Here is a 57,526-nt window from a genome sequence, read left to right as displayed (position 1 = left end):
CAGCGCCCGGCTCACCGGCAGCAGCACCAGGTCGGTAATGCTCTGGCCCTGAATCTTGACGTACTGGGCGTCTTTGCGCAGGCGGGTGCCGCGGCAGTCGGGGCAGGTGGTACGGCCCCGGTAGCGGCTCTGCAGCACCCGGTACTGGATTTTGTGGGTCTGCTCGCTCACCCACTTAAAGTAAGCGTCGAGGCCGTCGAAGTACTTGTTGCCCTTCCAGAGCAGGGTGCGTTCGGCTTCCGTCAGCTCGTTGTAGGGCCGGTGAATCGGGAAGTCGAAGCGGATGCCATTTTTGAGCAGGGGCTTCAGCCACTCGCTCTGCTTGTCGGTACGCCAAGGGGCAATGGCGCCCTCATACACTGTCAGGCTCTTATCGGGAATAACGAGGTCCTCGTCAATACCCAGCACCGAGCCGAACCCTTCGCAGGTCTGGCAGGCGCCGTAAGGGTTGTTGAAGGAGAAGAAGTTGACGCTCGGCTCCTCAAACACCAGCCCGTCCAGCTCAAACCGGTCGGAGAAAGTGCGGGTTTCCTCGTCCATCTTCACGATGCAGGTGCCGTGGCCCTCGAAGAAGGCGGTCTGCACCGAGTCGGCGAGGCGGAACATCAGGTCTTCATCGCCCGGCTGGATGGCGGTGCGGTCAATCATGATGAACACGTCGCCCTGCACTTCGGGCTGGCCTTCGGCAATCAGCTCTTCAATAAAGGCCGTTTCGCCGTTCACCACCACGCGGCTGTAGCCTTTCTGAAGCAGCAAATCCAGCTCCTTGCTCATTGGGCGGCCATCTTCGGAGGGCAGCAATGGGGAGAGCAGCGTCACGCGGGTGCCCTCCGGCAGCTGCATGAGGTAGTCCACCACGTCGGCCACGTTATCCTTTTTCACCTGCTCCCCGCTTACGGGCGAGTAGGTGCGGCCCACCCGCGCAAACAGCAGCTTGAGGTAGTCGTAGATTTCGGTGCTGGTGCCCACGGTGGAGCGGTTGTTCTTGATGCTGACCTTCTGCTCGATGGCAATGGCCGGCGAGATGCCCCGGATGTAGTCCACATCGGGCTTGTCCATGCGGCCCAGAAACTGGCGGGCGTAGGAGCTCAGGCTCTCCACGTACATGCGCTGGCCCTCGGCGTAGAGCGTATCAAACGCCAACGACGACTTACCTGAGCCCGACAAGCCCGTAACGACAATAAACTTGTTGCGCGGCAAAGCCACGCTGAGGTTTTTCAGATTGTGAACCCGGGCGTTTTTGATGAGGATAAACTCGCGCGGGTCGAGGTGGTCAATGGGGTCGGCCGCGGGGGCGGCTACTTGCAGATCGGTAGTGGAGGCCATAGGTCGGTAAACAACGGCGCCCGGGAGTTTGGTTTCCTGTAGTTTCCGGGGGCGCGGTTTAGGTCAGGCGAAGGTACGGCGGGGGCGGCTGGGATGGTTGCCTAACGCAACACCAGTTGCAAAGGAAGCAGCGGCAAGCAGGCTACCGTTGGTATGCTCACTGCTACTATCTTGCGCAATAAGAATCCATCGCGGCCGCGGTGAATTACAGCAATCCGGACGCTGTTTGTCATTTCATTAATTAACCACACGAGAACAGTACTATAGCGGTTTCGTGAACGGTGTAGCTTCTTTTACATAAGATACGTACCCCGTTGTATGCAAGCCTATTCTTTGGATTTGCGCCAGCGCGTGGCGCAGGCGCTGGCCGAGCCGGGTGCCCGGCAGGCGCAGGTGGCGGCCCGCTTTTGCGTGAGCCTGGCCTTCGTGGGCAAACTGCTGCGTCGGCAGCGGCACACCGGCTCGCTGGCGGCGCTGCCCGGCCGGGGCGGGCCGCCGCGGTGCCTGGACGCGGCGGGGCAGGCATGGCTGGTGGCGCAGGTCGGGCGCCAGTCGGACGTGACGCTGGCCGAGTTGCGCGACGCGCTAGCGGCCGACACGGGGCAGCGGGTGAGCGTGGGCTCGGTCTGGCGCGTGCTAGACGAGCACGGGCTACGCCGCAAAAAAAAGCCTGCACGCCACCGAGCGTGACACGCAGCGCGTGCACGAACTGCGGCGCCAGTAGGTGGAAACAGTGAGCGGGCGCGGCGACGTGCACCGGTTTTACTTTCTGGACGAGACCGGTCTGCGCCTGGATTACACGCGGCGTTACACGCGGCGTTACGCGCGGGCCGTGGGCGGCCGGCGCGCGGGCGGGGCCGTGCCGCTGCGGCGCGGTAAGAGCCTGACGCTGATCGGGGCGCTGGGCGTGCGCGGGCTCAAAGCCGTGCAGGTGCTGGACGGAGCGTTAGACCAGCGCAGATTCGCCTTCTACATCAGCCAAGTGCTGGGTCCGCAACTGCGCCGCGGCGACGTGCTGGTGCTCGACAACCTGCCGGTGCATAAGCTCGGCGGCTTGCACGAGGAACTGGCCCGGCGCGGCGTCGAGGTGCTGTTTTTGCCGCCCTACTCGCCCGACTTTGCCCCCGTTGAGCAGGCTTGGAGCAAGCTCAAAACCAAGCTCCGTCAGGCCCAAGCCCGTACCCGCCAGGCGCTGGAGCAAGCGTTGCAAACCGCCATCGACTGGATTACCAGCCGCGACGCCAAAGCCTGGTTCAACCACTGCGGCTACCACGTACACCGTTCATGATTCCGCTATAGCTCCAGTAGTACCAAGCAGCCCAGCATCACGACAGAGTTAAATGCTTGGCGGTGGTCTAAAAGGTGGTTTTGCTGAATGTTCGTTTCTGTTCGCATTGCCGGTTATGCTCGTCAATAACAAGTTGGATGCGGACGTGGTGCATCTTTAAGCACCGGCTGAACGAGCAGGACTTGCGCACAAGCACCGCGCACTTCTGGCGCAAGGAACAGTTGATGGCCTCCACTACACTGGTCTGCCCGCTGCCTTTGGGGCTGGGCCGGTGTGCCGCCGGCGGCAACACCCGTCGGTACGCTTCCCACTCGTCCGTGAAATACCAGGTGCCCATGCGGTAGGCGGCCGGCAACGCCTGCCACAGCCGCCGGGCCGTGGCGTGCCCTCGCCCACCCAGTACCCAGGCCACGATGCGGCGCGTGTGCCGCTCGACGGCCAGCCAGAGCCATTTCTTGTGCTTCTTCCGGCCCACAAACGTCCACATCTCATCCAACTCCAGCACCCGGGGCCGGCTTGGCTTGGGCCGCAAGTGCGGGCTGACCTGCGCTTTTTTTTGCCAGCTTGGCCACCGTCATGCGCGAGACGCCCGTCAGGCGCACGATGGCCCGCTGCGAGACGCGTTCCACCAGTAGCTTCTCGACCTGGGCGTACTGGGCTGCCTTGCGCGGGGCCGCCGGCGTAAACACGGCTTGGTGTCGGCAGGCGGTGCACAGGTACTTGGCTTTGCCCTTGCTGTGCCCGTTCTTGCGCAGCGCCGTGCTGCCGCACTTACCGCAACAGATGGTGGTTTGAATCATGCCTCAACATAGCAAAAACCACCCTTTAGACCACCGCCAAATGCTTTTGCTTACACGCGCAAATTGGCATTAAACTCGTATGCAAAACCTGTTTTTTCGACTGTGCAAGGCATACACTATATTCGCATTCAGTTTATCATTTGACGAATACAACCGATAAATAGTCGCCATGGACTAATTGGTTATCTTTTCATTGCTCTTTTTTAATTGGAACAACTTTAACAGAATCAATTCCGAACCATTCAGCAAACCTAACATTATTCCAGGCACTAGATTTACTTTGCAAATCATAAAGGCTATTTTCGCCGACTTCATCGCGGATCAATACGTACCTTGGCGTTACACCGATAATTGGCTTCAATATCACTTCTTTATTTATATTAAGTTTCGCCTTAGCTACCTCTTTATACCTTATATTATATTGACTTAAGTATATGGGCGCTTCGATTATCCACTCAGCATATGCACGTGTTTCTATGTATGTCACATATGCAAAAATTAGGATATAAGAAAGTTTAGAATAAACACTTTTACTGTCATTAACAATATGACCTAAGTTATTCCAGCAAACAAATGTCCAACTAAAAATCAACCACCAATAAATCATATTAACGGACCTTTCAATAGCCGCATATCCAGAAATGTGATAAGGAAGCGAACCCAATACTATTCCAAAAAAAACAAAGAATAACTGATACCAAATTGGTACTTTGTTTAAGTAATCTAGTTTTACGAATATATTTTTCCCTAGGGAAAATACAAAAATGGGGAAGATGAGTATTAAAATCGTTGTGTATTGAGAGAATAAATATATTACAAATTTAATTGTTCTCTCTAGTATGATTATTGGACTGTATGAAAATGAATTGGAAAATTCATTAGACAATCTATTGCTATTGCCTGGTGCAGCGACAATTGCTATAAATCCAGAAAAAGCCAGAAGTATCCCTAAAAACAACATAAATTTTAACTTATCATTATCACGCTGTATAATATAGTGTAGCATTGCATTAATGATAATCCATCCAAGCAACATAAATGTAAGTTCATTTGATCCGGCACCCAAAATACATAAAATCCCCGATATTATTAAATTTTTTGCTCCTGATTTTGTTGTTAAATTCAAATGGTGTTTATAAAGAAAAACAGGCGTTAGAATTAATATTAAACAAGGAAATTGATAAACAGAAAAATAGGTAAATGAATACATTGCAGCGTATTTATCAGGGGAAATTATATAATAAAACAAAATAAAAACAGATGCTAAAGTATAATTAAATAATAATGACTTGTGCTTACTCGTGACACAACTAAGACAATAAGCGACAGAACTAATCTTTAGAATAAAACTGAATATAAAAACAAATTTTATGCCACTTAAAAAATCATATGATAAAGGATTTAGATATATTAGTAAAAAATTTGTAAAAAATCTTCCTGACCAATTGTTGAATAAATGAATATAAGCATCAAAAAAACCCATGTCTCTAGCCATAGATCCATTCCAGTAATCATCTAAGAATGGTTGGCCGTAAAACCCAAGAGCAAAAAATGGCAACCATAAGATTACCAAGATTATGAAATATTTAACTTTTTTCATTTTTTTCATTTAAAATTTATTCTTAATTACATATAAAGGTCTGTTACGAGAAGCATCCAAACCACGCCAAACATACTCCCCTATAACTCCTAAAGCAACCATCTGGAATGCTGAAACAAAGAGAAAAGCAACCATCATAGCTGACCAACCAGCAGGCTCATTCGAACCGTTTATCTTAAGGATGATGATGTATAATCCATAAAGTGTAGCTACTCCACCTAGAAGCAGCCCCAAAATCGAAATAGCACGAATAGGGAAGTATGAAAACGAGAGGATGGAATCAATGAACAGTTTAATCTTTTTAGTTAATGTCCAGCGTGATTTGCCTATTTCTCGTTTGCGACGAATATAAGGAATATTTACATATGGATATCCCAGCCATACCATCAAATAAAATAGGTTGCTATTTCGCTCTTGCATTTTAACAACCTGTTCCCGAATCTGACGATCGAATAATACGAAGTCGAATCCCCCATCTGGAATATTAGCTAGTGCAATCTTTTTCATAATGGAGTGAAATGTAGCAGCAAATAGCTGTTGCAAACCTGTTTCTTCCCGGTCCTGCCGGTTGCCAATCACTAGTTTGAAACCCTTCAGCCAGTATTCATACATTTGCAGCATGAGCTCTGGTGGATCCTGCATATCAGCGGTAATAATTACCGCACAGTCACCGGTTGCTTGAGCCATACCGGCGACGATAGCATTATAAGAACCAACATTACCAGCCAACTCAAGCACATGTACGCGCTCCGGATACCTGGATTTAAACTTCAGCAACTCGCGCAAAGTACCATCCTTAGATCCATCATCCACCAAAACATACTCAATTGTTACGTCGGCAGGAAATGATGCTTCGTTAGCCAGCAATGCGTTGGTCGTAACCGGAATATTTTCCTCGTTATAGTAGCAAGGAATGATGATGGAGAGCTTAGGCATTTTTGCTAGGAGGCCGATGACAGAAATTTACGAATAATCTCGCTCACCTTTTCTACCTGCTGTTGCGTCATTCCAGGCCATAGAGGAAGGCTCAGGCAGGTATTTGCAATCTCATTAGCCAAAGGAAATGCATTTGCATCAATCTGCAAATGAGCATATGCCTGTTGTTGATGGGGTGGGACAGGGTAATGGATTAAAGTACCGGCTCCTCGTTCCGTAAGGTGCTGTTGCAACGCATCTCGATGGGGCGTCCGTATCACATAGAGGTGATACACGTGCGTTGCCCCAAGAGCCGTTGCAGGTAAAACTATATTCGGAATATCAGCGAGGTAAGTATCATACCAAGCCGCTAGCTGTTTTCGTTGTTGCGTCCAAGTTGTTAGATAAGGCAATTTGACGCTCAGCACTGCCGCCTGCAACTCATCTAATCGAGAGTTATGACCAATTACTTCATTATAGTATTTGCGTTTTGATCCGTAGTTACGCAAGGTGAAGAGTTTCTCAGCTACTACTTCTTCACTGGTCGTTATAGCGCCGGCATCTCCCAAGGCGCCTAAGTTTTTGCCAGGATAGAAACTTGTACCATTAGCGTGCCCAAAGCTTCCTGTCAGTTGTCCTTGATATGTAGCACCCTGTGATTGGGCATTATCTTCCACAACCCAAAGATTATGGCGACGAGCAATGTCCATTAAAGAGACCATTTCGCAAGCCTGGCCGTATAGATGCACTGGCATTATGGCTTTCGTTCGCGCTGTGACAGCGGCTTCCACTAAGGCAGGGTCTAGATTATAGGTTGCTAGGTTTGGCTCTACTGGAACAGGAGTTGCGCCCAAAAAAGAGACTGCAAGCCACGTGGCGATGTACGTGTTAGACGGGACAATAACTTCGTCACCAGCTTGGATCCCTAATGCTTTTAGGGAAAGAAACAAGGCATCTAATCCGTTGGCTACCCCTATACAGTGGGCCGTTTGGGAATAATCGGCGTATTCTGCCTCAAATTGCTTAACGGCATTTCCAAGTACATACCATTGCGAGTCGAAAACTCGCGTCATTGCTTCAATTACCTGCGCTCGAATAGCTTGGTTCTGGGGCTCGAAGGAGAGAAATGGAATGGTCATGAAGGAATGTGCATCGCTCAGAACGAGCGTGAAAGGATATGAGAGCAACTGCCTAAGCGGAAGCCGAGCTTTTCGCACGTACGAAAAACCGCACGGTTAGTCGCTTGTGTGGTCATCAAGACATATTGGTGTTGTGCTTCACGAGCGCGGTGCAATGTTTCGGAGACTAGTTTATAGTGCCAGCCCCGATTTAAGGGCCCCACAGCCGTCAATGTGATTCGAGAAGCTTGAAAGCCCAACGTTTGCATATGCGGCAGCTGATCAGTAATTGCCAAAAAGGAATCTACGGGCAAATTCGACTCAGCAGGCACTAACACTGCATCGCAATATCCCTTGACGGCTTCACTGGCATAACGATACAGAAATGCATCTGCCTGCTCTAATGAAAACCATGCATCCGCATGAAACCGATCGTAGTTATTGCGCGCTTTCGCCGCAATTCGCCCAATGTGCTCTGCTTCCGTTACCATTGCATTTCGGACAGCATAACGCGGTAACGACAACGAATCGAGCTGATCATAATAAAAATGTAACCTCGTCTCTACGGTGCCCCACCCAGCTATGCCCAATGCCTGCGTGAGGCGGGTATCTTCAATTGGCAGATCTACATAGATATAACGTGCCCCTCGTTGTTTTAAGTCTAGGCAGAACGCCTCCACAGCGGTAGCTAACGCTAAAATCGGGGTACTAGCATCAAATAGGATGGTAAATAATCGATAGACGGGCGCCTGAAAAAATGCACTATCCCAGGGCAAGTAGGTATATAGAAATTGTGCGTCGCCGTGAGTAGCAATTGCCTGATGTTCTACCTGGCCAAATGAAGCTGCTAGACCACTCCCAAACAGCTTTTGCTGCTCGACCAGCGACAGTGTCCGCAAATAAGTGTAGGGCGAGTATGAAGCCAAGGCCTCGGCACGAGCCGCAACCAAGGATTTCTCTATGCTTGCCATACGCGTTTGAACTCCTCGTACTGACGAATATAGTCTGCTTCCTCGTAAGCTTGAGAAGCAAATACCAATTGGACAGCATTGTGAGAATACTGCATTGTATGCCAAGCATTTGGGGGAATATACAGGCCGGTATGAGGATCTTCTAACCTAAAGGTATGAATTTGTCCGTCAGGCATCTCTGTGGTTACGACAATTCTCCCTGCTACCGCCACCAGCACTTGTTCCGTTCGATGATGGGCATGCCGACCGCGAACGATGCTCTCAGGAGTATAATAGGTCCAAAAAATGCGTTCTATTGCAAACGGTAAGTGGGTTTGCTGCTCCGTTACTGAAATATAGCCGATGCCGGGAGCACCTAACTTGGGAAATTCAATTAAATAAGGATGTTGCATCGGCTCGACTTATATAGGTAGGTCAGTAGAAAAAAGCCCATTGGAAAGCAGGCAAGCTGGTTTAGAGTAGTTTACAACAAAAACAGCTGCCTGAACAAAGTTAATTGCCAAAGTTGAAAGCGCCAAAGATAAAGAACACACGACAAATAGCCCACTATGGAGGCGACTCTCTCAGACTAACCGCATTTAGCAATTTGGGCGAGTAGGGCGTCTAAATTGCCCTTTCCAGATAAATAAGGTAAGAAAACTGCTTTGGTTTCTTTAAAAAAAGAAGGCATTGGTAAAATAGCAGGTGGTTACTAAGTTGCTTCTAGTCGTCGATTATGTTCGTCGATAACGAGTTGAATGCGGACCCGATGCATGGCCAAGGAGCGACTGAAGGAAAAGCTGGAAGCAGCGGGTGAAAAGCTCTGGTCGCTCCAGGAGATGGAAAGAACCGGCGGCGAACCGGACGTTGTGGGGTATGATGCCAGCACGGACGAGTACCTTTTCTACGATTGCGCACCGGAAAGCCCCCAAGGTCGCAGAAGTTTCTGCTATGACCGGCCAGGCCAGGACTCCAGGCGCGAGGCAAAGCCAGCCAACAACGCGGTGGACATAGCTGCCGCTATGGGCATCGAGTTGCTCACAGAGGAGCAATACCGGCAGCTGCAACAGCTCGGGACGTTTGACGCAAAAACATCCAGCTGGCTGAAAACGCCGGCGGAAATCCGGCAGCTTGGCGGTGCCCTTTTCGCTGATTACCGGTACGGCCAGGTGTTCGTGTATCACAATGGCGCTGCTTCCTACTATGCCGCCCGGGGCTTCCGGGGTGCGCTCAGGGTATGAGGCATGGTGCATAGCCGGAACAACTACCTAGCAAACCGCCAATAGCGGCACCAGTCGGCGCTCAGGCGCAGGTGGCAACCGCCCAGCGGAGCAGGAAGGTCTGTGCTTTGGTTGATACCGCGCTGTGACTTTTGTAATTTACTTGCCTTCTGCACTTAAGCCGAGCGGCCTTGGTAAACGAACTATATAGCCACATTATGAAACGTCTCCTCCTACTGGTGCCGGTACTGCTGGTGGCCGGCTCCGCACTGGCCCAACGCACTTCGGCCGATCCTGCTCTCCTGGAAAAAATCCGGCGGCTGGACCTGGCCCACGCCCAAGCCATATTCCGCAGCGACGCGGCCGCCCTGGATAGCCTGATGAACGACGACGTGTCCGTCAACCACCCCACCAACCGCATAGTAAAAGAGAAGAAGGAGCTATTGGGCTTAATCAAGCAGGGCGTTATCCGCTACTCCGCCTTCGAGCGCACCCCCGAAAGCTTTCTTTTCTTTAAAGACATGGTGGTTGTTATGGGTGGCGAAGTAGTAGTGCCGGCCAAGGGGGCGCCCAACGCCGGCCAAAAGCTCCGGCGCCGCTATACCAACATCTGGCTGCTGCAGGATGGCAAGTGGAAGCTTAGCGTCCGGCACGCAAATAACGTTTGTGCTGGCAACTAAAAACCGAGGCTAGTGGCTTACCTCCCTTGCTTTTCTGGTGCCCCCCCGAAAACAGCCTCCAAAGATTAAGCAACCATCAAACGATGCCGCTGCACGAGGATGGAAGGAACAGATTAAAGGAATTGTATTGCTCCTCCCACTCAATCATTCGTATCGGGCAGTGTGAATAAAGCTCAGCAGAAAGTTCTTTTAGGGAAGTTTGAAGCTTGCCTGCTTTGCGGGGCGATTGGGGATGCCTGGGGCAGCAGTTTTGAAAACGAAGTAGGCGTCGTCAACGATACAACTACCTATTATGTAGGAGGCAAGCCAGCCAAAGCCCGAAAATGGGCTATTACGGATGATACGCAGCTGACGCTGGCAACATGTGAGGTGCTGGCCGCCGGCCCCTTCGACCCAGCCCGGCTGGGGCAGCAGTTTGTGGCTTACTTCCGGCAGGGGCAACTCACTGGGCTAGGCGCCAGCACCCTGAAAGCTATCCACGACACGGAAGCAGGCATTCACTGGACCCAGACGGGCCGCCGGGGTCAGTTTGCGGCGGGCAACGGAGCAGCTATGCGCATTGCACCCTTCGCATTTTATGACGCTACCACCTCACAACACCTATCTGACGCCTGCCGCATCACGCACCAAAACGATGATGCATACGCCGGGGCCCTGGCCGTGTACCTGGCCGTTCGGGCGGCACTACACCAAACCTGGACCGGTTACAATAACCTCTTGCTTCTGCTACTCCCGGACCTGCCCGACACCAACCTAACTGACCGCCTGCGGGAGTTGAGTTGCTTGCCGCCCGACGCCACCATTGCCGAGGTCGCCCAACTGGGCAACAATGGATACGTGGTCAACTCAGTGCCGTTTGCCTTGTTCTGCGCCTCCAAAATTCGGCAGCTAGGGCTAGCGAACCTGCTACTGCAGGTTATTGCCACTGGCGGCGACACTGATACCAATGCCTCTATTGCGGGCCAGATTTCTGGGGCGTTGCTCGGGTTGGCCGGCATCCCGACAGAGCTGTTCTTGAAATTAAAGCAGTTACCAGAATATCCCTGGATGAGAAAAATAATAGACAAGACGCTACTTGCTGGTTTCTAAGGCATTCCTGGCTGCCATCTAAGTTTACTTCTTCAATTTCAGCGCCTTCCCTACTACCTGAGTCCAAGCAGCGTACCCTGCGGGCGTCAGATGGAGGCTGTCAGACTCGTAGAATGCCGGGCGGGGCCGACCGTTGGGACCCAGCAAGGGAGTGGCTGTATCCACGAACCGCAGGTACTTAGGGTGCGCTTCGATATACTGACGGATGAGCTGGTTGGCTTCCTGCACTTTGGGATAGAGCGCCCAGCGTACCGGGCTGGGTTTAATGGCCAGAAACACCAGCGGCACCCGGCGCAGAGGCTGATGCTGGCGCATGCGCTTCTCAAACTCCCGAAAGGAAGCATACACCTGCTGCGGGGTGGCTCCGGCCCCCAGGTCGTTGTCGCCCTCGTAGAGCACTACCTGCCGGGGCCGGTAGCCCAGCACCAGCTCATCAAAAAGGTAGAGGGCATCAGGGAAGCGGGAGCCGCCGAAGCCGCGGTTGAGCACCGGCAGGCCGGGGAAATCCTGCTGCAGCGTGGTCCATTTGCGCACCGAGGAACTGCCATAGAACAGAATGGGCCGCTTAGGTGGCGGCGTAAGGCTGTCCTGCCGGGCGAAGGCGCGCACCTCGGCCGCCCATTGCGCGGGGTTGGTAGTAGAGGCGGCCGCCGTTTGGCCGAAGCCACGCAAGCTACCAAGCAGCAATACAGTGAGCACGGCCCACGGGCGCAGGTGGGAGCGGATGCGGGAGAAAGGTGCCATGCCGCAAAATAGCAGGCCACGGCTTCTGCGCCTGCTTAGGGCTTAGGGCTTCAGCCGCCGCAGAATTTCCCGGGGCAGCTTAAGCTCGGCGACGGGAATCGAATACAAATCTTCGCGCGTAATGACGGTGCCTTCCCGCACGGTGCGGGAGAAATACAGCGTCCGACCATCGGCCGACAGCAAGGGGCAAAACTCGGAAGCGTCGGTATTTACGGCGGGTCCCAGGTTATGCGGTGGGCTCCAGGTTTTTCCCCGGCGGTAGCTCACGTACAAATCGGTAGCGCCGAATCCGCCGGGCCGGTCCGAGAGAAACCACAGCACCTGGTCGTTGGCGGAAATGTAGGGGTTGCCGTCGGAGCTGGGGGTATTAAGCGGCCAGACCTCGGCGAGCTGATACGCTCCGTTTTTCCAGGCCGAGCGGTAAATATCCGATTTCCCCGGGCCTGCTTTTCGCGTCGAAGTAAAGTACATAGCCCCATTGCGCGCCACGGAGGCGTACGATTCGGAAGTAGAGTCCTGGGAAACAACGGGCACGCGCGTCGGCTCCGACCAGCCCCCACCGGCGGTGCGCTCTACTACCCACACGTCGAAGTTGGGCCGCTCACTGCCCCCGGCCTCCAAGGGGCGCGTCGAGTTAAAGTACAGGCGCCGCCCATCGGGCGAGAAGATGGGGTCAATATCCCGGTAGGCACTGGCAAAGGGTACCGGCGTGGGCGGCTGCCACCGCCCCCCTACCCGCTTGGCCTGCATCAGCCGCAACGAGGTCCGGGTTTTATCGGAATCGGTGAAGTAAGCTTCCTGCCCATCGGCCGACAAGGCCAGGCCAAACACGCCGCCATCGGAAAGGGTATCGGGGGCAAAGAGGCGGGCCTGAGCTGCTGCGCCGTGCGCCAGAGCCAATAGAAATATCCCAACAAGGGCAACCTGCGTAATCCGGCTCATAAAATCGATTATTGGCTATGTTATATACGACAGACCCTGGGGGTCGTCAAAAGCTGCTCTGGCACCATAAAATTCACTAATTACAGGATTATGCAAGGCCTGCTTAGTGGTTTTTTGCTAATTTCCGTAGGAGCAGTTGATGCGGCTGGCAAGTCTGGCCGGGGTTTGATAATTTCAGTCCCGTTTTTTGGAATTCGTGGCAGATTCTTGTCCTTATTTTTCACTTTATGAAGAAACCTATACCCGCGCTTTTCTTCTTCCTCTTGATCTGGTGGGCGCCTGTTCAATTGCTGGCCGGCGGTATCCCACCCGTGCTCAACGGGCAGTGGACGGGCCCGCTGAAAGTGCCCGGCGGCGAAATGGAGCTGATCATCACCATTGTGCCGCTGAGCACCGGGGGCTACTACGCGGCCCTGGACGTGCCCAAGCAGAAGGTGAGCCGGATGCCGGTCGATGCGCAGGTAAAGGGCCGCGACGTGCAGCTGCGCATTGACCAGGCCGGGAGCCGGTTTATCGGCAAGCTCAGCGAGGATGGCAAAATGATGGTGGGTACCTGGCAGCAGCCAGGCCTGACAAGTGAGCTAGTGCTGACGCGCACGGCTACCTCGGCCGTAAACGCTGCCTTCAAAGCCGCGCCTCCCTACAAAAAGGAGGAAGTTATTGTGCCGAATAAGGTGGCCAAGCTACGCCTGGGCGCTACCCTTACCATGCCCAGCGGCAGTGGTCCGTTCCCGGCCGTCGCCCTGGTTTCGGATATGGGCGCCCAGGACCGGGACGCTTCCCAGGAGCAGTACCGCATGTTTGCCATCCTGGCCGATTACCTCACGCGCCGCGGCTTCGCCGTACTTCGCTACGACGACCGGGGTGTGGGCCAGAGCCAGGGCAAGTACCTGGCCGCTACCACCGCCGATCTGGTGAGTGATGCGCAGGCGGCGCTGGGCTATCTGCGGGCCCACTACCGCGTGAAGAAAACCCAGGTAGGGCTCATTGGGCACGGCGAAGGCGCCAACATTGCCCTGCTGGCCGCCGCCCAACCCAAAGGCCCCGACTTCCTGATTTCCCTGGCGGGCTACGGGCAGTCGGGGCGGGAGGTGCTCCGCCAGCAGCAGGTGGAGATTATGCGGCTGATTGGGGCCAATACGGCGCAGGTGAAAGCCGCGCTGGACCTGGAAGACCGCATGGTGGAAACCATCCGGCAGACGCCCAACAATGCGCTGGCCCGGGCCAAGCTGGGCGTACTTCTCCGCCAGAACAACACCGATATCGACCATACTATGGTGTCGGCTCGCGCCGACCAGCTCACGTCCACCTGGTACCGCTTTTACCTGGATTTCGATCCTTCCGCTCGCCTCAGTGAGGTTAAGTGTCCCGTCCTGGCCCTCAACGGCACCGACGACTTACAAGTGGCTTCGGGCAAGAACTTATCTATCCTCAACAAAGGGCTGCGCAACAGCCCGGAGGTGAAAACGGAAAAGCTGGCCAACATCAACCATTGGTTTCAGCCCCCGCCGGCCGAATGGGCTATGGTGAATGGGCAGCAGCAGCCCGTATTTGCCCCCAAAGCCTTACAGCTCATCAACGACTGGCTGCAAAAGCAGACGCAGCCGGTAGTGTCATCGTCCCTAAAAAGCAAGCTGAACTCCCTCAAGCGCGCCTCCGCCGCCGATAAGCCCCGCGGCTAGGTTACCAGTCAGTGCAACAAAAAAGCCCTGCTGACCTTTACGAGGCAGCAGGGCTTTTGCTTTGTGCTATTGCTTAGGAAGGCCTTCAGCTATTCGGGGCCGAATTTAAAACTCCACCCGGTAATTCAGGAAGGGCAGCAGGCCAGTTTGGTAGGCGGTTTCTACCTGCTCGGAATACCGGTCGTAGAAGCGGCCGTAGAGGTTGAGGTGGTTGGTGGCGTTCTGCACATCCAGGGAAATGATGTGCGAAGCCCGGGGGTTGTTTTTCCGGTAGCTCAGGCGCACATCCAGGCGAGAGTAGCTGGGGCCCTGTTCGGCCCATTCCTGCCCCTGCGCGTTGATCTGGTACCCGGCTTCCCTCGACTTCTCTAGGTCTACGGGGGTATAGCGGTTGCCGCCGGCCCAGAGCAGGCGCAGGTTCAGCCCAATGAGGTTGTTGCGCTGCCGGCCTACTTTGAACTCACGCCCGCCCAGCACGTTCAGCACGTAGTGGCCGTTGTAGCGGGTGCCGCGCCACTGCCCGTCGGCGGCCCGGTAGCGGGAGTCGTAGAGGGAGCCGGTAACCTGGTAATAGTACTGACCGGTGAAGAACTTCTCCAGCGTCACGTCGAGACCGTAGTTGCGGCCCCGCCCGCGGGCCACGAGCGAGTCGGTAGCGGTGCCGCCCCCGTAGTTAAGGGCCGACATGGCGCTGTTCGGGTTCGGCGAAATGCCTACGCGGTAGAGGTGCTGAAAGTAGGGCTCCACCCGCAGGCGCAGGTCTTCGCGCAGCAGTTGGTCGTAGCCCAGCACCACGTGCGCCGCCCGGGCCAGGTCGAGGTTTTTGTTGGGTTCGGAATAAGCCCCTTCGCCCAGCGGAATGCGGGTGTAGTAGATAAAGGGCGCCTCGTGCCGGCTATGCAGCCCCAGCCCCGCCGAAAACGCCTTAGTCGGCGAAAATGCCCAGCGGGCTCCCACGCGCGGCTCTACGGCACTATGGCCGTTCAGGGCAAAGTACAGGGTATGCAGGCCGCTGCTTATGGTAAGCTGCTCGGTGGCGCGGTACTTCCACTGCCCGTAGCCCTGCCAAGTGTTGGCCGTGCCGCGCTGGTCGAGGAACTGCACAAATTGCCCCCCGTAATTATCGTCGCGGAAGCCGCTGCGGGCATCAAACCCCAGCCGGCTGGCAATGAAGCCCGCCCGCACGGTATGGCGGGAGCTCAGCTTATGGTTGTAAAGCACGGAGGCCCGCAGCGCCGTACTCACGAACTTCTGGTCGGCATCCTTGACGCGGCCTTCGGTCTCAAACGCATTGCTTTGGAAGGTTTGGCGGGAGGCGGAGGCAGAGAGGCTGGTTTCCAGGTAGGCCTGCTCCGACAGTGGGTACGTGTACGTGAGGCCCGCTACGCCCATATCCGACCCGCTTACGGATTCAAATCGGTCGTAGTAGCGCTTCCAGAGGGTGGTGTCGGTGACGGCGTGCGAGTTGGAAGTACTCAGGCCTCCCACGCCCCAGAGCACCAGCGTGCCGTGCCGCCCCGGCATACTCAGCTTGAAGGACAGATCCTGGTACTTGGGTACTCCGCCCCCGCCCGTCACATCAATGCCAATATCCTTCAGCAGGGCCAACGAGGAGTAGCGGTAGTTGGCCAGATAAGAGCCTTTGCCGCCCTGCCGCAGCGGACCTTCCACGGCAAAATCAACGCCCAGCACCCCGGCCTGAAAGGCATACTCGCGCTTCTCGTTGTTGCCGCTGCGCAGCCGCACATCAAACACACCCGACAAGGCATTGCCGTACTCGGCGGGGAAAGCGCCCGTGAAAAAGTCGGAGTTGCTGAGCACGTTGGAGCTAAGCACGCTCACAGCCCCGCCACTGGCCCCTTCCGCCGAGAAGTGGTTGGGGTTGGGCACTTCTACGCCTTCGATGCGCCAGAGCAGCCCCCGCGGGGAGTTGCCGCGCACGACTATTTCGTTGCCCAGGTCGTCGCCGGAGGCTACCACGCCGGCTAGGGTTTGAGCCGTGCGAGCCGGGTCGGAGATGCTTGCTGCGTAGCGTTTACTTTCTTCCACCGAAATAGAGCGTGCACTCACGGTAGCCATTTCGTTGCGGGCCGTGCCCTTTTCGCGCTCGGCCACCACGCGCACATCGCCAAGACTGGTATAGGCTTCGGCCAGCCCCACATTCAGTACCAGCTCTTTGCCCGAGCCCAGCAGCAGCTCCGGAATGGTCTGCTCCTCGTAGCCGATAAAGGAAATCTTGAGCGTATGGCGGCCCACGGCCACCTTGGTGAGCTTAAAATAACCATCGGCATCGGTGGTAGCAGCTTGGGGTGGGTTGGTATCGAGCACCACGACCGTGGCGCCCACCAGCGGCGTCTGCGACTCGCGGTCGAGGATGCGGCCCCGAATGGTTTGGGTGAGTTCCTGCGCCTGAACCCAGGATATAGATAGCAGCGCAAAGCACAGCAGCAGGCTGCGCAATGAAAGAGTTTTCATAGGTAAGAAGGAGAAATGAGCAGACAAAGCGCGGCCCAGGGCTGCCCGGAAAAGCAGCGCACAACGAAAAGCCAGAAGGTAGTGGCAGCCGAAGCTGACGGGTGCATCACCCCGCAAACCCTGAACTCAGGAAGTAGCCGGCCGGCTGGTTGCGGGTTTCGTACTTAAGACACGCTACCCCGCGCTTACCCCTACGGGTAAGCATTTATTTTCTGATATTTTTTATTCACAGCACGAGCAAGCTGTGTGCTGCGTTGGGCCGACGCTATTTCAAGTTCAAGTTTGCCGACCTAGCGCGTCGCCAGCTAGAAACGTAACCCGGCGCTGTACCCGGCCCAGACGCGCACCAGCGTAGAGCCACTCAGGTTTTCAGCCAGCAGATGCTGCCCCTCCCCCACTTGCGAGTACACCGCCTGCCGGTCGGCGTCGTAGCGTTGCGACACCAGCACGTTTACTTCGGGCCCGGCTACCAGGCGTATCCGCCCTCCCTTCCACAACGCCCAGCCCACGAGCAGGCGCAACTGGCTTTGCAGGTTGAGCTGTTTTGTCCAGCCGCTGGGCTCTTCGTTTACGTGCAGGGCCAGGGCATCGAGGCTCAGGCTGAACCGCCGCCGCGCTGCCAGCTCCGTGCCCAAGCCGTAGCCCAGACCCCAGCGCAGCTGCCCATCGAATGGCTGCGCAGCCCCCACGAATTGTGTGTAGAACCAGGCGCTGCCGCCCAGCTTGAGCGTGGCCAGAGCGGACCAGGTTTCACTATACAGCACATCGAGGCGGTGGTAGCCATGGCGCACGAAGTTGAGCAGCCCCACGCTGGCCCCGGTTACCGTATCGGCTACGTTGAAGAGGCCAAGCTGCACTCCGCGCACCCGCCGCGCCACGTTGAGCACGCCCGCAGCTTGTACGCCCCTCACCTCAGCCAACGACACGTTGAGCACGCCGGCCGTCTGGACCAACGGGCCCGCGGGTTCCGTCGCATCGGGGCGGGGCGGGCCGGCGTAGTTGAGCACCCCAGCCGCCTGCCAGCCGGCTAAGGGCCGCGCTGCTATGTTCAGCACTCCCGCGAGCTGCAAGCCCCGGCCTCCGCCCCCTACTACGTTTAGCACGCCGGCGCCCTGCAGCCCACCGAGGTGGCGCCCGGCCAGGTTGCCTACCCCAGCCAACTGGCTGCCGCGCACCGTATCACGGTCCAGATTAAGCACCGTCCCCAGCTCCAGCCCGCGCAGGCCGGCGGCATAGCCCACCAGCACGTTGGCGGAATAGCGGTTGACGGCCCGACCGGCCCGGAGCCCATTGGTTCCCAGAGGTGGCACCAGGGTTATCTGCCACGTATGCTCGTCGTACAATGAATTCGCGACGCGCGGAGGGCGTACAGCAGTGCTGGCCAGAGTTGTGTCGCGCGCACGCAGGTTGACTTTGGCCCGCATGATGCTCACGGTAAGGCTGTCGATAAACCGTGAGGCCCGTGCTTGGCGCTGGCGCCAGCGGGCCGAGTCGGGGCTGAGCGCCATGGGCGGCACGGCGGCTACCCGTTGGGCCGTGGTTTTCAGCTGTCGGCTCTTGATCTGGGCCTGGCGTTTCATGGCGACCAGGGTCTGCTGCGCCTTCGCCATGATATTGCCCAGGTTGAAATACGCAGCCGTATCAGCCGCCATGTTAATGGTATCGGCCGCGGAAAGCGTTGGGCCTGATAAGTCAGGTACCGGAGTAGCTGCTACGGAAGCCGTGGCATTGGCAGTCGTGGACAGCTGCCGGGCCAGGGGGTACTTTTTCACTCGCACACCCACCCGGCGGGTAGGTAGCGGCCGCAGCGGTACCGCCTGCCGGGGCGGGGCCGGCGGCCCCAGCGGCTTAGGGTAAATGCCGGCTCCTGCCAGCAGCCCCGCCGGGGGCCGGTCATTGGCCCGCCAGAGCACTATCTGCCCTTCCACTACGGCATACGAAAGGCGCAAAGGCCGGCAAAAGGCATCAAGGGTGTAATACAGCGGCCGGGGTGGGCCGGGGGGAATGGTCACGCGGGTCTGCAGCGGGAGCACGGTGCTGCTATAGCTGAATGAGACGCCTCCCTGCCGGCTAAGCTGCCGCAGCACGGTGCTCAAGGGCTGGTTGTCGGCCGTGATGGGCACGGGCCGCTGCAGTACCTGCGGCATCTGCGCCCAAGCCCGCAGGGGCACCCAGCAAAATAGAAACAGAATCAGGTACCGCATACAGACCGCATAGGCCCGCGAAAATACGGGTCCCCAGCATACAGCCTAATCCCAGCTAGGGCTGCGCTGCTCCCGCCGCGGTGCAGCCGGCGCCACGGAGCACGTAGCTGCCATCGGGTTGGGTAGAGAGTTCAGCGCCCAGCGTGAGGCTGAGCACCCGTAGCACCTGCGCGGGGGTAGGAGTTGAGAAAGAACCCGTGAAGCGGCACGTGAGCACGGCCGAATCAGGCACTGAAACCCGCGTAGCGAAGGTAGTTTCCAGCGTACGCAGCACCTCGGCCACCGTGGCGTTGTCGAAACGCAGCTCTTTTTGCTGCCAGGCCCGGAAGTTGGAGTCGACGGTGAGCGTACGGCGGGCCCGACTGGGCTGCGGGCCCTGCACCACGCCCCGCCGCCCCGGCAGTAGCAATACCGTATCGGCGGGTGCAGACCGGGGCCCGAAGGCTACTTTGCCCGTCACCACAGAAACCTCCACGGAGTCTTCTCCCGGATAGGCCCGCACGTTAAACGAAGTACCCAAAACCTGGGTGCGCGAAGTGGAGCTCAGCACGGTGAAGGGCCGTTGCGGGTTCTTGGTAACTTCGAAAAAGGCTTCCCCCTGCAGCTCTACTTCCCGCTTTCCAGCTTTGAATCCGGCGGCGTAGCGCAGGCTGGACTGGCGGTTCAGCCACACCTTGCTGCCATCGGGCAAGCCCACCACGCGCACCACATTGCCCGCCTGCACAGCCAGCATCGGGTAGCTGGCCGGTGCCACAGGTCGGGTAAGGCGCCACAAGCCTATCACCCCAAGCAGTAGCAGGATGGCCGCCGCTACGCGCAACCAGCCTTGGGCCGCCCACATCGGCACCACGCGTGCTTCGGTATGAGGCACAGTGCCAGAGTTTACTGCTGGTATGTTTTCCCGCGTCCGAAAGCGTTGCCAGGCTGATTCTACATCGGCCTCTGTAAAAATTGGGGCTGGCGGGGTAGCCTGCTCCCAGGCCCGGGTAGTCTCGCGCAGCCATTGCTGCCGCTCGGGCTGGGCCTGCACCCATGCCTGCAGCTCGGCCAGCTCAGCCGGCGTAGCCTCGCCGGCCAGTTGCTTGGCGAGCAGCTCCCAGGGGGCATCAGATGCAGGAATAGGGGAAGACATAACGCGAAGAAACGAAGAGTCAGCCAATGGGCGGCAGCAAGTGGCCAGACTTACCCGCCAAATTCGGGATTTTCCGGCTGAAGCCCCTGACCAAGGCTACGAGAAAAGCGGACGAGCTATTTCGTAGTCCTGGCCAGGGGCCAGCTGACGCTAGTTGGCGTTTAGCACCCGGCCCGAGCCGGATACCTCGGTAGAAATGTTGGGCCGGCCTTTGTAGTACACGTTGCCGCTGCCGCTGATGCGCACCGTCAGGTTGTCGGCTACGCGGACTTTTGCCCTACCCGAGCCGACCAGGTTAACGTCCACGGCATCCGTGTCGAGGTCGTAGCTAGCTACCTCGCCTGAGCCGCTGATGTTGATTTCGTGGTGGCCAGCATTGCCTTCCCACCTTGCTTTTCCCGAGCCCGAAATTGTCGTGGTTAGGTTGGTGGCTTGCTCACAAGCCAGATCGGTACTGCCGGAACCGCTGATGGACACATCGAGGCGGGGCAGCAACCAGGTGTTGGTACTTACGATGTGGCCGGAGCCCGCGAGAACCAGGCGGGTAAGGCGGGGCGTGGTCAGGTACACGCGGATCCGGTCGTGCCTGCGTACGATGGTACGGCCAAAGTCAATGTGTAGCCGGTTGCCATCCACGTCGGTTTCCAGCACGTCGAGAATGTTGCCCTGTGCTTCTACGCGTACTTCCTGGGTGACTCCCTGAGTAAGGTAGACTTCCGCATCAATGGGCAGTTCGACCTCCGTGAATTCCTCAATGGTGCGGGTTTCCGACTGGATGGGGCCGCTGCCCCGCACCGTGGGGCCTAAGATGTCGTTGTGGCAGCCGGCCAGCAGGGCAGCCAGGGGCAACAGAGCAGTGAGCAAGCGCATTTTCATAGCAGAAAAGAGGTTGAGTGAAGAGAACAGAAGATGAATTTCCCTTCTAAGACCCGGAACCTCGCCCCTACCCCTACGCGGCTACCAACTTTTTTTAAATCAGTGCCAGTTTGCAGTGCGCTAGTCCCTGCGCAATCCTCCTGACGCTACCCAAACCAATCAACTAGCTAGAAAATTGGCGGCCGCCTTCAGGCTAGAACAGCCAGCTGTACAGGTTGCGCAAAACGCCGCTGAGCTGTTGGCGCAAGATGCGCAGGGCCTTGCCCATCTGATTTTCCACCGTTTTAGGCGAAATTTCCAGCGCCTCAGCAATCTGCTGGTAGCTCATTTCCTCGTAGCGGCTCAGCATAAACACGGCCCGGCACTGCGGTGGCAACGCCGCCAGGGCGGCCTCTACCGACTCCGCGGCTTCCTGATGATGCAGGTCTTCATCCGCCGCGTGGCTCACTGGCTCGGCCGCAGCTGGTGCCTGCTCCCAGGCTACCTGGCGCTTGCCCCGCTCTACGTAGCGCAGCGCCGCATTCAGCGCGGCCCGGTATAGGTAAGCCCGGTACGTGGTGCTGATAACGAGCTTTTCCCGGCCTTGCCACACCCGCGCAAATACATCCTGCAGCAAGTCCTCCGTGGCCTCCCGGTCTTGCACCACGCGCTGGATAACCTGCCCCAGCGGCCGGTAAAACTCCCGAAATAACAGCTCCATAAACGCGGCCTCATCGGTGGTGCGCAAATGCACCAACCGGTTTTCCAGCGCGTCGGGAGAAAGGGCAGCAGCCATACGGGCAAGGCAAATAGCGGCCTAAAGCTACGGGTTTCGGCGCGTTTGACGGACACGGATACAGCCGTTGGCGTAGGGCTGCCGTATACTAATTCGCCTACTACTTTTTGCTTATGCTCCGCTCTGCCTATACTGCTTCGTTTGCGCTGCTTTTGTTTGCTGGTTGCCAAGGCCGGGAAAACCCCTACGGCACCGCCCCCCAGAACCCGGCCGCTGAAAAAGAAGCACCTCCGGTAGCGCAAAGCCTGGCGGGCACTTACGCCGATACCGTCCCCTGCCCCGACTGCCGCGGTGTAGCCACCCAACTGCTGCTGAACGCGGATAGCTCGTTTGTGCTGCGGCAAACCTACCTCGATAAGGAGCCCGAGCCCGTAGAGCAGCGCGGAACCTGGCGGGTGCGTGGCCAAGTGTTGAGCTTGCCGCCCAGTGGCTCACACCCGGGCCGGAGCTACTTGGTCAGCAACCCGCAGCAGCTGGTGCTGCTGGACGGCAGCGGCAAACCCATCAACGACAACGACGTCGATTATTCGCTTGAGCGCCAATAGTTAGGTAGTAGGCTCTGCGGGCTTGACCGGCGTCATATCCAGTTCGCGCAGCTTGTCGGCGCGCCAGGCCGTGAACAGCACGACCAGTATCGTCATCGTTCCGCCAAACACCACGGAGGCAGTGGTGCCGAGCCACTTGGCCATGGCCCCCGACTCGAAGGCGCCAATTTCGTTGCTGGAGCCGATGAAGATGTTGTTTACGGCCGACACGCGCCCTTTCATGTGCTCCGGCGTGAAGGTGTGCAGCAACGTTGAGCGCACAATCACCGACACGGAGTCGAACACCCCGGTCAGGAACAGCAGCACCAACGACAGCCAGAAATTGCGCGACAGGGCAAAGCAGATGGTAGCCAGGCCAAAGCCGGCTACGGCCCACAGCAGCTTGCGGCCCGCAAAGCGCCGAAGCGGAAAATACGTCAGCAGCACGGCCATTAGAACGGAGCCCACCGCTGGCGCGGCTTCCAGGTGCCCCAAGCCGGCGGCGCCTACTTTCAGGATGTCTTCCGCGAAAACCGGGAGCAAGGCTACGGCCCCACCGAACAGCACCGCAAACAAATCAAGAGAAAGCGCGGCCAGCACTAACTGGTTGCCAAAGATGAACTGCAGGCCACTCAGGATACTGGTTTGGAAATCCAGCCGCTCGCCCATACGGGCTGGCAAAGGGCGCGAAGTCAGGCTGCCGAACATAGTTAGGGCCAGGACCAGCAGCCCCGTCGATACGGTGTAGGCGCTGGCTACGCCCGCGTGTGCAATCAGGTAGCCCCCCAAGACGGGCCCCAGAACGGAGGATGCCTGCCAAGTGGTGCTGTTCCAGGTAACAGCATTGGCCAAGTGCTCCTTGGTGGGCAGCAACTGGGGCATGAAGGAAAACAGCGCCGGCCCCAGAAAACCCCGGGCAATGCCACTCACGAAAATAACGGCGTAAATAGGCCATGTACCTAGCTGGTCTTTGCTCAGCAACGGCAGCCCAGCAGGAGATGCCAGCAGCGTGAGGGTAGCGGCGCAGAGCAACAGCACCGCCACTGCCGTCACAATGATATTCTTGCGCTTCACCGAATCGGCCACATGCCCGGCGTAGAGAGATACGGCAATACTGGGAATGGCCTCCGTCAGCCCGATTAGTCCCAGCTTCCACGGGTCGCCGGTTAGTTTAAACAGCTGCCAGCTCACCACCAGCCCCTGCACGCGGGTAGCCACCACAAACAGCGCGCGGGCACTTATAAACCGCTGGAATTCCGGCAGGCGCAGCGCAGCATAAGGATCATGACCGGAACGGGAAGCGGCAGATTGAGGCATAAGAAAGGGCAGGCGTGATGGAGTAAAGGTAGCGCCTGCCCTCCGGGCTCACCAGCACAACGGGTGGGTTTTACCTTCTTGGCCGCAATTGCGTACTAGGCCCACACCCTGGTCAATTATCTACGTTTAGCCCGCTCCGCCATGCTCCGTCTTTTCCTCTTCCTGTTTTTCTTGACTTCCGCCGTTACGCCCGTCTGGGCCCAGACGCCTGCTGCTTCTACCGCCAAACAGCCCGTGAAAACGGCTTTAAAAGATGGGGCATTTCGGCGCAAGGGTACCATGATGCGCATTCAAGGAGGTAAAGTGACGCCGCTGACGGCCCCGCTGAAACTCGCCAATGGTACTACCGTGTACACCGATGGCCGTATCGTCTCCAAGAATGGCACCCAGCGGCTGACCAATGGACGCGCCATCAATATGCAGGGAGATGTTGTCGGCTTCAATGATGATATGCTTTCCGCGGCCACCATTCAACAGCTGGATGAGCAGGTAACGGGCTATAAGGGCACCACAGTAGTAATGCCCAATGCCCTATCGGCCGAGACCCTAAAGGCTCTGGCCCGAGTGGAGCGCAAAGCTACCCTCGTGCAGCAGCTCACGGAAAAGCTAGCCGAGCGCGCTGCGCAGGCAGTTCCGGTATCGGAAGAAGCCACCCGAATCAATGCGGAGCTGAACACGCTCGATAAGCAGTTGCAATAAGCGGCAACGCTCTTTTTCCTCCCTGCTACGGCACGGCCGCTGCCGACGGTCCAGCAGGCTATAACGCGCGCTTGCCGAGCTTCGTGAAGAACGCGTGAAAAAAATATTGCTTTTGGCTCTGGCCGGCATTGTGTTTGGTCGGCTGGTTTTCTACATTTGGACAGGAGTCAGTTCCGAATCCCCGAATTTTATTCCCCTTCTTCGTCTCTAGCTGCACAATATGGCCTAAAGCTCTACGTTCCCTAACCCGTAGCCCTTTATGGAAACCATGCAGCCGAGCGACTCCGCGTTGATTTCGCTCTATATCAGCGGACAAGAAGATGCTTTTGCCCTTTTACTGGAACGGCACAAAAGCCGCGTATTCACCACCATCATGCTGATTGTGCGGGATACCGACGTGGCGGATGATCTGCTGCAGGATACGTTCATCAAGGCGGTGCATACCATGAAAAGCGGCCGTTACAACGAGGAGGGCAAGTTCTCGTCGTGGATCTGCCGCATTGCCCACAACTTAGCCATTGACTTTTTCCGCCGGGAGAAACGCAGCCCGCTCCAGAACTTGGATACGACCAGCCACACCTTCAACTCGCTGTCGTTGGCGGAAGAGGGGGCTGAAGCTGCGCTTACCCGCGAGGAAACCTATGCTCAGTTACGGGAGTTAATACAGGACCTGCCGCCGGCCCAAAAGGAGGTGCTCATTATGCGTCATTACGGCGACATGAGCTTCCAGGAAATTGCCGACGCGACGGGGGTGAGCATCAATACGGCGCTGGGGCGTATGCGCTACGCGCTGATCAACCTGCGGAAGAAAATGTCCGCGCAACCCGTTTTCTATGATCAAAACCTTTACCCACGAGAAACTCCTCCGGTACGTGTACAACGAATTGCCGGCTGATGAACAGTCAGAAATAGAGCAGGCCCTGGTGCACGACGCCGACCTCGCCGCCAAGTGCGCCGATCTGCTGCTCGCCCAGCGCGCCCTCGACTCCCTGCGGCAAACACCACGCAGCGCCACAGTGCAGAGCATTCTGCAGTATTCCCGCACGTTTCTGACCGCCAGCTAATTTTTCCGCTGTGGCTACGTCTCATCCGATACCCCGGCCGCCGACTCGTGTTACACGAGTTGGGCGGCCGGGATATCGGATGCCGTTTTTTTGGTGAACTTGCGGGCTGATCCTGTCCCGTGCCGTTATGCGTAAAGCCGAGCGTTTTCAGCGTTTCCTGGAGTATTTCACCACGCACTTCCCCGAGCCCGAAACGGAGCTGGCTTACGGCAACCCCTACGAGCTGATTGTGGCCGTGGTGCTCAGCGCCCAGTGCACCGACAAGCGGGTAAACTTGATTACTCCGGAGCTTTTCCGCCAGTTTCCTACCCCTGCTCACCTGGCTGCAGCTACGGCGGAGGATATCTTTCCTTTTATTCGGAGCGTTTCCTACCCCAACAACAAAGCCAAGCACTTGGCGGGCCTGGGCCGGCTGCTGGTTGAAGAATTTAACGCGGAAGTGCCAAGCAGCTTGGAAGAGTTGCAGCGCTTACCCGGCGTAGGACGTAAGACGGCCAATGTAGTCATGTCCGTCATCTACAATCAGCCCGCTATGGCCGTGGATACGCACGTTTTTCGCGTCTCGCACCGCCTGGGCTTGGTACCTAAAACCGCTAAAACCCCGCTGGCCGTCGAGAAAGAGCTAGTTCGCTACATTCCTGAAAGCCTTATTCCGAAGGCGCATCACTGGCTTATTCTGCACGGCCGCTACATTTGCGTAGCGCGGCAGCCTAAGTGTAGCATCTGCCCGCTTACCAATATCTGCGCTTACTACGCCCGCCAGGTAGCGCCACTGGTTAAGAATATACCAAGCCTTCCTGCAGAGGAAAACGGGCTTCCCAGCGCCTAAACGCAGACTCGATCTGCCGCTTAGTATAAAAAGGTCGAAAACCAGTTATACATGGTTTGTTGACTTGGCTGCTTCTTCCAGCGTGCGTTGAACAATGGCTGCTATACTGGCTCTATCGAAATACTTCTTGGCAGCTAATTGCCCGCGCTGTCCGGCGGCCTGAACCTCCTCCGGGCTGCTAATAAGCTTGTGCAGGTGCTGTGCCAGTGCCAGTGGCTGTTTGGCGGGTACGTACCACCCTACTCCATGCTCCTGCACAAAGGCCCGCGTCCACCCTTGGTTGGTAACCACCACGGGGGTGCCCACGGCAAGGCTGTCGTAGAACTTAGCCGGGGAGTTGGCATCCAGCACGGGCAGTTCCAGAAAGGACGCGACGGAGACATCCGCCAGCTTGAACCAGGCAAACACCGCATGGCGGGGCTGGGGCGTAAGCAGCCGGATGCCCGGGCACCGCGCCGCCGCTTCCCGCACCTGCGGCTCGTAATACCCCAATCCCATAAATACCCAGCAGATACTGGCATCCAGGGCCGCAAGCTGCTCAGCTGCTTCTATCAGGGTGAGGATGTCGTTGGCCCGACCAAAAGTACCCGCGTAGAGCACGACCTTTTTGCCTTCCAAGTCATATGCTTGCCGCAGCTCAGCTACGGCTTGCTCAGTAGCGGCAGTCGCCAGATCCAAGTCAGTACCGTTTAGCACCGTGGTGATTTTTGCTGCCGGAATGCCCAAACCCTGTACATAGGAGGTCATGTCGGGCGACAAGGGCAAAATGTGCTTTGCCGATTGATAAAGCCCTTTTTCCAGCGCAAACAGGCGACGCTGGGCAAACGGGCTAGGCACTGCCCCCATGGCAATAGGAAAAGAGGGCCACAAGTCCTGCACTTCAAACACCCACGGTACCCGCCGCAACCGTGCTACTTGAGCGGCCGCCCAGGCCGCCGTAAGCGGGGTGCTGATACCCCATATCACGTCGGGTTTTTCGAGCCGCAGGCCTTCCCGCAGGGCATAGGCCGCGTAGTGTGCAAACGACAAGGCGCGGCGGGCAGGGCCCATTTTATTGTCATAGGGCACGTTTGCCGCCAGCATCGTAACGCCGGCCGGCAGCCAGGGAAACTGCTCCGTAAGGCGTTGGCTTTCCCACGTGCGCGTCGTAATCAGTGTAACGCGGTGGGTGCTGGCAATATGCCGCAACAGGGAGTAGTGCCGGCTGGTGGCCGGGCAGTCGGGGTTGGTGTGGTACTGGCTGAAGACGGCAATATGCACGAGGGAGGCCGTTAGCGCTTCTTTGGCCGGTACTTCGACTGCGTCAGAATACGCTGGGCATCCTTTTCGGCCATCAGCTGCTTGAGCGTCACGGCGGGGTGCTCGGCCATGTACTTGCGCACAATCTGCCAGCCCAGCCAGGCGCCCACCCGGCCGGGGGCCGTGCGGTCAATTTCGGGCGTATTGGGCCGCTCTCCTACGTATTTCTGAATCACAAATGGTGTAGTTGAGTACAGCAGGTTCTTCTCAATGAAATGGCCCCACACCTTGGCTTCGTTGTACTGCAGCCCTTCCAACTCCCGGCTGGTAAAGCCAATGAGTAGGGAGTCGGAGGTACAAGGCAGCATTTTCTCGGTGAAGTAAAGCGCTTTACCAAACTGCACCATTTCGCTCAGCATCGTTGGGCTACCAGCCAGGCGCTGGTTGTACTTGGTAGATACTGCCTGCATCACCGTGGGCAGCACATGGGCCGGGGTATAGCGGCGCAAGATGTATTCAGGGACATTCGGACGGTAGCTTGCCTTAGGTCCCACAAAGAAGTCCAGCCCCAGCACCAGCAGGCTGTCGTTTACAAAGACGTCCTGGCTGAGCCCGCTCACAAACAAGTTGACGGGCGGCACCCGGAAATCGGGAAACTCGTAGCGCACGTGCTGAAAAGCCTGGTGCAGCTGCTGGCGCAGGGCAGCCGTATCTTTAAACGCCGCTTCCGTTTCCCGGGCCAGCTTTTGCAGGCCGGCATTCGTGGCCAGCTGCGTGAGGCGCTGATCCAGCAGATTATCGGACGGGAACTGGCGGCGCTGCAGAAACTGATCAGCGAAACGTGGGTGAGCGTTCAGAAACTGTTGTGCATCGGCGGGGTTCTTGATTTGAAAAAATGGCTGAATCAGGCTTTCCATATGCACCGGGGCAGCCACGCGGGCTACCTCGGGGTTTTGCTCGCACTGCGCCGTATCACGGCCACAGCCTGCCAGCGCCGTCAGCATACCGATTCCCAGCGCCATTCGGAATACTCCCCGCATACAAGTTTGATTGAAGTTCACGTTTCTATCTTTGGGGCGAAATTAGCCAAAACCGAACGCCGCAACGTAGGCGCTAGTATCTGACCCTTCATTTCTTTGCTGCTTTATGAAAAAACTCTTTCTAGCGCTCCTGACCGTAGGATTTTCGGCTTCGGCGGCTTCGGCTCAGGTGGAAATCGGCCTGCGCCTTTCGCCCGCTGTTACTTCCCTACGCGCCGACGGCTCGGCCAACAACTTCGAAGGCAAGTCCAAACTCAGCATTGGGGGTGGGTTGGTGGTCGATTACTTCTTCGGCGAAAACTACGCCTTTAGCACCGGCCTCGACCTAGTGGGCAAAGGCGGCAAGCTGACGTACACGGATGGCTCTAACCGGGAACTGAAAGTAGGGGCGCAGTATCTGCAGCTACCGCTTACCATTAAGCTGTTTACCAACGACATAACCACCGACACCAAGCTATACTTCCAGCTGGGCGGCTACCTGGCCGGCAACATCGGCACCCGCATCGACGGGGAAAAGGAATTTAAAGACCCCGGCTCCGGCGAGACGTTCAAGAGCAACAAGTTTCTGCTGATACCTGACGCCGGCGTACTGGCGGGCTTCGGCGCCGAGTACCAGGTAGGCCAGAGCACCAAGGTATTCGCCGGCCTGCGCTACCAGCGCGGCCTGCCCAACATCGACAACTACTTCGGCGACGAGCGGAAATTCAGCAACGTGGTCATCAAGAACAGTGAGTTTGCCCTGGACCTGGGCATGAAGTTCTAAAAAGGTAAATGGCTGAATGGCTAACCCATTAATCGGTTACCCGAACCAGCCTTCAGCCAAAAGCCTAGTTAACGGAAAACGCCCGCGTTGCTTTCAGCAGCGCGGGCGTTTCTTCTACTTGTCAGGCGGGGTTTCGCAGAAAACGGCCGTCAATTATTCTACAATTTCCACTTCGCGGTCCTGCAGTCGGCTCATGGCCGCTGCTGCCGAGTGCAGCTCAATTTCTTCGCCGTACTCGTCCTCGATGCGGTATTCGGTAATGCCGAGGGAAGTGTCTTTCATCACTTTCACCCATTTGTAGTACTTCAGATACCACTTCATCTGGCGGCTCACCAGACCTTTGGTATAGTAGGCATGCAGGAACGGGTGCACGTTCAGCGTCACGCCTGACTGGTTTTGCGTCACCAGCAGGTCCTCGATGCTGTTGTCGATTTCGTCCGTTACCAGAATAGAAGCCGAAATCTTGCCCGTGCCCCCGCAGGTAGGACATACCTCGCCCGTTACGATATTCTCGGCGGGGCGTACGCGCTGCCGGGTTATCTGCAAGAGGCCGAACTTGGTGATGGGCAAAATGGTAAAGCGCGCTTTATCGTGCTTCATCACATCCTTCACGGCATCCTCTACCTTTTTCCGGCTTTCGGCCGACTTCATGTCAATGAAATCGACGACGATGATGCCGCCCATGTCGCGCAAGCGGAGCTGACGGGCTACTTCCTTAGCAGCCAGCATATTGATCATCAAGGCAGTAGCCTCTTGGTCGCCTTCCTGGTTGCTCTTGTTGCCGGAGTTTACGTCCACTACGTGCAGGGCCTCGGTGTGCTCAATGACGAGGTAGCCGCCGCCGGGCACCGTCACAGTTTTGCCAAACAGCGACTTAAGCTGCTTTTCAATGCCGTGCTGCTCAAACACCTTCACTTTGGCGTTGTGCAGCTTGAGCAGGCCTACCTTATCGGGAGCAATCTTTTGCAGGTAGCTGCGCATCTCCTCGTACATCGGGGGCGAATCCACGATGATGGAGTCGAACGACTCGTTGAGCATATCCCGCAGCATGGAGCTGCTTCGGCCCAGTTCGCCCAGCACTTTCTCGTTGGGCTTGGCCTTACGCAGCGTCTGGAACAGCTGTTGCCAGTTGTCCACCATGCTTTGCATGTCTTTGTCGAGCTCAGCCACTTCGCGGCCTTCGGCCACGGTGCGAATGATGACGCCGAAGTTTTCGGGCTTGATGGAGGCAATGAGGCGCTTAAGCCGCTCCCGCTCCGTCTTGCTCACGATTTTCTTCGAGACACTGATGGTATTGGAAAAAGGCACCAACACGAGGTAGCGGCCGGCCATGGAAATATCCGTGGACAGGCGCGGCCCTTTGGTCGAAATTGGCTCCTTGATGATCTGAACCAGCAGCTGCTGGCCCTTTTTCAGGGTGTCGGCTATTTTACCAACCTTGTCGAGCTGCCCGTCAAACTGAAAGGTTTTGAGCGGCCCAACGGCAATTTTCTGCGAATGAACGCCTTTCACCCACTTATTGAGCGAGGGAAAGTTTTCCCCCAGGTCTCCGTAGTGCAGAAAGGCGTCTTTTTGGTACCCAATGTCAATGAACGCGGCGTTCAGACCGGGCATAACTTTCTTGACCGTACCCAGGAAGATGTCACCAACCGAATAGTTGGTGTCGTTGCGGTCGAAATGATATTCGATGAGCCGCTTGTCCTGTAGCAGGGCAATCCGTTCTCCGTCCTGAGTAGAATTAATGATTAATTCGTTACTCAATGGATTAAGCGGTTAAGCAGCATACCCAAGCATTTAGCCGCGTGGGCCGCCCAGAAACCCGTAAAGGGAAGCCAGTGCGTAGAGCACCAGCTTCCCTTCCAAGCCTCGGGGAAAGCGCACGATTAGCCACTCTCGGGGATACTAAATGAGAGATAGACGGACGCTTAGTCGACAGCCTATAGCTGCTACGCCCGCCAGCAAACCCCGGAAGGCTTACTTCTTCTTGTGACGGTTCTTGCGCAGACGCTTTTTGCGTTTGTGGGTAGCAATCTTATGACGCTTTCTTTTTTTACCGCAGGGCATGGGTTAAAAGGGTTAGGTTGAAGAAATGATTATTGCAGCTTCTGCAATTCCTGGTCGACCGACGCCGAAAGGGCCGGGTCGGTGCTGTTTTGTTTGACTTGCGTAAATACCTTACGTGCCTCCGCCCGGTTACCGGTTTGGGCCAAGGAAACGCCGAGGTAAAACTGACCGCTGGCGTTGTCGGGATGGTATTTCACCAGCTCCCGGAAACGCTCCACGGCTTTTTCGGCCTGGTTGCTCTGCAAGGACAGCACCCCCAAATTGTAAAGGGCCTTTTCATTGCGAGGGTCTGTAGCCAGCACCTCACGCAGCATCACTACACCCTGTACCGGGTTGTCGCTGGCCATGTACGCCATACCCAAATTGGTTTTGGCGTCGAGGTTGTCCGGATTATTTTTCAGCACCCGCTGGTACAGTTCGCGGGCCTTGGCGCTGAGGGCCTTGGCCCGCTCCTCGGTAGCAGCGAAGCTAAACGCCTCGAAGTACTGGTCAGCCGCTTTTTTCCACGCTTGCTCGCCAGGACGGGCTACAGCTACTTGCTCGTAGTAATAGCCGGCACTGTCGAACTTGGTAACGGCTGCGTACTTAGCGGCCAGGTCTGAGGCCAAGCGGAGCTTGGTAGTGGCATCGGCCGCGGCGTAACGAGCACGTAGCTGAGCCAGCTCTTTCTGCTGGGCCGGCGTAGCACTCATATGCGGCTGCTCAGCCGTACCACCCATTGCGGCTGCGCCGTCTACGGAAGCCGTGGAAGGAGCCGCAGCCCCCTGGTCGCGGTTGGCCGTGCGCGCCGCCGTTTGCGCCAGCTCACTTTTTCCCTCCTTTGGCTTCACAATTCCCTTAGGCAGCATAAACAATGCTCCCACTACCGCCAGGGCGACAAGGAGTAACAGAAGTTGGTGCGAGGAAATACGAGCCATTCGGAGAAAAAAGCAGGCCGCCCGGCTTTCCAGGAAAACCTAGCGGCGCTGCCACAATGTTACGAAGAAACGAACTTATGCCTGAGCCAGCTCCTTGATCTTCTTGCTGTTTTTGATTTTGCCGATGAAAGTCTTCGACGGCTTAAAGCTGGGGATGAAGTGCTCGTCGATGATAATCGACGTGTTTTTTGAGATGTTGCGGGCCACTTTCTTCGCGCGCTTTTTGTTTACGAAGCTGCCAAAGCCACGCACGTAAATGTTGTTGCCGTCAGCCATTGAATCCTTCACGACTTTGAAGAAAGCTTCTACGGTAGCCGAAACGTCGGCTTTCTCGATGCCGGTTTTATCGGCAATTTCGGCAATTACTTCTGCTTTAGTCACGCTGGTAAGTGTACTATGGAGTGAAAAAAAAGTGCGGGCAAACTACCCCGATTCAAGACGTAAGCCTTTGCCCAATAGGCGGTTCGATTGCGAATTGGGGCCACAAAGGTAGCCCCCTTTTTTTGTTTTACAAGCGTTTCCCCGTATTCCGTTCCCTCCCGGGGCTTTTTTACAACCCTTTCGTCTTCAAGTTCTTGGCTCTATCCACTTCTCTACCAGCTTCGTCCCTTTTTGCTCCCGCGCTGTTGGCCTGGTATCCCCGCCACCGCCGCGACCTGCCCTGGCGCCATACCCGTGACCCCTACGCCATCTGGCTGTCGGAGGTTATTCTACAGCAAACCCGTGTAAAGCAGGGCCTTCCCTACTTCCTGGATTTCATGGCCTCCTATCCCACGGTGCAGGCGCTGGCTGCTGCCCCGGAAGACGAGGTACTGCGCCACTGGCAAGGGCTGGGCTACTACTCCCGGGCCCGCAACATGCACCATACCGCCCAGCAGATAGTGCGGGAATATGGGGGCGAGTTCCCCGGCACCTACGATGGCTTACTTAAGCTGCGCGGCGTCGGGCAGTACACGGCGGCGGCTATTGCTTCTTTTGCCTACGACGAAAAAGTAGCGGTGCTGGATGGTAACGTGTACCGGGTGCTGGCTCGCGTGTTCGGCATCAGCGCCGACATAGCCGCCCCCGCCAGCCGGAAGATATTCCAACAGCTGGCCGACTCGCTGATTCCCGCCGAGCATCCCGCCGAATTCAACCAGGCTATAATGGAGTTTGGCGCCCTGCAGTGCACCCCTGCCAAACCCGACTGCCTGTTTTGCCCGCTGCAAAGCACCTGTTTTGCTTTTCAGCATGGCTTGGTGCAGGAGCTACCCGTGAAAAGCAAGGCCAAAGCTTCCCGCACGCGCTACTTTCACTACTTAGTGCTACGCTACCAAGATCTGGTATACATGCGCAAGCGTACGGGCAAAGACATCTGGCAGGGGCTTTACGATTTTGCCCTGGTAGAAACCGAATTGCCCGCCATTGCTCCAACCACGCTGCTGGATGCCGTGGCCGCGCTGGGAGCCACCCTGGCCATTAACCATGCAGAGGAGCCCAGCGCTATCTTCCGGCATGTGCTCAGTCATCAAAAGCTGGAAGTTCGTTTCCACTCCCTGGCGTTGCAGGCTCCCCTCTCCGACCAGCAGCTGCGCGTGACCGGCCTGCAGCCCTTCACGCAGGCGGAAGTGGAAAGCCTACCCAAACCAATCCTTATTACTAATTATATTAGCTGATATATTTGGCTAATATTTTTGGTATATTGTTTTTACTATTGTATCTTTAATAGCAGAAACCAACCCTTATTTTTCACTCAACTCCTTATTCATCAGATCATGGCAGGCATTAACAAAGTAATCCTGATTGGCAATCTGGGCAAAGACCCGGAAGTTCGTCACTTGGAGGGCGGCGCCAGCGTGGCCCACTTTACCCTGGCTACCAACGACTACTACAAAGACAAGCAAGGTAACCGGGTAGAGCGCACGGAATGGCATAACATCACGGCTTGGCGCGGCTTGGCCGATATGGCCGAGAAGTACCTGAAAAAGGGCCAGCAGGTATACATTGAAGGAAAGCTCCGAACGCGGCAATACCAGGATAAGGACAACCAGACCCGGTATATCACCGAAATTGTCGCCGACGAAATTACCATGCTCAGCGCCCGGCCATCGGGCACCGACGGCCCTTCTGCGCCCGAGCAGGCCACGGCGGCTCCTGTCACTTTCCGACAGGAGCCCGAGCTTGACCAGTTGCCTTTCTAATACCGTCCGGCTTTACCCTCTATCAAAAGCCCTGGCACATGGCCGGGGCTTTTTGCGTTGTAGAACATAGTAGCTTACAGTGGTTACCTTTGATAGGTAAATCTGTTTTCCGGATGTCCTTCTCTTCCTCCTTCTTTCGGGCGCTGGCTATGCTGCTCGTAGCGGCTTCTTTTACCGCTGGCTGCTCCTCGTCTCCTGAATACACGCCCAAGCCCAAGGGGTACAACCGCATCGACCTGCCCCCGCACCGTTACCAGCAGCTGGCGCCCGGCCATCCGTACACGTTTGAGTACTCCCGGTACGCCAAGATCCTGCGCGACTCTTCCTACCTGGCCCAGCCGCACTGGATTAATGTATACTACCCCTCTTTGCGGGCGAATGTGCAGATAACCTACACGAATGTGCGGCAGAATCCCAAGCTGTATAACAAGATGCTGGAAGATGCCCGTAAGCTCACCAGCAAGCACGAGATAAAAGCCTCGGCCATCGACGAGAATATTCTGAAAACGCCCAGCGGCATGCGGGTTTCGGTGTTTGAGCTCAGCGGGGAAGTACCCAGTCAGTTTCAGTTTTATACCACCGACAGTACCCGGCACTTCTTCCGCGGGGCCCTGTACTTCCGCACGGCCACGGCCAATGACTCTCTGGCCCCGGTAATCGACTACGTGAAGACGGATATTGTGCGCCTGCTAAACACGCTGAAATATCAATGAGCAATGAAAAATGGGCAATGAAGGATGGCCGGACGGTACAGTTCATTGCTCATTTCTCATTCTTCATTCTTCATTGATCTATGAGTACCTTTTTCCAGACCAAGATTGAGTATTTGCGCGGCGTCGGCTTGCAGCGCGCCCAGCTTCTCCAGAAAGAGCTGGGTCTGTTCACCTACGGCGACCTGATTCAGCGGTACCCCTTCCGCTACCTCGACCGCACGCAGTTTTACAACATCTGCGACTTGCATGACGACTTACCTTTCGTACAGGTAAAAGGCATTCTGCGCAACCGGGAGGTCCTGGGTGAAGGTCCGAAGAAGCGCATGGTCGCCAAGGTCGCCGACGCAAGCGGCGAGCTGGACCTGGTATGGTTTAAAGGAGTAAACTACCTGGAGAAGATCATTAAAAACCACCAGGAGTATATCGTTTTCGGTAAACCTACCCTGTTCAACGGGCGGCCCCAGATGGCCCACCCCGAGCTGGAAGAGGTGTCGGAGCAAAAGCCGGGGCAGAGCTACCTGCAGCCCGTTTACAACACCACCGAAAAACTCAAGAACTACCACCGGGTCGATAGCAAAGCCATTGCCCGCATGGTGGCCGACCTGCTTAAGCTGGCCCTGCCCCAGGTCTCGGAAACCCTGTCCGACGACCTGATCCGGCAATACGGCCTCATGCCCAAGGCCACCGCCTTCCAGCAGATTCACTTTCCGCAGAGCACGGAACTCCTGCAGGCCGCCCGGTTTCGGTTGAAATTTGAGGAGCTATTCTACGTGCAGCTGAAGCTGCTGCGCCAGCGCGACCAGCGGAAGGTGGAGCTGGCCGGCCAGATTTTTCGCGAAGTGCCTTCCCTGGTGCACTTCTATAAGAACGTGATGCCCTTCGATCTGACGGGGGCTCAGAAACGCGTTATCCACGATATCTACAAAGACTTTTGCTCCGGTAAGCAGATGAACCGGCTGTTGCAGGGCGACGTGGGCTCGGGCAAAACCATTGTAGCCTTCATCAGCATGCTCATGGCTGCCGACAACGGGGCCCAAAGCTGCCTGATGGCTCCCACCGAAATTCTGGCCGACCAGCACTACGTTGGTCTGAAGCAGTACGCCGATATGCTGGGTCTGAAAATCGGGAAGCTCACGGGCAGCACCCGTACAGCCGAGCGGCGCGTACTGCACGAGCAGCTGCGCAGCGGCGAAATGCACATGCTGGTAGGCACCCACGCCCTGCTGGAGGACGTGGTACAATTCCGCAACCTGGGGCTCACCATCATGGACGAGCAGCACCGTTTTGGCGTAGCCCAACGCTCCAAGCTTTGGCAAAAGAACCCACACGTTATTCCCCACGTGCTGGTGATGACGGCTACTCCGATTCCCCGCACGCTGGCCATGACGCTTTACGGCGACCTGGATGTTTCCGTCATCGACGAGCTGCCGGCCGGCCGCAAGCCCATTGTCACCGTCCACCGCTTCGACTCCAACCGCCTCAAGGTATTTCAATTTCTGCGCGACCAGATAAAGCTCGGCCGGCAGGTATACATTGTCTACCCCCTTATCGAGGAAAGTGAGGCCATGGCCGACTACAAGGACCTGATGGACGGGTACGAAAGCGTGGCCCGCGCCTTCCCCGAATACCAGATCAGCATTGTGCACGGCCGCATGTCGGCAGCCGAGAAGGATGCCGAGATGCAGCGCTTCGTGGCCCGACAAACGCAGATTATGGTGGCCACTACCGTAATTGAGGTAGGCGTGAACGTGCCCAATGCGTCCGTAATGGTCATAGAAAGCACGGAGCGGTTCGGCCTTTCGCAGCTGCACCAGCTGCGGGGCCGCGTAGGCCGGGGTGCCGACCAGAGCTACTGCATTCTGATGAGCGGCTACAAACTCAGCAAAGACTCCCGCACCCGCATCGAAACCATGGTACGCACCAATAACGGCTTCGAAATTGCCGATATCGACCTAAAGCTGCGCGGCCCCGGCGACCTGATGGGAACCCAGCAAAGCGGGGTGCTGGATCTGCTGATTGCCGACTTAGCTAAAGATGGCCGCATTCTGACCGAAAGCAGGGCCGCCGCGCAAGAACTGCTACACGACGACCCTGACTTGCGTAAACCAGCCAATCAACCTATTCGCCGGCATATAGAAAGTTTGCCGGCTACGGCCGTCAACTGGAGCCGCATCAGCTAGATTTCTATATAGAAGAATAGGCATAAAAAAAGCGGAAAAGATCCGCTTGCTGCATTTATTCAATGCTCATGGCTACTGCCGTCTCCACTACCGGAGCCGTTCCAGGCACCTGCCGGATATTTTGTGAATGTGTGCTCACCTGATGCACCAAGAAGGGGGTAGCCACTGCAGCTGCCTGGGGTTTATGAACAATGGTTGCGGTTTGCGGCTCCGAATTTCTGGCAAATCGGCCAGCTACGATGAGAACAAACAGAAGGAGAGTCTTAAGTAAAAATTTCATATCAACAGGTCCACGTATGTGCAGAAGGTTGTTTGGCAAAAACTGAGCCAGGATGCGTTAGCCTCGGCTCGGCAGTAGCTTCAACAGGCAGTAGAGGCGGCGTTTTTTCTACAACTTACAAAAGTAAATGTAGATTTTATCTACAAAATTATGTCAATCATGCAAAAAAACGGGCATCTGATGGGGCAAAGCAACCACTTTGTCGGCAGAAAACAAGAACCGTTTCCTTTATGAAAAGATGAAGCTTTCCTTGCCTGCACTGGCCTCTCGCTCAGAAGCCGGGTCGTTTACGGTAGTTAAGGAAGAGTTGATACCTTTGAAGAGGATTTTTTTTGATTTTTTTTCTTGTTCGTAGCTAACCGCCTTCTCTCGTGAACTTTACTGTAAAAATATGGGGAGTTGCCCTGAGCCTCGCAGGTGCGCTCTGCACCGGCCCCGTTTCTGCCCAGCGCGTGAAGACGGCGGCGTTCAGCTATGTACCAGAGCAAACGGATGACCGCTACAACCAACGGGTGCCACGCAAAACGCTGCCCGTAGCCGGCACCACCGACTTTGTAGTGCTGGGCCACAGATCGGCAACGGAGTATAGCGTGGAACGCTACGATGCCGAGCTAAAGAAGGTATGGACGGCAGCGGTGCCCGTAGCTGCCGGAGAAAGCATCGAAACCTTCGCCGCAAATACTGAGCAGGCAATGGTAGTAATTCACCACAAGGACGCCGCTGCCCAGTATTTATCGGTTGTGCCCATCAACCTCAAGTCGGGGCAAAAGGCGAATCCCAAAAAACTGATCGACGCCAGCCCGCGTGACCGTCGCCCAGGGGTTGCTATTTCCCCGGATGGCAAGCGCATCCTTGCGTTCCGCTACCTCACCCGGGAGGTTCAAATCAAAGCCATTAGCGCGACGCTGTACGATCAGCAGCTGACCAAACTCAAAGACCGTATCTACGATTTTCACGACTTAGGCGACCTTTTCTCACCGGCGGTACACGTTGCCAACGATGGCACCCAATACGTCACGTTGGTTAGTGATAAGATGAAAAAGCTTTCCCTCCGCCGCTACCGTTTGGATACTAACGATGTACAGGTGCTTTCGGTAGCCGTGGGCGGCACGTTCGGGGGTAAGGCGGTAAACGTGTTTGATACCAAGTTCACCATGCAACCCAATGGGGTAATCTTTGGGGCCGCAATTTGTACGGAACGCGAAACGGGCCAGTATTACAGCCTTAAGCTCGTCAAATTTGACCCCACGCAGGGCGGTGATTTGAAGTTTGCGCCGGAATTCCGCTTTACGCCGGAGTATCTGGCAGAAGTAAACAAAGCCGGGCAAACCAGCTCCAAACGACTGGAAGACGTGTACCTCTCAGATGTAGTATTCACGCCCGATAGTGCCCTAGTCGTGGTAGCGGAAAAGAAATACGAGGAAGGTGGCGACGACTCCCCTACGCACGCCCGGGAACTGCACTTGTTTGGCTATAACCAGTTCCAAACGCCTACCTGGCACACGATTATCGCCAAAAACCAGGTAGCGTCACCGGCCGAGGGGTTTGCCGGCATTGGCTACCGGGTGGCGGCCTTCGGCAATGAGCTGCAAATCGTCACGCAGGAAAAGCTCAAAAACAAGTCGGACCTGTATCTACGCCGGGTAAATGCCCGCACCGGGGTGGTATCGGAGCCGAAGAAACTAGGCCTGAACGTAGCCTCCGACCAGAACCTGGCCTATGTAAAGGATTTTACAACCTGGCTGGATGCTAAAACCATCATCGGTGTAAGCCGCCCCAATAAGAAGTCGGCGGCCCTGATGCTGAATAAGATTGTGAGCAAATGAACCACAGATTCCGGCGGATTTTCCGGATTCCACGGATTCTATAGTCGGCGTGCATCAAGCACCTGTCATCCTTCGCTTTGCTCAGGATGACATGAAACAAAAAAGCCTCCATAGATGGAGGCTTTTTTGTTGGTGCGTGAATCGCCCGCACAATCCGTGGTTTAGTAGGCGTACTCGTTGGCGGCAATCAGCTTGTCGGCGATGCGGCGACGAGCTTCTTTGGCGTTGTAGAGGTCCGACTTGGTGAAGCGCTTCAGACCCATGGCCAGCAGACGCTGCTCGTCACCCTCGGTCATGGTGCCGATGGCGTCCTTGCCGAACTTGTTCACCTGATCCACGGTGTCGTAGAGGTATACGCGGGCAATGTCGATCTGCGTTGAAACGGCCTCTTCGCCTTTGGCGGCGGCTTCCTTCTCCACGCGCAGCAGGGTGCTTTCGGCGGTGTACACCTTGATGGCCATGTCGGCAATGTTCATCAGTACTTCCTGCTCCTTGGCGAGCGAGTTCATGTACTTCTGCACAGCCGTACCGGCTACCATCAGAATAGCCTTTTTCAGCTTGGCAATGGTTTTCTTCTCGGCAGCAAACAGACCGGTTTCTTCTTCCAGGTTGAAGTCTGGAATAGCCATCAACTCCTGCTGCACCGCCTGGGCCGGGCCCATCAAATCCAGCTCGCCTTTCAGACCCTTTTTCAGGATCATGTCGACGGCCAGCATGCGGTTGATTTCGTTGGTGCCCTCGAAGATGCGGTTGATACGCGAATCCCGGTAGGCGCGGTCCATAGGATAGTCGGCCGAGAAGCCGTAGCCACCGTAAATCTGCACACCTTCGTCCACCACGTAGTCAAGCACTTCCGAGCCTTCCACTTTTAGGATGGCGCACTCCACAGCAAACTCGCGGGCAGCACCCAACAGGGCCTCGTTGTGGCTCTGTCCCTTGGCCAGCAGTTCCTGCTCCATGCGGAAGATGTCCATGCCGGCGCGGTAAATAGCCGATTCTACGGCGTAGATACGCACGGCCTGCTGGGCCAGCTTGTACTTAATAGCGCCGAACTTGCTGATAGGCAGCTTGAACTGCACCCGCTCGTTGGCATACTTCACGCTCAGCGTGGAAGCCATTTTGGTAGCACCCAAGCAAGCAGCAGCCAGCTTGATGCGGCCGATGTTCAGGATGTTGAAGGCAATGAGGTGGCCTTTGCCAATCTCGCCCAGCACCGCCGATTTTGGCACTTTCACATCGGACAGGAACACCTGGCGGGTTGAGGAACCCTTGATACCCATTTTGTGCTCCTCGTTGCCGAGGCTCAGGCCGGGCGTTTCTTTCTCCACGATGAAGCCGGTGAACTTATCACCATCCACCTGGGCAAACACAATGAATACGTCGGCGAAACCACCGTTGGTAATCCACATTTTCTGGCCGTTGAGCACGTAATGCTCGCCATCCTCGGTGGGCATGGCTTTGGTTTTGGCGCCAAGGGCGTCGGAACCGGAGCCGGGCTCGGTGAGGCAGTACGCGCCCATCAGCTGACCATTGGTCAGACCGGGCAGATACTTGGCTTTCTGCTCCTCGTTGCCGAAGTACAGAATAGGCAGCATGGCAATGCCGGTGTGGGCCGCGAAGGCCACCGGGAACGAGTGGCCACCACCCACACCCTCAGTCACGCGTAGCGACGTGGGGAAGTCCATGTCCAACCCGCCGTACTGCTCGGGAATGCTTACGCCGAACAAACCCAGCTCGCCGGCCTTTTCCATCAGGCCGCGCATGAGGCCTTCTTCGTGGTTATCGAGGCGGTCCAGCAGCGGCGTCACCTCCTTCTCCACGAAGTCGAGAGCGGTCTGGTGCATCATGTTCTGCTCCTCCGAAAAATCGGCGGGCGTGAATACGTCCTGGGCGTCGGTTTCCTTGATGATAAACTCGCCGCCTTTCACAAGTTGGTTGGTTACTTCCATGACCGGGTGAGGTGAAATTGAGTGGGAAATACTGAAGTCAAAAAGAAGAGAAACTACTCGGCTTACCTACTATTTACCGGCAAGTAAGCCCCGTTGTTTTGTCGTACCGAAAGATACAAAAATTTGTTATGCTTGCCGACTAGTTCACGAAAAGAAAACCCCGGATCAGCGGGGAAATCTTTGTCATCCGTCTGTCATCCTGAGCGGAGCGAAGGACCTTACCGTATTATAACGATTCGTTCTAGCGTGATAAGGTCCTTCGCTCCGCTCAGGATGACAAATCAGTTACAGAAACTTTGGCTTGTGCCGTGAGCGGCTGAGTTTTCCGTCCGAAGCTAGGCTTCGGGCCGCCCACGGCACAAGCTAAAGCTTACGCTACATTACTACTTCAACAGCTCGTAAATGCCGGCTACGCCCTGGCCGCCGCCGACGCAGGCGGTTACCATGCCGTACTTCTGGCCCCGGGCGCGCAGCTCGTGGAACAGCTGGATGCTGAGCTTGGCACCGGAGCAGCCCAGCGGGTGGCCGAGGGCAATGGCGCCGCCGTTCACGTTCACTTTGCTCTGGTCCATGTCCAGCTCGCGCATGACGGCGAGGCTCTGGGAGGCGAAGGCTTCGTTCAGCTCGAACAGGTCGATGTCTTGGAGCTTCATGCCGGCTTGGCGCAGCGCCTTCGGCACGGCCTTGATGGGGCCCATGCCCATGATGCGCGGGTCGATGCCTTCAGTGGCGTAGGTCACCATGCGGGCAATCGGCTCCAGGTTCAGCTCCTTCACCATGCGCTCCGACATCACAATGACGAAAGCGGCACCGTCGGACGTCTGGGACGAGTTACCGGCCGTTACCGAGCCGTTGGCGGCAAACACGGGGCGCAGCTTGCCCAGCGCCTCCATCGACGTATCGGCGCGGGGGCCTTCGTCGGTGTCCACTACGAACGAGCGGTTTTTCTTTTTACCGGTGGCCTGGTCGAGGTAGGTTTCCTCCACGGTTACGGGCACAATCTGGTCCTTGAACTTGCCTTCCTGAATGGCTTTGATGGCCTTCTGGTGCGAGTTGTAGGCAAACTGGTCCTGGTCTTCGCGGGTGATGCCATAATCCTGGGCTACGGCTTCGGCGGTGAGGCCCATGCCGAGGTAGTAGTCAGGGTGCTGCTGGGCCAGCTTGTAATTGGGCACGGTTTTCCAGCCCACGGTAGGTACCAAGCTCATGCTTTCGGTACCACCGGCCACGATGCAGTCGGCCATACCGGCGGCAATTTTACCGGCGGCCATGGCAATGGTTTCCACGCCGGAACCGCAGTAGCGGTTCACGATGAGGCCCGACACGTTCATCGGCAAAGCCAGCAGCGAAATCAGGCGGCCCATCTGCAAGCCCTGCTCGGCCTCCGGTACGGCGTTGCCCACAATTACATCGTCGATGCGGGTAGGATCAAGGGCGGGCACCGAGGCCACCAGGTGCTTAATGACGTCGGCGGCGAGGTCATCGGGGCGGGTGAAGCGGAAACCGCCGCGGTTGGCCTTGCCAACGGCCGTACGGTAACCGGCTACGATATATGCGTTCATGTTAGTAGAAGTTAGAGGTGAGAACTTAGAGCTTAGACTCTGGTGGTTAGTTCTCAGATTGAAGACTTTTTTGAAAGCCGTAGAGCATCTTTTGAAGTTCTACCAACTCACTTACAACAGCTTGTAATCGGGGTTCGTCAATGTAGCCGAACTCAGCCGCCAGCAGAAACTGGGTTTCCAACTCGTAAGCTGAACCGGTGGCAATTGAAAGAAACTGCCCGAAATCCTTTGCTGAACCACGCCCTGCTCCTTCGGCAATGTTTGAAGGGATAGAAACGGCGGCTCGGCGCATCTGCGAGGTTAGCCCGAACCGTTCGTCAGGCGGAAACAGCGCGCAGCATTGGTAAGTGAGCTTGGTAATCAGCATCGCCTTCTGCCAGATTTTTAAATCCCGAAAACGATGCCGACTTACCATACAGAACAACTCTAGGTTCTAAGCTCTCAATTCTCAGTTCTAATTACGAAGCGGTTTGCCGGTAGTCAGAATCGACTGAATCCGCTCCAGCGTTTTCCGCTCGCCGGTGAGGCTGAGGAATGCTTCGCGCTCCAGGTCCAGCAGGTACTGCTCCGATACTTCGGTGGGGCTGCTCAGGTCGCCGCCGCACATGATGTAGGCCAGCTTGTTGGCAATCTTCACGTCGTGGTCGGAGATGTAGCGGCCTTCCTTCATGGCGTGCACGCCGGTCAGGAACATGCCCAGGGCGCCTTTGCCCTGCACCTTGATGTTGGTTTTCTGCACCGGCTGGGTGTAGCCGTCTTCGGCCAGCTCAATGGCGGCGGCTTTGGCCTGGGCCAGTACGCGGTTGGAGTTCACCACCACTTCGTCGCCGCGGCGCAGGAAGCCCAGGTCGAAGGCTTCGTGGGCCGAGGTGGATACTTTGGCGGTGCTCACCGTCATGAAGGCGTTGCGCAGCAGGTTGTACTCCGGCTCGCCTTCCTCGTACTTGAGGGCGGTGCGCAAAGTCATTTCCTTGGTGCCGCCGCCGCCCGGAATCAGGCCTACACCGAATTCCACGAGGCCCATGTAGGTTTCAGCTGCCGCTACCACCCGGTCGCAGTGCAGGTTCAGCTCGCAGCCGCCGCCCAGGGCCAGGCCGTGGGGTGCGCCCACCACCGGAATGCTGCTGTAGCGCATCCGCATCATGGCCTGCTGGAACTGGGCAATCATCAGGTTCAGCTCGTCATACTCCTGGTCCAGCGCAAACATGTACACGAGGCCCAGGTTGGCGCCAGCCGAGAAGTTCGGTGCGTCGTTGCCCACCACGAGGCCGCGGAAGTCCTTTTCGGCCAGCTCCACGCCTTTCAGCAAAACCTGGATGACGTCGGAACCCAGCGCGTTCATCTTCGAGTGGAACTCCACGTTCAGGATACCGTCGCCCATGTCGAGCACTGAGGCCCCAGCGTTTTTCCACAGCACTTTGCCCGTGGCGCGCAGGTTATCCAGAATGATGAAGTTCTCCATGCCCGGAATGGCCTGGTAGCTCTTCGACTCTATGTCGTAGAACTGCTTCACGCCCGCTTCGCTCACTTTGTAGAAGGTGGTGTGGCCGGCGGCTACCATTTCCTCTACCCACGGCGCCACAGTTTTGCCTTCGGCCTTAGCCAGCTCTAGGCCCTTCTGCACGCCCAGGGCATCCCAGGTTTCGAAGGGGCCCAGATCCCAGCCGAAGCCGGCGCGCAGGGCGTCATCAATCTTGTAGAGCGAGTCGGTGATTTCCGGAATCCGGTTGCTTACATAGGCAAACAGGCCCGCGAAGGTCTTGCGGTAGAAGTCCCCGGCCTTGTCTTTGCCGGCGGCCAGCACCTTGAAGCGGTCCGCCAGCTTTTCAATTGGCTTGGAGGCTTCCAGAGTGGCAAACTTCACCTTGGCGCTGGGCTTGTATTCCAGCGTGTTCAGGTCGAGGGCCTGAATTTCCGACTTACCGCCGGCGCCCTTCACTTTCTTGTAGAAGCCCTGGGCGGTTTTGTCGCCCAGCCACTTGTTCTCGGCCATCTTCTTGATGAAGTCGGGCAGCTGGAACACGTGCTTGGCTTCGTCGTTGGGCAGGTTCTGGGCGAGGCCGTTGGCCACGTTGATCATCGTATCCAGACCCACCACGTCGGACGTGCGGAACGTGGCCGACTTGGCGTGGCCGATAACCGGCCCGGTCAGCTTGTCCACTTCCTCCACCGTCAGGCCCAACTCGCTCATCACCTGTACCACGTCCATAATGGCGAAAACGCCCACGCGGTTGGCAATGAAGGCTGGGGTATCCTTGGCCAGTACCGTGGTTTTGCCCAGGTACAGGTCGCCGTAGTGCATCAGGAAATCCACCACCGACTTGTCGGTTTCCGGCGTCGGGATGATTTCGAGCAGCTTCAGGTAGCGGGGCGGGTTGAAGAAGTGCGTACCGCAGAAGTGCTTGCGGAAGTCGTCAGAACGGCCTTCCGTCATCATATGAATCGGGATGCCCGAAGTGTTCGAGGTGATGAGCGTACCGGGCTTGCGGTACTGCTCCACGCGCTCAAACAGGCTCTTTTTGATATCGAGACGTTCCACTACCACCTCAATCGTCCAGTCGCAGCCGGCAATGTCCTTGAGGTTGTCGTCGAAGTTGCCGGTCTTGATGCGGCTCACGTCCTGCTTACGGTACAGCGGCGAGGGGTTGGCCGCCACGGCCGCCTGCAGCGAGCTGTTCACGATGCGGTTCTTCACGGCCGGGTTGTCCAGCTTCAGGCCTTTGGCCTCTTCAGCGGGCAGCAGCTCCTTGGGCGCAATGTCGAGCAGCAGCACCTGCACACCGATGTTGGCGAAGTGGCACGCAATGCGCGAGCCCATCACCCCGGAGCCCAAAACGGCTACTTTTTTGATGGTACGGTTCATTCGTGGGGAGGAATGAGGTGGGAAGAAATAAGTGTTATGTAAGCTCCAGGCTGTCAGCTACAAGCCGCCAGCGCCTGGTTGAAAGTACTCGTCATGCCGAGTTGTTGCTTCTACGTTTCCACGGGCAATACCGGTGGAAAACAAGAAAGCTATCAGCCAAGGGCCAATAGCTAACCGCTCGGCTAGGCCGGCGACTCGGAGCGCAGGGGTTTCAGTTTGAAGTCGTCGTAGAGCGTTTTGCCTTCGATCATGCCCGTAATCTGGGCTACTACCTTAAAGAACACGTTCAGCTCGCTCTGCGGGATTTTCTCGCGTACCTTCAGGTTGAAGTGGCGTACCGTCTGACGGGAAATTTCCTTGCCGCGCAGGCCTTCCTCGGTCAGGAAGATGCGCACCGAGCGTTTGTCCTGGGTGTCGGCCTGTTTATAGATGAGGCCCTTTTCTTCCATCGAGCGCAGAATGCGCGTGAGGGAGCGGGTTTCGAGGCCCAGCAACGGCGCTATTTTGGTAGCGGGCGTGCCGTTTTCCTGGTCGATGTTCAGCAGCACGAAGCCGATGCTCGTGGTGATATCGTGCTTGGCAGCCTGCGTATTGTACATACGCGAAATGGCGTGCCAGGCAACTTTAATGTTATAATCAACGGTTTCCTCAGGTGTCATAGGGCAGTACGGCAAGTCCGGTAAACATACAAAAATATGTTATGCTTGCATACTAAGTTACGCAAAAAAATGAGCCTAATCTTAGAGGCTCATTTTCTACCTACTGGTTCGCACCTGATTCTCAGTTCGATTTACGCCATAGCCGCGTCATGACGCCATAGGTGAGAAACCCTGGATGTGCCCCGGTGGCTTAAGCCATCAGCCTCACCGCTTGTTCGACGGCGAGGCTGATGGTGAGCATTATAATTTAGCGTTTTGCGTCTTGCTGGTAAAGGCTTTCGATGATCTGCTTGTTGTTTTCGCTGATGGCCTTGCGCTTCACCTTCATGGTGGGCGTCATTTCGCCGGTCTCTACGGTCCAAAGCTGGGGTAGCAGGGCAATTTTCTTGACCTGCTCCCACTGGGCGAAGCCTTGGTTGTACTTCTGCACCAGCTCCTCATACATCTTCACCACCTTCTCGTTCTTCACTAACTCTTCGTTGGAGCAGTTGCAGTCCACATCATGGCGCTTGCACCAGCCCTTCAGGTCATCGAAGGAAGGAATAACCAAAGCCGAAGGAAATTTCTGCCCGTCGCCCACCACCATGCACTGCTCCACCAGGGGCGACTCTTTCAATTTGCCTTCTATCACCTGCGGGGCAATGTATTTGCCGCCCGAGGTCTTGAACATCTCCTTTTTGCGGTCGGTGATTTTCAGGAATTTGCCGTCCACGATTTCCCCAATGTCGCCGGTGTGGAACCAGCCCTCAGCGTCGAATTCCTTGGCGGTGAGTTCGGGCTTATTGTAGTAGCCTTTCATCACGGATTCCGACTTGGTCAGAATCTCCCCGTCGGCGGCAATTTTCACTTCGGTGTTGTCGATGATGGGACCCACGGTGCCAATCATATTGTTTTCGGGCTCATAGCCCCCCACGGCAATAACGGGCGACGTCTCAGTGAGGCCGTAGCCTTCCATTACCCGGATGCCGCCGGCCCAGAACACGCGGGCCAAGCGGGGCTGCAGGGCGCCGCCACCGCTCACTATGCAGCGCAGGTTACCGCCCAGAGCTTCGCGCCACTTGCTGAAGATAAGCTTATTGGCCAGGGCCAGCTGCGTGTTGTACAGAAAACCGTGGTCTTTCTGGTTGTCGTATTTGAGGCCCAGGTCAAGCGCCCAGAAAAACAGGCTTTTCTTGACACCCGTTTGCTCGTGGCCCTTGGCGACAATCTTGTCGTACACCTTTTCCAGGAGGCGCGGCACGGTAGTAAAGATTTCGGGCTTCACCTCGCGCAAGTTATCGGCAATGGTTTCCATGCTCTCGGCGTAGTAGATGCTCACGCCGTTGATGAGGTAGAGGTGCGTGACCATCCGCTCAAAGATGTGGCAGAGCGGCAGGAAGCTCAGGGCTTTGTCGTTTTGCGTGACGGGTACAAACCGTTGAGAGTTGCGGCAGTTGCTGAGCAGGTTGTTGTGCGTCAGCATCACGCCTTTGGGCTGACCGGTGGTGCCCGAGGTGTAGATGAGCGTGAGCAGGTCGTCGGGCTGGACGGCGGCTTTCACCGGCTCCAGGTCGGCGGCAACGCCTTTTTTGCCCAGCTCCAGCAGTTCGTCGAAGTGGCGGGCTCCCTCAATCTTGTCGAAGGTAAAAATATTGCCGGCCGGGATATTCAGGCCCTGGGTGGCCTCCTGTACCTTTTCCAGCAGCTTCTTATCGGAAACGAAAATTGCCTTCACGCCGGCATCGGCGAAGATGTACTTGTAGTCCTCAACGGTGATGCTGGGGTACATGGGTACACTCGTGGCGCCCAATTGGGCAATACCAAAATCCGCGAACATCCACTCGGGGCGGTTCATGGAGATAATGGCTACTTTGTCGTCTTTACCAATGCCGAGGCTGCGCAGCCCCAGGCTCACTTGGTTTACTTTCTCGACAACCGTATCGGTGCTAATGGGGGTATAACGGCCGCTGATTTTGACGGCAAAGCAGTCGGGTTTGTTGTACTTCTGCTGCAGGTGGGGCAGGATGTCGAAGGTACGGCGAATGTCCATGAAGAAGGGAAGGCACTGGTGGGAAGATGCAAGGAAGCAGGACAGCAGTTTTGGGCCGGCGTGGAGCCGGGCAACCTGAACCGCAGCTTAAATAACTACTTTTTTCGTTGGTTAACCAGTTTACCGGCACATAATGGCCGGGGCGGCAGCTAGGGCCATGCCCGGCTTTTACGTAGCTTTGCCCGAGTCCGCTCTGTCTGCGTCCGATGAATCTTGCTATCTTTTTTGATCCATTGCCCGAAGACCCGGTAGGTGCCGCACCCGTTCCCACCACGCTGGGGGCGTATGCCACGCGCTTCATCGACACGTTTCCGGACTGGCGCGCCGCCGATCTGGCCCTGATAGGGCTGGATGAATGGCGGGGCAGCGCTGCCGGTGCCCCGCAGGGCCACAGCGCCAACCGCGTGCGGGAGCGGTTTTACCAGTTGCAGAAGGGTACCGGGCCGGTTCGACTAGTAGATCTGGGCAACCTGCGCCCCGGCCTCACGCTGGAAGACACCTACCTGCGTCTGCGCGAAATTGTGGCGGCCCTGCTGGAAAATCAGACTATCCCGTTGCTACTGGGCGGCTCCCAGGACCTCGACTATGGGCAGTTCTTGGCGTACGAAACGCTGGAGCGCCCCGTGAGCCACGTGACGATTGACGCCCGGGTAGACATGGCGGAGCACGACGGAGCCCGGCCCGAGGATACGCACCTGCGGCGCATTCTAATGCACGAGCCCAATTTCCTGTTCTGCTTTAGTCAGATCGGGCACCAGCAGTACCTGGTGCCGCCCGGGGTGCTGGCCACGCTCGAAAAACTGCACTTTGAAACCCTGCGTCTGGGCGAAGTCCACGCCGATGTGCGCCAAGCCGAGCCCCTCATCCGGCAGGCGGATATGCTCAGCTTCGATTTATCGGCCTTGCGCTGGCCCGATTTCCCGGGCTACACCCCACCCAGTCCGTATGGGCTGACGGGCGAAGAGGCCTCCCAACTGTGCTGGTACGCCGGCCATAACGACCAGCTGAGCTCCTTCGGCCTCTACGGCTACCGTCCCGACCAGGATGAGCATGGCCTAGCGGCCTTTGCCGCAGCCACTATGCTCTGGTACTTTATTGAAGGCTTCTACCACCGCCTGGGCGAAACCGACTTCCAGAGCCGACGGTTTATGCGCTACGCCATTGGCCTGCCGGGCACTCCGGCCAAGCTGGTATTCTACAAGGCCCGCCGCACTGAGAAGTGGTGGCTGGAGGTGGAAAGCCTGGCCGACAGCTCCGTGAAGCGCATTGTGCCCTGCAGCTACCAGGATTACCTCCACGCCTCCCAGGGTGATTTACCTAACCGCTGGATTCTTACTCAAGCCTTGCTGGGGTGAACTGCTGGATTTTAGTTTCAAGTTGATGTGTATGCCAGAGCCTGTTTCGCCTGATGAGTCTTCTGCGGAAGCGGAAAAGCGTACCTCTTCTGTAGACGCGGACGCCGCTGAGGCAATTATTTTGCCTTCTACGCCCCTGTCTGAACCAGCAACCTGCAACCCGCAACTAGCAACTTACACCAGAAGCCAGCTGGCCTTGCGTAATGGCCAGGATCGGGACGAAATCTGGGTGAGCTACCGTGGTCTGATCTACGACGTAACCCGGTCCCGGCTGTGGCGACGCGGTAACCACTACGAGCACTGGGCCGGCCAGGACCTTACCAAGGAGCTGGACAAAGATGCCCCGCACACGCCCAACGTTTTCGACCGATTTCCAATTATTGGCCAGTTGTTGCCCTTGCCGCCCCAAGCTTCCTGATTTGCCGTGAACACAACCGAAAGCCCTTCCGATTTTAATAACCTCGAAACCCTCTCTACCCGTGAACTGCTGGCCGGCATCAACAGCGTGGATGCCACGGTGCCGCAGGCCGTAGCCAAAGCCTTGCCGCAGCTGGAAGCCCTGGTTGAGGCTACGGTGGACCGGTTACAGCGCGGAGGGCGCTTGTTCTACATCGGAGCGGGCACCAGCGGGCGGCTGGGCATTCTGGATGCTTCGGAGTGCCCGCCTACGTTTGGCGTGCCCCACGGCCTGGTAATCGGCCTAATTGCCGGCGGAGATACAGCCATTCGTAAAGCCGTGGAAAACGCCGAAGACGACGCAGCTCAAGCCTGGCAGGATCTGCTGGCGTATGCTATTACGGATAAAGACATTGTGGTGGGTATTGCAGCTTCGGGCCGAACGCCTTACGTAATTGGGGGCCTGGAGCAGGCCCGGCGGCATGGCCTGGCTACCGGCTGCATCGTGTGCAATGCGGGCTCAGCGGTGGCCGCAGCAGCTGAATTCCCAGTTGAAATCGTGACGGGGCCGGAGTTTGTGACGGGCAGCACGCGCCTGAAAGCCGGCACGGCGCAGAAGCTGGCTCTTAACATGCTCACTACGGCCACCTTCATCCGCCTAGGCAAAGTGAAAGGCAATAAAATGGTGGATATGCAGCTTTCCAACGCCAAGCTGGTTGACCGGGGAGAACGGATGCTGATGGATGAGCTGGGCATAGCGCAACCCGAGGCAGCCGCCTTGCTACAGCAATACGGCTCGGTGCGAGCCGCCCTGACGGGGCGAAACAGCCTACCCGGCGAGACAGGAGCTGGCGTTGTAAACTAGCTAGCATTAGCTCTGCGGGTAGTAAACCGAGGCCGAATTCCAGCTAGGCCACCTGGGCGCTTTCGTACCCCGCCCAATTACAGTGGTTGGGAAACCCCGGGGCTTTTTTCGCAGTTAGGAAGGAAAACAAAACTGGCTCAACGCCTCCCAGCGCAAGCGCAGGCGGGTGATTTTCCTTTCCCTTATGCACACCATTGAACCGCACTACGCCTGGCTGGATCAGTACTCCGCGTCGGAAGACCCCCGCTCTCCGCTTTTCGAAGCCGAGAACAGCCTGGATGCCTATACCAATACCATTTATGGTTACTACATCCATCCGCAGTGGGACAGCCTCGACTCGGAGACGCTGTACCTGAAAATCCTGTTCGTGGATTATGACCTGGGCAGCGCCATCATTGAGTTCATCGGCGAGTGGAACGACGCCATCGAAAACGACGTGATGCACCTCAAGCGCAACATCATTGATTTGATGACGCACGAGGGCATCCGCAAATTTGTGCTTATCGGCGAAAACGTGTTCAACTTTCACGGCTCCGACGACTCCTACTACGAAGAATGGTTTGAGGATGTGGAAGAAGGCTGGATTGCCGGCGTGAACTTCCAGGAGCACGTGGTGCGCGAAATGCACCAGTTTAACATCGATAATTACGTAAATTTTGGGGGCCAGCTGGATGAACTGCCCTGGCGCACGTACGCCCCGCGCAAGCTGTTCGAAGTAGTAGATGGGCTACTACGCCGCCGGCTGGGGTAGCGCCTTTGCGGGCTTCCTCCTCGGTTCCCTTTCCCGTGAAGAAGGGAGCCTCACGATTTCGTTCAGCGTAGCGGGTTGCGCTGATGCACTGCTTTAAGAATTCACCACAATAAAAAAGGCCGCCTCTTTGCAGAGGCGGCCTTTTTTATTGTGCGCCGGAAGGCGCATCCAACTACTTAGCGTCGGTTGCGTCAGCAGCGTTTTCCATAGCGTCAGCCTTGGCTTCGCCATTGGCTTCTACCGAGTCAGCAGCGGCGTCCGAAGCACCGGCTTCTTCCATAGCGTCAGCCTTAGCTTCAGCACCTTCTTCTACTTGCTCAGCAGCAGCTTCCTGGTTGTTTTCAGTTTTGCTGTCGCACGAAGCGAAGGTGAACGAAGCAGCAGCCAGAGCGAGGAACAGAACCTTTTTCATTGTGGGGGTTGGGTTAAAATGAATGTCGAAGTTGAAGTTGCACTTATCAGCCTTCCCTGAAGTTCTGATGAAATACAGGGCTTTATACCGACCTCAATAGAAGGTAACCCAACCCGGGAAATTATTTTTTCCGGAACACAATGCCGATGGGTACGCCCGTGAAATCGAAATGCTCGCGCAGGCGGTTTTCGAGGTAACGGGTGTAGCTTTCCTTCACGTACTGGGGCAGGTTGCAGAAAAAGGCAAACACCGGGTTGTGCGTGGGCAGTTGCGTCACGTACTTGATGCGCACCAGCTTGCCTTTCTGAATAGGCGGCGGATACTTCTCAATTTCCTTCAGCATCACCTCATTCAGCTCCGAAGTCGGAATTTTGCGGCGCTTGCTCTCGTACACTTTCACGGCCGTTTCAATAGCCTTGTGTACGCGCTGCTTGTTGAGTACCGACACGAAAATGATGGGAGGATAGCTGATAGGCGCAATTTTCTCGCGGATTTTATCCTCGAATTCCTTGGCCGTGTTGGTTTCCTTATCCTCAATCAGGTCCCACTTGTTCACCAGAATCACGATGCCTTTGCGGTTCTTGTCGGCCAGGCCAATGATGTTCATGTCCTGGGCCTCGATGCCGCGGGTGGCGTCGAGCATCACGATGCACACGTCCGATTCTTCCAGCGCCCGGATGGAACGCAGCACGGAGTAGAACTCAATGTCTTCGTGCACCTTGGTTTTGCGGCGCAGGCCGGCCGTATCGACCAGGATAAACTCCTGCCCGAAGGCGTTGTAGCGCGCTTGGATAGAGTCGCGGGTGGTGCCGGCAATATCCGTTACGATGCTGCGCTCAGTTCCCAGCAGCAGGTTCACAAACGACGATTTACCTACGTTAGGGCGGCCCACAATAGCAATTTTGGGTACGCCCGCGTCGGGCTCTTCCACGCCTTCTTCCTCGAAGTGGCTCACCACGGCGTCGAGCAGGTCGCCGGTACCGGAGCCGCTTTGCGAGCTGATGGGGAAAATTTCACCGTCGCCAATACCCAGGGCATAGAACTCGCCGGCGGCGTGGGCGCGGGCGTTGGTATCGGCCTTGTTGGCTACCATGTACATGGGCTTTTTGCCCTGGTAGCGGCGCAGCACGTTGGCAAACTCTTCGTCGAGGTGGTGCAGGCCGGAGTCTACATCCACCATAAACAGGACGACGTCAGCTTCTTCGATGGCCAGCTTTACTTGCTTGTTGATTTCGCCTTCGAAAATGTCTTCCGAGTTGTGCACGTAGCCGCCCGTGTCAATCACGGTGTAGTACTTGCCCGTCCACTCGCCGTAGCCGTAGTGCCGGTCGCGCGTCACGCCCGATTCGTTGTCCATGATGGCCTTGCGCTGACCTACCAACCGGTTGAACAGCGTGGACTTACCCACATTTGGGCGGCCCACAATGGCAATAGTATTCTTCATGTTGTCTGACTCCAGCCGCCGGCCCGACCAGTTTCGGCAGTGCCCGGAGTAGTTAAGTGAATGTGAGGTCGGATTCTTAGAGCTGAGAAGCTAGCTATGGGAGCTTAGACTGTTCAGTATCATTGTCCTTGAAAATTCTAAGCTCTTCGTGCTAAAATCTCACCGCTGCTATTGGTTGTACCCAAAGCGGGTAAGCGCCTTAGGATCGGTACGCCAGTTCTCGTTAACTTTCACGTGGATTTCGAGGAACACCTTTTTCAGAAAGAACTTCTCCATTTCTTCCCGGGCCCAGGTACCTACTTTTTTAAGGGCGGCGCCTTGCTGGCCGATGATGATGCCTTTCTGACTGGCGCGCTCCACGTAGATGATGGACCGCATCCGAATGATATCTTCCTCTTCCTTGAACTCTTCAATCTCGACCTCACAGCTGTAAGGCACTTCCTTCTTGTAGAGCTTAAAGATTTTTTCCCGGATCATTTCAGCCGCAAAGAAGCGCTCCGGCTTGTCCGTCAGCTCATCCTTGGGGTAGTAGGCCGGATGAACGGGTAGGTAACCCAATATCAGATCCAGCAGTTCACCGGTGCCAAACTTCTCCAGGGCCGAAATTGGCAGCACGCGGGCGGCATTGGGTAGCTGCTCGCGCCAGTAGTCCACTTTGGCTTCTACCTCGGCCTGATCGGCCTGGTCAATTTTATTGACCAGCAGCAGAATGGGCGTATTCACCATTTTGCGCAGGCGTTCTACCACCGGCTCTTCGTCGTGCTTCTCGTAGATGTCCGTCACGAACAAAATAACGTCGGCATCTTCCAGCGAAGAGTACACAAACGACATCATGGCGTTGTGCAGCTCATACTTAGGCTGAATGATGCCCGGCGTATCAGAATACACCAATTGAAAGTCGTCGCCGTTGAGAATGCCCAGAATCCGGTGGCGCGTGGTTTGGGCTTTGCTGGTGACGATGCTGAGCCGTTCACCCATGAGGGCGTTCATTAGCGTCGACTTGCCTACGTTGGGCTTGCCGATAATGCTCACAAAGCCAGCGCGGTGCGGAGTAGGTTCGGAATTCACAGTGTTTTCGAAATAAGTCTGCAAAGGTACGGTTATTTTAAGCCGTTAGCTGTTAGCTACCAGCTATTAGCTTCTTTTGCGGTTCAAACAGAGACAAACCGTTTGCTTTTCGGTTTAACGCCTAGTTCTTACCCACTGGCTTGTGGCCAGCTGCGACCCGCCCCGCAAAAGGCTAGCCGCTATCAGCCAACAGCTAACAGCCCTATACAATGCCCTCTTCAGCTTCCCAAGGCCGCACCGGTGTACTGCTCGTTAATTTAGGCACGCCCGACTCCCCCCGTACGCCGGATGTGCGGCGCTACCTCAACGAATTTCTAACAGACGCCCGCGTGATTGATATGCCGGCGGCCATTCGGTACCCATTGTTCCGGGGCTTGGTAGTGCCGTTGCGCGCCCCCAAGTCGGCCAAAATCTACCAGCAGCTCTGGACTGACCGTGGCTCTCCCCTGCTTTACCACGGCCTGGATCTGCAGAAGCTGGTGCAGGAGGAGCTCGGCCAGGACTACTTGGTGGCCTTTGGGATGCGCTACCAGAACCCCAGCATTGAAAGTGCCCTGGAGCAACTACGCGACGCGGCCGTAGACCGAATTATCGTATTACCGCTGTTCCCGCAGTACGCGGCAGCCAGCACGGGCTCCGTGCAGGAAAAGGTGATGGAGATAGTAAGCAAATGGTGGATAGTGCCCACGATTTCCTTTATCAGCACCTTCGTAGAAGACCCCGCTTTCATCGGCACGTTTGCCACTTTGGGCAAGGCCGAAATGGCCAAGCACGCCTACGACCATGTGGTGTTTAGCTACCACGGAATCCCGGAGCGCCACGTGCTGAAAGGCAGCCACAAGAGCTACTGTAAGCTGGGCAGCTGCTGCGCCAGCTACAACAAGAACAACCGCTACTGCTACCGGGCTCAGTGCTTCGAGACGTCGCGCCAGCTGGGCAAGGCGCTGGGCCTCAAGCCGGATCAGTACACCACTACCTTTCAGAGCCGCCTGCAAAGCCGCCTGCGTGACCCTTGGCTACAGCCTTACACCGATGAGGTAATCAAGGAATTCCCGGCCAAGGGCATCCACAATGTGCTGGCCTTCTCCCCTGCTTTCGTGGCCGACTGCCTGGAAACGACCATTGAGGTCGGGGAAGAATTTAAGGAGATGTTCGAAGAAGCTGGTGGCAAGCACTGGCAGTTGGTTCCCTCATTGAACTCGCACCCACAGTGGGTACGCGGCGTAGCCGACATGATTCGGCGCAACTAAAGCCATTATCCCACAAAAACACCGCCGGGTCCGTCTATAATAGATTGGCCCGGCGGTGTTTTTTTAGTTCAGGCGACGCCGCTGATAAAACTGCGAGTCGTCGTAGCTGGGCTGGTCGTAGAAGCTTTGCTGGCCTTCGGGAAGCTGCAGGTTGAGAGCCCGCAGCATGGCTTGTTCGTACTCGCGCGTGATCTGAATTTCGACGTAGGGCGGGTAGTCCAGCACTGACTGCGCCGTCAGGGAAGGCACGAATACGTTGTCGCCGTCGTCATCGAGGGCGGCCGCGCCAATAGGCAGTAGGATGTGCCGGTCCCGCTCGTTGATGCGCAGGTTTTCATCCAACTCTACATCGAGGTAGCGCACTTTCAGGGCATCGGCATCCACTATTAGCTCATACACTTGTCCAAACTGCCGGCCATCAGCACCCCGTACGGCCCAGCCGCGCACGTCCGGATTGCCATCCGCTACTTCAAATTCGGTGAGGTCGCGCAGGCGGCGCAGGTGCATGCCCTGGGCCGAGGGAATGGGGTCAGTTATAGGTTCCATAGCAGGAAGGGCAAAGGCAATAAAGCAGGTTCATTATCGGGTTGGCGGCTCACTTAGGGCCTTTACAAGGCGGGCAGCCTGTTTCAGGTAGGCTTGCAGCGCCGCTTGGTCCTGGGCAGTAGCCACCCGCCCGGTCAGGGCATCGGCCTGCGCCGTGAGCTGGTTTACGTCGGCTTCGAGCTCCGGGTAGCCCTTCTGCTGCATAGTCTGCAGCAGCAACGTAGCGGCAGTGAAGCCCGGACGCAAGCTGGCACCCTCTTCCTCCAATCGGCTGGTAGCACTGGTCAGATCATCACGCCGGGTGCTGATGGCGGCGTCCCGGAAGTCGGCCCGATCAGCCAGACCGCTTAAGGTGGCACTTAGTATTTGGAGCCCGCGCCGGCCATAATCGGGAGTGGCAGCATCGGAGGCAGCAAAAGCCGCCAGCTCTTCGGGCGTTGCTACGACTTCAGTGTGCGTACTCATATCGGCTACGGCCGCGTTAGCATCGGGGTGGGGGCCCGTCTCGGCGCCGGTGGTGCTATCCGGCAGGGGAGTTTCCGGACTGGCGGCAGGAGTAGAAACCGGAGCCGAGGAGCCAGCATCGTGGCGAAGCAGAAAGTAAGCGGCTCCCCCAATTACGAGCAGCACGAGCAAGATGAGCAGCCAGGGGCTGGGAGAAGACTTTTTGCGTTGAATGTTGATGTCGGCCATGGAGAAGAAACCTGTTTTAAAGCTAGCAACATACGCACTTACCCGCACAACCGGTTACGAAATAGCTGCGGCTAGGCAGACCTTGGCATATAAGCTAACTGTGTCCATCGTTGACCTCCTCCCAGCAAACTGGACCGCTGTAAAGTAGAGGAATCAGGCACTTGTCGTACCTTAAAACCAAGAGACACGTGCCATGAAAAAGACGAAGTTTACCGAGGCGCAGATCGTGTTTG

54 protein-coding genes (1 of these 54 cut by a window edge) are annotated in these 57,526 nt (G+C 56.7%); 22 read left to right on the top strand and 32 right to left on the bottom strand.

All coding sequences use genetic code 11. The features are described 5' to 3' along the window. On the bottom strand, positions 1-1,326 hold the start of the coding sequence (gene uvrA / locus FY528_RS16225) for an excinuclease ABC subunit UvrA (protein ID WP_149072073.1). 1,509 nt of this gene lie to the left of the window's left edge; only the first 1,326 of its 2,835 coding nucleotides appear in the window; it begins with the start codon at positions 1,324-1,326; the stop codon falls past the left edge of the window. A 318-nt stretch (positions 1,327-1,644) separates the two neighbouring features. Between uvrA and FY528_RS16220 the strand changes: the two genes are divergently transcribed. Both FY528_RS16220 and FY528_RS16215 read left to right on the top strand, forming a co-directional pair. Further along, positions 1,645-2,016, top strand: coding sequence for a helix-turn-helix domain-containing protein (locus FY528_RS16220; protein ID WP_149072072.1), 372 nt, complete (start codon positions 1,645-1,647; stop codon positions 2,014-2,016). A 34-nt stretch (positions 2,017-2,050) separates the two neighbouring features. Beyond that, positions 2,051-2,614: an IS630 family transposase gene (locus FY528_RS16215; RefSeq protein WP_149072071.1), complete on the top strand. Its 564-nt coding sequence runs from the start codon at positions 2,051-2,053 to the stop codon at positions 2,612-2,614. Between the two features lie 67 nt (positions 2,615-2,681). On the opposite strand, the gene FY528_RS16210 is transcribed toward FY528_RS16215, so the two are convergent. The 7 genes from FY528_RS16210 to FY528_RS16180 all read right to left on the bottom strand — a co-directional run bounded on the left by FY528_RS16210 (position 2,682) and on the right by FY528_RS16180 (position 8,410). Then, positions 2,682-3,146, bottom strand: coding sequence for an IS1 family transposase (locus FY528_RS16210; protein WP_149072070.1), 465 nt, complete (start codon positions 3,144-3,146; stop codon positions 2,682-2,684). Further along, positions 3,103-3,414, bottom strand: coding sequence for an IS1/IS1595 family N-terminal zinc-binding domain-containing protein (locus FY528_RS16205; protein WP_149072069.1), 312 nt, complete (start codon positions 3,412-3,414; stop codon positions 3,103-3,105). The genes FY528_RS16210 and FY528_RS16205 overlap by 44 nt, the downstream gene beginning before the upstream one ends. Positions 3,415-3,604: 190 nt before the next feature. Beyond that, on the bottom strand, positions 3,605-5,014 hold the full coding sequence (locus FY528_RS16200) for a DUF6056 family protein (RefSeq protein ID WP_149072068.1): 1,410 nt from the start codon (positions 5,012-5,014) through the stop codon (positions 3,605-3,607). A 9-nt stretch (positions 5,015-5,023) separates the two neighbouring features. Next, positions 5,024-5,950 (bottom strand): glycosyltransferase family 2 protein, encoded by a 927-nt coding sequence (locus tag FY528_RS16195; protein WP_149072067.1) that lies wholly within the window; start codon positions 5,948-5,950, stop codon positions 5,024-5,026. A 5-nt stretch (positions 5,951-5,955) separates the two neighbouring features. Continuing rightward, positions 5,956-7,068, bottom strand: coding sequence for a DegT/DnrJ/EryC1/StrS family aminotransferase (locus FY528_RS16190; RefSeq protein ID WP_149072066.1), 1,113 nt, complete (start codon positions 7,066-7,068; stop codon positions 5,956-5,958). A gap of 17 nt (positions 7,069-7,085) precedes the next feature. Beyond that, positions 7,086-8,018 carry a hypothetical protein gene (locus tag FY528_RS16185; RefSeq protein ID WP_149072065.1) on the bottom strand — a complete coding sequence of 311 codons (933 nt, stop codon included), beginning with the start codon at positions 8,016-8,018 and terminating at the stop codon, positions 7,086-7,088. Beyond that, a complete protein-coding gene (locus FY528_RS16180) occupies positions 8,006-8,410 on the bottom strand; it encodes a sugar 3,4-ketoisomerase (RefSeq protein WP_149072064.1) in 405 nt (134 codons plus the stop codon). The genes FY528_RS16185 and FY528_RS16180 overlap by 13 nt, the downstream gene beginning before the upstream one ends. Positions 8,411-8,770: 360 nt before the next feature. Here FY528_RS16180 and FY528_RS16175 point away from each other — a divergent pair, with 360 nt between their 5' ends. The 3 genes from FY528_RS16175 to FY528_RS16165 all read left to right on the top strand — a co-directional run bounded on the left by FY528_RS16175 (position 8,771) and on the right by FY528_RS16165 (position 10,986). After that, positions 8,771-9,238: a DUF4256 domain-containing protein gene (locus FY528_RS16175; protein WP_262384028.1), complete on the top strand. Its 468-nt coding sequence runs from the start codon at positions 8,771-8,773 to the stop codon at positions 9,236-9,238. Positions 9,239-9,435: 197 nt separating this feature from the next. Then, entirely contained in the window at positions 9,436-9,897 is a 462-nt protein-coding gene (locus FY528_RS16170) for a nuclear transport factor 2 family protein (RefSeq protein ID WP_149072062.1), read from the top strand. A gap of 162 nt (positions 9,898-10,059) precedes the next feature. Further along, positions 10,060-10,986, top strand: coding sequence for an ADP-ribosylglycohydrolase family protein (locus tag FY528_RS16165; RefSeq protein ID WP_187632157.1), 927 nt, complete (start codon positions 10,060-10,062; stop codon positions 10,984-10,986). Between the two features lie 24 nt (positions 10,987-11,010). Here the strand turns inward: FY528_RS16165 and FY528_RS16160 are convergent, their stop codons facing one another. Further along, positions 11,011-11,730 (bottom strand): SGNH/GDSL hydrolase family protein, encoded by a 720-nt coding sequence (locus tag FY528_RS16160; protein WP_149072060.1) that lies wholly within the window; start codon positions 11,728-11,730, stop codon positions 11,011-11,013. 42 nt (positions 11,731-11,772) lie between these two features. Continuing rightward, positions 11,773-12,672, bottom strand: a complete 900-nt coding sequence (locus FY528_RS16155; protein WP_149072059.1) for a PD40 domain-containing protein — start codon at positions 12,670-12,672, stop codon at positions 11,773-11,775. A gap of 227 nt (positions 12,673-12,899) precedes the next feature. On the opposite strand from FY528_RS16155, the gene FY528_RS16150 reads away from it, so the two are divergent. Continuing rightward, positions 12,900-14,354: an alpha/beta hydrolase family protein gene (locus FY528_RS16150; protein WP_149072058.1), complete on the top strand. Its 1,455-nt coding sequence runs from the start codon at positions 12,900-12,902 to the stop codon at positions 14,352-14,354. 105 nt (positions 14,355-14,459) lie between these two features. On the opposite strand, the gene FY528_RS16145 is transcribed toward FY528_RS16150, so the two are convergent. The 5 genes from FY528_RS16145 to FY528_RS16125 form a co-directional block, all read right to left on the bottom strand. Beyond that, positions 14,460-16,829, bottom strand: coding sequence for a TonB-dependent receptor (locus FY528_RS16145; protein WP_149072057.1), 2,370 nt, complete (start codon positions 16,827-16,829; stop codon positions 14,460-14,462). 305 nt (positions 16,830-17,134) lie between these two features. Then, positions 17,135-19,033, bottom strand: a complete 1,899-nt coding sequence (locus FY528_RS16140; RefSeq protein ID WP_149072056.1) for a hypothetical protein — start codon at positions 19,031-19,033, stop codon at positions 17,135-17,137. 55 nt (positions 19,034-19,088) lie between these two features. Continuing rightward, the gene (locus FY528_RS16135; RefSeq protein WP_149072055.1) at positions 19,089-20,165 is read right to left on the bottom strand and encodes a FecR family protein; all 1,077 of its coding nucleotides are present in this window, start codon (positions 20,163-20,165) and stop codon (positions 19,089-19,091) included. A 150-nt stretch (positions 20,166-20,315) separates the two neighbouring features. After that, on the bottom strand, positions 20,316-21,041 hold the full coding sequence (locus tag FY528_RS16130; protein ID WP_149072054.1) for a head GIN domain-containing protein: 726 nt from the start codon (positions 21,039-21,041) through the stop codon (positions 20,316-20,318). A gap of 193 nt (positions 21,042-21,234) precedes the next feature. Then, entirely contained in the window at positions 21,235-21,816 is a 582-nt protein-coding gene (locus FY528_RS16125) for an RNA polymerase sigma-70 factor (RefSeq protein ID WP_149072053.1), read from the bottom strand. Positions 21,817-21,929: 113 nt separating this feature from the next. On the opposite strand from FY528_RS16125, the gene FY528_RS16120 reads away from it, so the two are divergent. After that, a complete protein-coding gene (locus tag FY528_RS16120; protein ID WP_149072052.1) occupies positions 21,930-22,361 on the top strand; it encodes a copper resistance protein NlpE in 432 nt (143 codons plus the stop codon). Here FY528_RS16120 and FY528_RS16115 read toward each other — a convergent pair whose 3' ends face one another. Beyond that, positions 22,362-23,657 (bottom strand): MFS transporter, encoded by a 1,296-nt coding sequence (locus FY528_RS16115; protein ID WP_149072051.1) that lies wholly within the window; start codon positions 23,655-23,657, stop codon positions 22,362-22,364. It abuts the gene before it with no gap. Between the two features lie 141 nt (positions 23,658-23,798). Between FY528_RS16115 and FY528_RS16110 the strand changes: the two genes are divergently transcribed. The 4 genes from FY528_RS16110 to nth all read left to right on the top strand — a co-directional run bounded on the left by FY528_RS16110 (position 23,799) and on the right by nth (position 26,249). Further along, positions 23,799-24,356: a DUF6799 domain-containing protein gene (locus FY528_RS16110; RefSeq protein WP_149072050.1), complete on the top strand. Its 558-nt coding sequence runs from the start codon at positions 23,799-23,801 to the stop codon at positions 24,354-24,356. Positions 24,357-24,615: 259 nt separating this feature from the next. Next, entirely contained in the window at positions 24,616-25,251 is a 636-nt protein-coding gene (locus tag FY528_RS16105) for an RNA polymerase sigma factor (RefSeq protein ID WP_149072049.1), read from the top strand. Beyond that, positions 25,190-25,420 carry an anti-sigma factor gene (locus FY528_RS16100; RefSeq protein WP_262384027.1) on the top strand — a complete coding sequence of 77 codons (231 nt, stop codon included), beginning with the start codon at positions 25,190-25,192 and terminating at the stop codon, positions 25,418-25,420. Before FY528_RS16105 ends, FY528_RS16100 begins: the two co-directional genes overlap by 62 nt. 127 nt (positions 25,421-25,547) lie before the next feature. After that, positions 25,548-26,249 (top strand): endonuclease III, encoded by a 702-nt coding sequence (gene nth, locus FY528_RS16095; RefSeq protein ID WP_149072048.1) that lies wholly within the window; start codon positions 25,548-25,550, stop codon positions 26,247-26,249. A 45-nt stretch (positions 26,250-26,294) separates the two neighbouring features. Here the strand turns inward: nth and FY528_RS16090 are convergent, their stop codons facing one another. After that, positions 26,295-27,509 (bottom strand): glycosyltransferase family 4 protein, encoded by a 1,215-nt coding sequence (locus FY528_RS16090; protein WP_149072047.1) that lies wholly within the window; start codon positions 27,507-27,509, stop codon positions 26,295-26,297. An 11-nt stretch (positions 27,510-27,520) separates the two neighbouring features. After that, on the bottom strand, positions 27,521-28,528 hold the full coding sequence (gene gldB / locus FY528_RS16085; protein ID WP_444542826.1) for a gliding motility lipoprotein GldB: 1,008 nt from the start codon (positions 28,526-28,528) through the stop codon (positions 27,521-27,523). A gap of 106 nt (positions 28,529-28,634) precedes the next feature. Between gldB and FY528_RS16080 the strand changes: the two genes are divergently transcribed. Further along, the gene (locus FY528_RS16080; RefSeq protein WP_149072045.1) at positions 28,635-29,291 is read left to right on the top strand and encodes a porin family protein; all 657 of its coding nucleotides are present in this window, start codon (positions 28,635-28,637) and stop codon (positions 29,289-29,291) included. Between the two features lie 153 nt (positions 29,292-29,444). Here the strand turns inward: FY528_RS16080 and FY528_RS16075 are convergent, their stop codons facing one another. The 3 genes from FY528_RS16075 to FY528_RS16065 form a co-directional block, all read right to left on the bottom strand. Next, entirely contained in the window at positions 29,445-31,052 is a 1,608-nt protein-coding gene (locus FY528_RS16075) for an Rne/Rng family ribonuclease (RefSeq protein WP_168682176.1), read from the bottom strand. Positions 31,053-31,384: 332 nt separating this feature from the next. Then, complete coding sequence (locus FY528_RS16070; protein ID WP_262384026.1) at positions 31,385-32,272, bottom strand: tetratricopeptide repeat protein; 888 nt, start codon at positions 32,270-32,272, stop codon at positions 31,385-31,387. A 75-nt stretch (positions 32,273-32,347) separates the two neighbouring features. Then, positions 32,348-32,653 carry an HU family DNA-binding protein gene (locus tag FY528_RS16065; RefSeq protein ID WP_073104742.1) on the bottom strand — a complete coding sequence of 102 codons (306 nt, stop codon included), beginning with the start codon at positions 32,651-32,653 and terminating at the stop codon, positions 32,348-32,350. A gap of 245 nt (positions 32,654-32,898) precedes the next feature. Here FY528_RS16065 and mutY point away from each other — a divergent pair, with 245 nt between their 5' ends. From mutY to FY528_RS16040, 5 genes are all read left to right on the top strand, one after another. Then, positions 32,899-33,927, top strand: coding sequence for an A/G-specific adenine glycosylase (gene mutY, locus FY528_RS16060; protein WP_232066251.1), 1,029 nt, complete (start codon positions 32,899-32,901; stop codon positions 33,925-33,927). A gap of 99 nt (positions 33,928-34,026) precedes the next feature. Continuing rightward, positions 34,027-34,452: a single-stranded DNA-binding protein gene (locus tag FY528_RS16055; protein ID WP_149072043.1), complete on the top strand. Its 426-nt coding sequence runs from the start codon at positions 34,027-34,029 to the stop codon at positions 34,450-34,452. A 113-nt stretch (positions 34,453-34,565) separates the two neighbouring features. Beyond that, on the top strand, positions 34,566-35,165 hold the full coding sequence (gldD, locus tag FY528_RS16050) for a gliding motility lipoprotein GldD (protein WP_373281627.1): 600 nt from the start codon (positions 34,566-34,568) through the stop codon (positions 35,163-35,165). 80 nt (positions 35,166-35,245) lie between these two features. Beyond that, complete coding sequence (gene recG / locus FY528_RS16045; protein WP_149072042.1) at positions 35,246-37,345, top strand: ATP-dependent DNA helicase RecG; 2,100 nt, start codon at positions 35,246-35,248, stop codon at positions 37,343-37,345. A gap of 651 nt (positions 37,346-37,996) precedes the next feature. Further along, complete coding sequence (locus FY528_RS16040; RefSeq protein WP_149072041.1) at positions 37,997-39,451, top strand: hypothetical protein; 1,455 nt, start codon at positions 37,997-37,999, stop codon at positions 39,449-39,451. A gap of 161 nt (positions 39,452-39,612) precedes the next feature. Here the strand turns inward: FY528_RS16040 and FY528_RS16035 are convergent, their stop codons facing one another. The 6 genes from FY528_RS16035 to FY528_RS16010 all read right to left on the bottom strand — a co-directional run bounded on the left by FY528_RS16035 (position 39,613) and on the right by FY528_RS16010 (position 48,513). Further along, a complete protein-coding gene (locus tag FY528_RS16035; protein ID WP_149072040.1) occupies positions 39,613-41,400 on the bottom strand; it encodes an acyl-CoA dehydrogenase FadE in 1,788 nt (595 codons plus the stop codon). Between the two features lie 383 nt (positions 41,401-41,783). Continuing rightward, on the bottom strand, positions 41,784-42,962 hold the full coding sequence (locus tag FY528_RS16030) for an acetyl-CoA C-acyltransferase (RefSeq protein ID WP_149072039.1): 1,179 nt from the start codon (positions 42,960-42,962) through the stop codon (positions 41,784-41,786). A gap of 46 nt (positions 42,963-43,008) precedes the next feature. After that, a complete protein-coding gene (locus tag FY528_RS16025) occupies positions 43,009-43,377 on the bottom strand; it encodes a four helix bundle protein (RefSeq protein WP_149072038.1) in 369 nt (122 codons plus the stop codon). Between the two features lie 39 nt (positions 43,378-43,416). Then, positions 43,417-45,825: a 3-hydroxyacyl-CoA dehydrogenase/enoyl-CoA hydratase family protein gene (locus FY528_RS16020; protein ID WP_149072037.1), complete on the bottom strand. Its 2,409-nt coding sequence runs from the start codon at positions 45,823-45,825 to the stop codon at positions 43,417-43,419. A gap of 182 nt (positions 45,826-46,007) precedes the next feature. Beyond that, positions 46,008-46,484: a MarR family winged helix-turn-helix transcriptional regulator gene (locus FY528_RS16015; RefSeq protein WP_044014483.1), complete on the bottom strand. Its 477-nt coding sequence runs from the start codon at positions 46,482-46,484 to the stop codon at positions 46,008-46,010. A 247-nt stretch (positions 46,485-46,731) separates the two neighbouring features. Then, positions 46,732-48,513 (bottom strand): AMP-dependent synthetase/ligase, encoded by a 1,782-nt coding sequence (locus tag FY528_RS16010; RefSeq protein WP_149072036.1) that lies wholly within the window; start codon positions 48,511-48,513, stop codon positions 46,732-46,734. Between the two features lie 206 nt (positions 48,514-48,719). On the opposite strand from FY528_RS16010, the gene FY528_RS16005 reads away from it, so the two are divergent. The 4 genes from FY528_RS16005 (at position 48,720) to FY528_RS15990 (ending at position 51,880) form a co-directional block, all read left to right on the top strand. Beyond that, positions 48,720-49,868 carry a formimidoylglutamase gene (locus FY528_RS16005; RefSeq protein WP_149072035.1) on the top strand — a complete coding sequence of 383 codons (1,149 nt, stop codon included), beginning with the start codon at positions 48,720-48,722 and terminating at the stop codon, positions 49,866-49,868. Between the two features lie 136 nt (positions 49,869-50,004). Continuing rightward, complete coding sequence (locus FY528_RS16000; RefSeq protein WP_262384031.1) at positions 50,005-50,286, top strand: cytochrome b5 domain-containing protein; 282 nt, start codon at positions 50,005-50,007, stop codon at positions 50,284-50,286. A gap of 6 nt (positions 50,287-50,292) precedes the next feature. Beyond that, on the top strand, positions 50,293-51,129 hold the full coding sequence (murQ, locus tag FY528_RS15995; protein ID WP_149072033.1) for an N-acetylmuramic acid 6-phosphate etherase: 837 nt from the start codon (positions 50,293-50,295) through the stop codon (positions 51,127-51,129). Between the two features lie 184 nt (positions 51,130-51,313). Continuing rightward, positions 51,314-51,880 (top strand): hypothetical protein, encoded by a 567-nt coding sequence (locus FY528_RS15990; RefSeq protein ID WP_149072032.1) that lies wholly within the window; start codon positions 51,314-51,316, stop codon positions 51,878-51,880. Between the two features lie 172 nt (positions 51,881-52,052). On the opposite strand, the gene FY528_RS15985 is transcribed toward FY528_RS15990, so the two are convergent. The 3 genes from FY528_RS15985 to era all read right to left on the bottom strand — a co-directional run bounded on the left by FY528_RS15985 (position 52,053) and on the right by era (position 54,804). Next, positions 52,053-52,292 carry a hypothetical protein gene (locus FY528_RS15985; protein WP_149072031.1) on the bottom strand — a complete coding sequence of 80 codons (240 nt, stop codon included), beginning with the start codon at positions 52,290-52,292 and terminating at the stop codon, positions 52,053-52,055. A gap of 121 nt (positions 52,293-52,413) precedes the next feature. Then, positions 52,414-53,736: a ribosome biogenesis GTPase Der gene (gene der, locus FY528_RS15980; RefSeq protein ID WP_149072030.1), complete on the bottom strand. Its 1,323-nt coding sequence runs from the start codon at positions 53,734-53,736 to the stop codon at positions 52,414-52,416. Between the two features lie 168 nt (positions 53,737-53,904). After that, on the bottom strand, positions 53,905-54,804 hold the full coding sequence (era, locus tag FY528_RS15975; RefSeq protein WP_149072029.1) for a GTPase Era: 900 nt from the start codon (positions 54,802-54,804) through the stop codon (positions 53,905-53,907). A gap of 209 nt (positions 54,805-55,013) precedes the next feature. On the opposite strand from era, the gene hemH reads away from it, so the two are divergent. Next, positions 55,014-56,054, top strand: a complete 1,041-nt coding sequence (gene hemH, locus FY528_RS15970) for a ferrochelatase (protein WP_149072028.1) — start codon at positions 55,014-55,016, stop codon at positions 56,052-56,054. 63 nt (positions 56,055-56,117) lie between these two features. Here the strand turns inward: hemH and FY528_RS15965 are convergent, their stop codons facing one another. Further along, positions 56,118-56,600 (bottom strand): PRC-barrel domain-containing protein, encoded by a 483-nt coding sequence (locus FY528_RS15965; protein WP_149072027.1) that lies wholly within the window; start codon positions 56,598-56,600, stop codon positions 56,118-56,120. A 33-nt stretch (positions 56,601-56,633) separates the two neighbouring features. Beyond that, positions 56,634-57,293, bottom strand: coding sequence for a hypothetical protein (locus tag FY528_RS15960; protein WP_149072026.1), 660 nt, complete (start codon positions 57,291-57,293; stop codon positions 56,634-56,636). Between the last annotated feature and the right edge of the window lie 233 nt (positions 57,294-57,526).

Origin of the sequence: Hymenobacter lutimineralis, assembly GCF_008271285.1 — a bacterium.
GTDB classification, from domain to species: domain Bacteria; phylum Bacteroidota; class Bacteroidia; order Cytophagales; family Hymenobacteraceae; genus Hymenobacter; species Hymenobacter lutimineralis.
Note: the sequence above shows the minus strand (reverse complement) of the source record. Positions and strands in the feature narration are given on the sequence as shown.

Coding starts and splice junctions, on each gene's coding strand:
- FY528_RS16220 (WP_149072072.1), top strand. CDS start 1,645: ATGCAAGCCTATTCTTTGGATTTGCGCCAGCGCGTGGCGCAGGCGCTG.
- FY528_RS16205 (WP_149072069.1), bottom strand. CDS start 3,414: ATGATTCAAACCACCATCTGTTGCGGTAAGTGCGGCAGCACGGCGCTG.
- FY528_RS16200 (WP_149072068.1), bottom strand. CDS start 5,014: ATGAAAAAAGTTAAATATTTCATAATCTTGGTAATCTTATGGTTGCCA.
- FY528_RS16195 (WP_149072067.1), bottom strand. CDS start 5,950: ATGCCTAAGCTCTCCATCATCATTCCTTGCTACTATAACGAGGAAAAT.
- FY528_RS16190 (WP_149072066.1), bottom strand. CDS start 7,068: ATGACCATTCCATTTCTCTCCTTCGAGCCCCAGAACCAAGCTATTCGA.
- FY528_RS16185 (WP_149072065.1), bottom strand. CDS start 8,018: ATGGCAAGCATAGAGAAATCCTTGGTTGCGGCTCGTGCCGAGGCCTTG.
- FY528_RS16180 (WP_149072064.1), bottom strand. CDS start 8,410: ATGCAACATCCTTATTTAATTGAATTTCCCAAGTTAGGTGCTCCCGGC.
- FY528_RS16175 (WP_262384028.1), top strand. CDS start 8,771: ATGGCCAAGGAGCGACTGAAGGAAAAGCTGGAAGCAGCGGGTGAAAAG.
- FY528_RS16170 (WP_149072062.1), top strand. CDS start 9,436: ATGAAACGTCTCCTCCTACTGGTGCCGGTACTGCTGGTGGCCGGCTCC.
- FY528_RS16160 (WP_149072060.1), bottom strand. CDS start 11,730: ATGGCACCTTTCTCCCGCATCCGCTCCCACCTGCGCCCGTGGGCCGTG.
- FY528_RS16155 (WP_149072059.1), bottom strand. CDS start 12,672: ATGAGCCGGATTACGCAGGTTGCCCTTGTTGGGATATTTCTATTGGCT.
- FY528_RS16150 (WP_149072058.1), top strand. CDS start 12,900: ATGAAGAAACCTATACCCGCGCTTTTCTTCTTCCTCTTGATCTGGTGG.
- FY528_RS16145 (WP_149072057.1), bottom strand. CDS start 16,829: ATGAAAACTCTTTCATTGCGCAGCCTGCTGCTGTGCTTTGCGCTGCTA.
- FY528_RS16140 (WP_149072056.1), bottom strand. CDS start 19,033: ATGCGGTACCTGATTCTGTTTCTATTTTGCTGGGTGCCCCTGCGGGCT.
- FY528_RS16135 (WP_149072055.1), bottom strand. CDS start 20,165: ATGTCTTCCCCTATTCCTGCATCTGATGCCCCCTGGGAGCTGCTCGCC.
- FY528_RS16130 (WP_149072054.1), bottom strand. CDS start 21,041: ATGAAAATGCGCTTGCTCACTGCTCTGTTGCCCCTGGCTGCCCTGCTG.
- FY528_RS16125 (WP_149072053.1), bottom strand. CDS start 21,816: ATGGCTGCTGCCCTTTCTCCCGACGCGCTGGAAAACCGGTTGGTGCAT.
- FY528_RS16120 (WP_149072052.1), top strand. CDS start 21,930: ATGCTCCGCTCTGCCTATACTGCTTCGTTTGCGCTGCTTTTGTTTGCT.
- FY528_RS16115 (WP_149072051.1), bottom strand. CDS start 23,657: ATGCCTCAATCTGCCGCTTCCCGTTCCGGTCATGATCCTTATGCTGCG.
- FY528_RS16110 (WP_149072050.1), top strand. CDS start 23,799: ATGCTCCGTCTTTTCCTCTTCCTGTTTTTCTTGACTTCCGCCGTTACG.
- FY528_RS16105 (WP_149072049.1), top strand. CDS start 24,616: ATGGAAACCATGCAGCCGAGCGACTCCGCGTTGATTTCGCTCTATATC.
- FY528_RS16100 (WP_262384027.1), top strand. CDS start 25,190: ATGATCAAAACCTTTACCCACGAGAAACTCCTCCGGTACGTGTACAAC.
- nth (WP_149072048.1), top strand. CDS start 25,548: ATGCGTAAAGCCGAGCGTTTTCAGCGTTTCCTGGAGTATTTCACCACG.
- gldB (WP_444542826.1), bottom strand. CDS start 28,528: ATGCGGGGAGTATTCCGAATGGCGCTGGGAATCGGTATGCTGACGGCG.
- FY528_RS16080 (WP_149072045.1), top strand. CDS start 28,635: ATGAAAAAACTCTTTCTAGCGCTCCTGACCGTAGGATTTTCGGCTTCG.
- FY528_RS16070 (WP_262384026.1), bottom strand. CDS start 32,272: ATGGCTCGTATTTCCTCGCACCAACTTCTGTTACTCCTTGTCGCCCTG.
- FY528_RS16055 (WP_149072043.1), top strand. CDS start 34,027: ATGGCAGGCATTAACAAAGTAATCCTGATTGGCAATCTGGGCAAAGAC.
- gldD (WP_373281627.1), top strand. CDS start 34,566: ATGTCCTTCTCTTCCTCCTTCTTTCGGGCGCTGGCTATGCTGCTCGTA.
- recG (WP_149072042.1), top strand. CDS start 35,246: ATGAGTACCTTTTTCCAGACCAAGATTGAGTATTTGCGCGGCGTCGGC.
- FY528_RS16035 (WP_149072040.1), bottom strand. CDS start 41,400: ATGGAAGTAACCAACCAACTTGTGAAAGGCGGCGAGTTTATCATCAAG.
- FY528_RS16030 (WP_149072039.1), bottom strand. CDS start 42,962: ATGAACGCATATATCGTAGCCGGTTACCGTACGGCCGTTGGCAAGGCC.
- FY528_RS16025 (WP_149072038.1), bottom strand. CDS start 43,377: ATGGTAAGTCGGCATCGTTTTCGGGATTTAAAAATCTGGCAGAAGGCG.
- FY528_RS16020 (WP_149072037.1), bottom strand. CDS start 45,825: ATGAACCGTACCATCAAAAAAGTAGCCGTTTTGGGCTCCGGGGTGATG.
- FY528_RS16015 (WP_044014483.1), bottom strand. CDS start 46,484: ATGACACCTGAGGAAACCGTTGATTATAACATTAAAGTTGCCTGGCAC.
- FY528_RS16010 (WP_149072036.1), bottom strand. CDS start 48,513: ATGGACATTCGCCGTACCTTCGACATCCTGCCCCACCTGCAGCAGAAG.
- FY528_RS16005 (WP_149072035.1), top strand. CDS start 48,720: ATGAATCTTGCTATCTTTTTTGATCCATTGCCCGAAGACCCGGTAGGT.
- FY528_RS15990 (WP_149072032.1), top strand. CDS start 51,314: ATGCACACCATTGAACCGCACTACGCCTGGCTGGATCAGTACTCCGCG.
- FY528_RS15985 (WP_149072031.1), bottom strand. CDS start 52,292: ATGAAAAAGGTTCTGTTCCTCGCTCTGGCTGCTGCTTCGTTCACCTTC.
- der (WP_149072030.1), bottom strand. CDS start 53,736: ATGAAGAATACTATTGCCATTGTGGGCCGCCCAAATGTGGGTAAGTCC.
- hemH (WP_149072028.1), top strand. CDS start 55,014: ATGCCCTCTTCAGCTTCCCAAGGCCGCACCGGTGTACTGCTCGTTAAT.
- FY528_RS15965 (WP_149072027.1), bottom strand. CDS start 56,600: ATGGAACCTATAACTGACCCCATTCCCTCGGCCCAGGGCATGCACCTG.
- FY528_RS15960 (WP_149072026.1), bottom strand. CDS start 57,293: ATGGCCGACATCAACATTCAACGCAAAAAGTCTTCTCCCAGCCCCTGG.